The sequence below is a fragment of the Veillonella seminalis genome, from assembly GCF_003992065.1.
Classification (GTDB): Bacteria; Bacillota; Negativicutes; order Veillonellales; family Veillonellaceae; genus Veillonella_A; species Veillonella_A seminalis.
This window is the reverse complement of sequence record NZ_RQUZ01000003.1, coordinates 115343-172950: the sequence shown is the minus strand read 5'-3', so window position 1 is coordinate 172950 and position 57608 is coordinate 115343. Positions and strand designations below refer to the sequence as shown.

Below are 57608 nucleotides of genomic sequence, written 5' to 3'. Positions count from 1 at the left end.
GCGGCCTGGGAGGATAGGTAGTCGCTGATTAATAAGAAAAGACGGTCATACCGAATGGTATGGCCGTCTTTTTTTTACTGATGAGTCACTACGTGCCTCATCAGGCCAGCTTCCAGCCAACATTGTAGAGGTGTGCAGGAAGTACAAGGTACAATAGCGGCGTGGGATACGCAGGGCTCATGTTTTAAAGGAGCGTAGCGACGCATAAAACATAGAGCATCGCGTAGTTCGGGACGTAAGATTTTGCTTTGCAAAATCCACAGGCCCGAACACATAGGTAGTCGCTGATTGACTTAAAGGACACACCGAAAGGTGTGTCTTTTTTATTCTATTGACTACCTATCCGACCAGGCCTTGGCCATGGGAAAAGTAGGGCAAACGATTTGAAGGAGCAAAGCGACGCACAAATCGTATTGCATCACTTTCTTTCGAGCGATAGCGAGAATGATAGGTAGTCGCTGATTAGAGCGAACATACTCAGCATGACTAATTAACACAAACCGCAGCGAGCGAAGCAATGTGGAGAACTCCTAAATCAATAGAGGCTTACCCCATTACAGTACATAGAACCATCATATCGTATCCTTGGCAGCAGCGAGCGACGTAATATGGTTACTCTTAAATATTCGTACGGACAAAACGGTAATCCGACAATTGAACGTGTTCGTGTAAAAAAATAATGTAAAACCGGTTAGTGTTTTTCATAAAATATTGATTTATAGTTTGTAAAAAAACGAACGAAAAGAGCCTGCATCAGAGGAAATGTACACCTCAGATGTAGGCTCTTTTATGTTTTATTGACAATAGTTCATCTCAGATTTACAAAAACCGAATTTTTACATAAACTTTACAAATTAAAAGTATTATGCTGTTAACCCTAATTGCCAATTCGTGTTATACTAAGAGTAAAGGCTTTGTAAATTATCAAGAAAGTGTAAAATGTTTTTGTGTGGAGGAGTCGAACATGTCCTTACAAGAAGTCTCAGAACGTCCCCTTGTACTAGGCGTTTTGACCGTATCGGATACCCGTACGCCGGAAACCGATAAGGGTGGTGACACGGTTGTTCAACTAGTTGAGGAAGGAGGTCATATTGTAAAAGTCAGGACGATTGTACCTGATGATTTTACAAGAATTTCCGAAGTATTGCAACGTTGGATTGCCATTGAAAATTTGGATGCCGTAATTTTAACCGGTGGTACAGGCATAGCCAAATGCGATGTATCGATTGAAGCAGTGAAGTCACTGTGTACAAAAATTATTCCGGGATTTGGTGAATTATTCAGATATTTAAGTTTTACCGAAGATATCGGAACCAGAGCTATTGCGTCGCGAGCAACAGCCGGTGTAAGTTCCGATGTATTGCTAATTTCTTTGCCCGGTTCGGTTGGTGCAGTTACCCTCGGTATAACTAAATTAGTATTGCCCGAAATTCGTCATTTAGTTTTTGAAATCAATAAATAACACCGTAAATCATAAGTTATGGAGGATATTATGGCTTTTCATTTAAAAGGCAAGGAAGAAAAATTTTTCAACATTTTAAACAATCATGTTACGCTGTGCCATGACGCAGCCGTTGTTATGGAGCAAGCATTTAAAAATGAATTACCTAAAGAAGAAGCACTCCGCGTAATCAATCAGAAAGAAAAAGAAGCCGATCAATTGGTGAACCAGACAATCGAGCAATTGCGTTCTACCTTTATTACCCCAATGGATCGTGAAGATATCCAACAACTTATTGAACAATTGGATATTACATTGGACAGTATGAAAGACATTATGGATAAAATGTGCATGTACAACGTAGGTCAGCCTACAAAAGGGGCCATTCGCTTAATTGAAATTGTACAGAAATGTTTAAAACATATTACTAAATCCATTTCTTATATGAACAGTCTCAAGAAAAACCATGTACGCGTAGAAGGTCGTGTACTTGAAGTTCTTCGTTTAGAAGAAGAAGCAGATGCTGTATATCACGAAGAAATGGCCATCTTATTCCGTGATTGCAAAGATCCGATTGAGATTATCAAATGGAAGGAAATCCTTAATTCAATGGAAGCCGTTATTGACGGCTGTGAGGATTTGGTAGGTACATTCCGCCGGGTTGTGTTAAAGTATGCTTGATCATTGGTTTGTATGGATAGTAGTGCTCTTAGCATTGGCTTTTGACTATATTAACGGGTTCCATGATACGGCCAATGCTATTGCCACATCCGTATCGACGCGGGCTATTTCCCCTAAAAAAGCAGTTATGATGACGGCGGTACTCAATTTTGTGGGGGCGCTCGTCAGCACCGGCGTAGCTAAAACTATCGGCGGTGACCTCGTTATGTCCGCCAATTTAATTAATGCGGAAGTTATCAGTGCGGCCTTATTAGGCGCCATCGTGTGGAATTTGGTAACCTGGTGGTACGGAATTCCAAGTTCTTCGTCACACGCGCTTATCGGCGGTGTTATCGGGGCCGTTATGGTCGCCGTAGGCCATGAGGCACTCAATTTTAACGGTATCGGGAAAATTTTCTTGTCCCTTATTTTATCACCGATTATTGCCATGATTTTAGGCTATATTATCATGCACATCTTGTTGTTCATGTTCGGCAGCTTTTCACCGATTGCCTTGAATGACCGTTTCCGTAATATGCAATTATTATCGGCCACGCTAATGGCTTTCTCACACGGGTCCAATGACGCACAGAAGGCAATGGGGATTATTACCTTGACTTTGCTCAGCGGCGGCTACATCGATACCTTAGACGTTCCGACTTGGGTAAAAGTAGCCTGTGCAACGGCTATGGCATTAGGTACGGCAGCCGGCGGCTGGCGTATTATCAGTACCATGGGTACTAAGATTTTTAAATTAGAAAGTATTAATGGTTTTGCGGCTGACTTAAACTCTGCTATCACGATTTTTACGGCTACCTTTTTACATTTACCGGTATCGACCACGCACGTAGTAAGCGGTTCGATTATGGGGGTAGGGACGGCTAAACGTGTAAAAGCGGTGAACTGGGGCGTGGCGCGTTCCATGGTGCTGGCTTGGTTTGTGACCATTCCGTTAAGTGCAATTGTATCCGGTATCGCTTATTTGGTGATTGACGGGATTCGTCAAATACTATAAAAATTATATAAATTTGAATATATATCTTTTAAATTTAAATGGTATATGATATTGCAATTCCACACTGTATTTACTATAATGTAGGTAATAGAAAAAATGCTCTGATTACGGGCATTTTTTTGTGAACTCAATGTATACTAAGATTGTATTGTTCAGTCTTGAAAAAGGAAAAGCGAATTATAGGGATAATGATTCGAATTAGGATTTAGGGGGTCACAATGAAACTTAACCAAGCAACTGATTATGCATTCCGAATGGTTTTGCATATGTCGCTCCTGCCCAATGGGACTAGAATCACCGGCGGAGAGCTCGCCAAAGCGCAGAAAATTCCGGATCGGTTTCTTCTCAAAATTATGAGAAATCTAATATCAGGCAATATTATGCAATCGTTCCGCGGTGTGGATGGCGGTTTTGCCTTAGCACGTAAACCTAAAGATATCACCTTATTAGATGTTATAGAAGCTGTAGAGGGTGCTACGTATTTGCAGCGTTGTTTATACGATAGTGAAACTTGTTCCCGTGGTTGTTACGGTAATTGTTCGGTACAAGAACAATTTTGTCATATTCAAGGTCATTTAGTTCAAGAACTGAAAGCCGTTGATTTTGAAACCTTGGCAAAACGTGAACGAGAAATACATTTACAGAGAGTTTGTCCATCGAAGGCGCAAGCGCGCGATTTATAAGTGAGGAGGTTTTACGTATGATGGAAGCATTAATGTTAGCTCGATGGCAATTTGCCTTGACATCGATCTATCACTGGCTGTTCGTTCCGGTAACTCTCGGGATGACAGTTGTCGTTGCAGTTATGGAAATTGCCTATGTATCGACAAACAATGAAGTTTACAAAAAAATGGCAAAGTTCTGGGGGAAATTATTTTTAATCAATTTTGCCATGGGTGTTGTAACCGGTATCGTACAGGAGTTCCACTTCGGTATGAACTGGGCTGAATATTCCCGTTTCATGGGCGATATCTTCGGCGCACCACTTGCTTTGGAAGCCTTGACGGCTTTCTTCCTTGAATCCACTTTTATGGGTGCTTGGATTTTTGGCTGGGACAAATTGTCCGCTAAAGCTCATGCGGTTGTAGCCGTATTGGTAGCTATCGGTACCAACTTATCCGCTTTCTGGATTTTGGTTGCCAGCTCCTTTATGCAACATCCGGTTGGCTATGTTATCCGTAACGGTCGTGCGGAAATGCAAGATTTCAGCATGATTTTAAGCAACGGTTATGTACCGGGCCAATACAGCCATATTTTCTTTGACGGTCTTATGACTGCCGGCGTAATTATCGCCTCTATCAGTGCTTGGCACATTCTTCGCAACAATGCGTTGGATTTCTACAAACGCTCTATTAAATGGGGTTTGGTTTTCACCATTATCGGTGGTATTTTGGTTGCCGGTGCCGGTCATTTACACGGTCAATATGTAACTAAAGTTCAACCTATGAAAATTGCATCTGTTGAAGGTCTTTGGGATACTACTAAAGGCGCTCCATTCAGCTTATTTGCAACTATTGATGAAAAAAATCAGGTTACTCACAGTGCTATCGAAATCCCTGGCTTGCTCAGCTTCGTAGCGACTGATGATTTCAACGGCGAAATGAAAGGTATGAAAGACCTTCAAAAAGCTGATGAACAGAAATATGGTCCTGGGGACTATGTACCACATGTAACTTCTATGTACTGGTCTTTCCGTGCCATGGTATTCTCCGGCAGCTTAGTATTGTTGGTAGCAATCATCGCATTTGCTATGAACCGCGCCGGTAAATTGGAACAATCTCGCGGCATGTTGAACCTCGTGTTCTGGATGTTGCCGTTCCCTTACATTGCTAATGCAACCGGTTGGTATGTAGCTGAAATGGGCCGTCAACCATGGATCGTTTACGGTTTACAGAAAACAGCTGACGGTGTATCGAGCACCGTAACAGCCGGCGAAGTTTGGACTACAATTATCGGCTTCTCTGCTGTATATGTATTAGCAGCAATCGCAGCTATTTACTTAGCTGTAAAACACATCAAAAAAGGTCCTGAAGGCAATCCATCTCATGACGTTGGAGAGGAGGCAGCATTATGGAAGTAATTTTACAAAACTTAGACGTAGTGTGGTTCATCCTCGTTTGCGTATTATTCGCAGGATTTTTCACACTGGAAGGATTTGACTACGGCGTAGGCATCTTACTTCCTTTCTTAGGTAAAACTGATGTGGAACGTCGCCAAATGATTAATACCGTAGGTCCTGTATGGGACGGTAACCAGGTATGGATGATTACGGCCGGTGGTGCAACATTTGCATCTTTCCCACATGTATATGCTACTTTATTCAGTGGTTTCTACTTAGCGTTATTCTTAATGTTGGCAGCTTTAATTGCTCGTGGTGTTGCTTTCGAATTCCGCAGCAAAGACAAATCTTTGACTTGGCGTAAAACATTTGACTATTGCATTTTCTTCGGTTCTTTGATTCCTGCTCTTCTTTGGGGCGTTACTGTAGGTAACTTGATTCAAGGTACACCAATCGATGGTCAGATGAACTTCGTAGGCGGTTTCTTCGATTTACTCAGCCCTTATACAATCCTTTGCGGTTTGGCATTCATTTTGGTATTCGTTTACCATGGTGCTTTGTATACGGCTATTAAAACGACCGGCCCTATCTCTGAACGCGCTCGTGCTACCGCTTTGGTAGAAGGCGTTATTACAGCTGTAGGCGCGCTTGTATTAGTAGGCGCTACTTACTACTTCACTGATTTGTTTAACAGCATGATCGCGACAGTTGCGTTTGCACTTTGCATCGTATTCTTCTTGATCTCTTGGGGCTTTACTCGCGTACGTCGTCCGGGTATGGGCTTCGTATTCAGCTGCTTGAGCATTATCTCCGTAACAGCTGCTTACTTTGCAGGCTTGTTCCCACGTATCATGGTTTCCAGCTTAAATCCTGCTTGGAGCTTAACGATTAAAAACGCATCTTCTTCCGAATATACGTTAACGTTAATGACGATTGTTGCTCTTATCTTCGTACCAATCGTATTAATCTACCAAGGTTGGACTTACTGGACATTCCGTCATCGTGTAAGCCCTGACGATTTACACTATTAATTAAATAGTAACCTTATTAGCGAATTGAGTTTTGTAATAAGGATGATGAAAAGCGTACCGCAAGGTGCGCTTTTCTTTTTTGTCTGTTTGCATTTGAGTGACTATATGCCCGGTTAAATTTCATTATAATATTACAAATGTCCTCTAAGTGTGGTAATATAGAAGTAAGTAGTTGAAAATATTCAAGTTATGGTATTAGGAGGAGGGGTCTGTATGAGTAAGTATAAGAGTATTGACTTTGCCAATGATAATCGGGAAAAATTTATAGCTATGCGGCGTGATTTGCATCAGCATCCGGAACCCGGTTGGCTGGAATATCGTACGGCCGCTATGGCGGCCGATCGTTTGACGGCGCTTGGTTATGACCTTAAAGTGGGTAAAGAGGTAGTTAAAGCCGATTCCCGTATGGGTCTGCCTGACGAAGCCGTTATGAAAGCGGCTATGGATCGGGCCCTTAAAGAGGGAGCTAATCCCAAATGGGTCGAAGCCATGGGTTATGGTTTTACCGGTATGGTGGCGACTTTACATTTTGACAATAAAGGCCCTACAGTAGCCTTTCGAGCTGATATAGACTCTAATGATGTAATGGAATCACAAGACGACAATCATTTACCTGTAAAAGAAGGATTTGTATCGCAACATGCAAAAGCGATGCATGCTTGCGGTCATGACGCTCATTTGACGATGGCTTTAGGCTTGGCCGAATATATTGCAACACATAAAGACGGCCTGCACGGTACCTTTAAATTAATTTTACAGCCTGCTGAAGAAGGGGTACGTGGTGCCAAATCTATGGCGGATGCCGGCGTAGTTGATGATGTAGATATTTTCTTCGGTATGCACATCGGTATCAATAAGGATATTGCGGGCTGCCTCGCTTGTTTAAATAACGGTTTCTTGGCTACCACTAAAATGGACGTGACTTTTAAAGGTTATTCCTCTCATGCAGGCGGTTCACCGGAACTCGGTAAAAATGCTTTATTGGCCGCTTGTACGGCAGCATTGAATTTGCAAGCTATTTCTCGCCATTCCAAGGGCAATTCCTGTATTAACGTGGGTGTGTTGGAATCCGGTACCGGTCGCAATGTTATTCCGGACCGAGCTTACTTACAGATTGAAACACGCGGTGCTACCGGCGAAGTCAATGACTACATTTGCAAACGAGCTTATGAAGTATTGAACGGGGCAGCCGCTATGTACGAAAATGAAGTTGAAATCAAGGAAATGGGCAGTGCACCGGCTTGTATCAATTCGGAAGATTTAGCCAAAGCAGTACAAGTGATTGCCAAAGATTTGGGCATTTTTAAAGATGTACCATTAGTCAACGAAGGGGGCGGCAGTGAAGACTGTGCTTATTTCTTGGAACGGGTAATCGGTAAAGGCGGACGCGCGACCTACATGATTTTAGGCTCAGCTATTCCGGCGCCACACCATAATCCTAAGTTTGATATTGACGAAAAGGATATGATTAACGGCATTGCTTTCACTGGTGCCCTGGTGGAATCCTATTTGCAAGGTAGTAAATAAGATAATTTTTACATGCAATTGAGTTTGTCCTGCGGTGATTTGTCGTAGCTCAAAATTGATTTGTAAAACTAAATAAATAAAAAGCCTCAGCCCATCGGGTAAAAACCGATGGGCTGAGGCTTTTTATTTATATGTAATTGTGGGGAAAGCGTGCTGAGGCACTTTTTCAAAAGTAACAGACTAAGCGTTTATAATCTTAAACTTTTTATTTTGGATGTACCAAACGCGCCAGGTAAAGAGGAAGGCTGCAATAGTAGTACTGCCTAAGAGACCAATCCAGATGGCGTACGGGCCGTAGTTAAGGACAAAGGTGAAGAAGGCGGCAATGGGAATACTGGTACCGCAGAAGCTGGCCAAAGCGATGATTGAAATGATGCGTACATCTTTGTAACCGCGTAGAATACCTTGAATCGGGGTACCCAGGGCGTCGATAACCGTGAAAAATACGGCATAACTGAGGAAACTGCCGATTAAGTCGACCATGCTCGGGTCATTCGTATAATAGCCGGCGATTCTAGGCAAATTGGTAAATGTGTAAAGACAAATACTGAGTGCCAATACAACGGCCAGACCACGGGCTATGTAGGAATAGGTTTTGGCCATGTGTAAATCTTTGGCACCGACGGCATAACCGACCGTAATGGTCGCGGCAATCCCGATACTCAGCGGCACACCGTAAAATAGGGAGGTGAAACTTATAGCCGCCTGATGAGCTGCAATGATTTTAGTACCGTAGGCCGTAGCAGCGATGCCGGCGAGGCTGAAGATACTACTTTCTGCAAAAATAGCAAGGCCGATAGGAATACCGAGGCGCAATTGTTCACGGATATAATAGAAATCAAACTTGAAAGGATTACGGAATAAGTGATAGTTTTTAAAAGTTTTACCGAATATTAAAACAGTGACGAAAGCTATAAAATTAAACCAATAGGCAACGACAGTAGCGATACCGGCGCCGAGAGCACCCATAGCAGGGAAGCCGAAATAGCCGAGAATCAGACTGTAATCGAGGAAGATGTGAATGACCAGCCCACACATGATGATATACATGGTGTAACGTGTATAACCGTGACAGTCGACGGTATTACGTAATACACAAGTCAAAATGAGCGGCAAGAGCCCCCAAGAGATGGCTTTTAAATATTGCCAACAGACTTCGTAAGCTTTCGGTTCCAAATTTAGGCTGAGGAGAATCGGGTCCAGAATCGTGGTGCCCAAGAAAATGAGAAGTAGGAAAAACGATACACTCAAAATTAAGCCGTGATAGATAATGGTCGGAATATTTTTTTTCCGATTGGCTCCCAAGAGTTGAGCGATGATGGGCGATATGCCTAAATGAATGCCCAGAATGCCGAAATAACAGGCGGTCCATAGATTAAAGCCTACGGACATACCCGCCAGATCTACGGTGCTGTATTGGCCGGTTAATACGACCGAGACGAAAGAGCCGCCCGTAATAGCAAATTGAGTCAAGATAATGGGTATAGTCAAGGCGACGAAATGTTTTATTTTACTGAATAAAGTAGTATAAAGATGTTGTTCCATGCGATGATACCTCAAAAAAAGCACCAAAGTATCTATCTTCTAAGACCTACGATAGATGCATTGATGCTGCTTACCCGTATCCGGTGACACCGGGTAAGATAATTATTACCAAATTTAAATTATAATTAATTGAACTATATATTTAACTTTAACATAGAACGACTAAAAAGTCTATAGGCATGGCTATTGGACGAATGTCCATAAAAATACCTCGGCCTAAAAAGACCGAGGCACTTTGTTATAAATTATATGGCTCTTATTGTTTAGCGGCTTCTTTGATAATTTGCAAGGCTAAACGAGCAGAGTTATACAAATCTTCTTCCTTAATGCATTCTTCCTTGGTATGAACATTCGTCATGCCTACACCGAGTACGGCTGTCGGCACACCATTGGCATTGAAGAAGCTGGCATCACTGCCGCCACCGGATTCTACGACATTAACGGCGAAGTTTAACTCTTTGGCTGCATCGGAAGCCGCGCGAATCGTTTCAGAATCAACCGGTACATCAAAAGGATCGTACGCCGGTAATACTTCTATTTTAATGGACGTATTGGTATCTTTGGCACCTTGTTCAAAAATAGCTACTACTTCGTCGGTTAATTTGGCTAATTTTTCTTTGTTGCGGCTGCGGGTTTCCATGAAAATAACCGCTTCTTCCGCTACAATATTGGTAGCTCGACCGCCGCTGATAGTACCGATGTTGCACGTTGTTTCTTCATCGATACGGCCTTGCGGTAATTTTGTCAAAATATGACCGGCTGCTACGATGGCGTTGATGCCTTTTTCGGGCGCATTGCCGGCATGGGCAGCTTTACCGGTAATAGTTGCACGCACTTTGTTTTGCCCCGGTGCTTTATGTACGATGCGCCCCGGTGCTCCGGATGTATCAAAGGTATAGCCCAATTTAGCTTTGAGTAAGGAGAAGTCCATGTTTTTGGATCCGTTTACACCGCCTTCTTCGGCAATGGTAAATACAACTTGCATATCGCCGTGAGGAATATTATCTTCTTTAACGACGCGCAAAGCTTCCAAGATAGCTACTACGCCGGCTTTATCGTCACCGCCGAGAATCGTGGTGCCGTCAGAGGTGATGAGGCCGTCTTTGATTTGCGGTTTAATATTTGTGCAAGGTTCTACGCAGTCCATGTGAGCCGTCAGCATAATCATGGGGGCCGACGGTACATTACCCTTGCGTGTAGCCACCAAGTTGCCCGCATTGCCGCCTAATTTTTCACCGGCATTGTCTTCTTCAACCGTGAAGCCAAGATCTTCCAAACGTTTAGTGAGTAAGTCGGCAATTTCACGTTCTTTAAGAGTGGAGCAAGGGATTTGAATCAATTCTAAGAATTCATCAAGGATACGCTTTTCTTGGATCATGAGAACCTCCTAAAATAAGAATAGAAAAAATGAGAGAATAAAATTAAGAAATTAATTGTGAGAGCAAAAAAGAATAATTAAATAGTACCGGGTTTATATAGTAAAAAGGGGGCGTTTTCAACTTAGAATAAAATAAGGAATGTAATAACACCGGCCAACATTGGCACGATATTACGTTTAGCAAGTTCCATAGGACCAACATTGGCTAAGGTTGCACAAATGATGGCCGCGCCGGCTACCGGGGAAGTAGAACGACCGATGGCGCCGGAAATCTGTGCTAACGAACCAAGGTCAACCATATTCATACCGAAGCTGGCTGCATGCGGTGTAATGGCACCGTTGAAGGCAAGAGCTGCTGCGTCGCCGGAACCACTTAAGATGGCGATGATAAACGGTCCGAAACTACCGGCCAGTTTAGCAACGGATTGGGAGTCTTTCATATAGGTCAATAAGGCATCAGTGAGCCCCATAGCCTGCATGCCCTTAGTGAATACGGCAGCGGCGATGATAAGACCGATGATGCTGCCATACGCCTCGCCCATCCCTTTGAAGACGTCTTTGGTTACTTCTTGTGGATTAGCACGAGCAATAATAAGAGCCACCACACAGCCGATAATCATAGCGGCCGGTACACTTACTTTAGCAATACCCAAGTCTTTGAGTGCTGCAATATTAAGATTAGTAACAACTAAGATAACGAGTGGCACAATCGGAGCCAGTGCTTTAAGGCCGTTTACTTTAAATTGGCCTACGATAGAAGCGGTACCTTGTTCAGCAAGTGCTTCTTGACGAGCTCTGCTAGGTCCTTCTTTACGAATCGCAGCCATAACGGTAAGAACTACAGCTACCACGAGGGAAGCGATAATAGCCGGTAAAGCTGTTTCAAGCACAACGAACATTACATCTACGTTAGCCATTTTAGAAATGAACGCTACGTGTGTATTGCCCGGGCTGATGGCACTACCCCAAGTGCCGGCTAGAATAGCGGCACCGGCCATAGCAGGATGGACCCCGGCGGCGATTAAAGCAGGAATTAAGATACTGCCGATGGCAGCGGCGGCACCGGCCGCACTGGTAACAGCGATGTTGAGCCACCAAGTTACGAGCATAGCCAACGGAATGATAATGGCATGGCTTTTAGAAATAAGGCCTGATAATGCATGCACTAAATGTTGGTCGCATTCCGTATGCTTCATAACGAAGGCAAAGCCCATTACGGTACAAATAGTTGGAACTAAGGAGCCGTGAATCATGGTTTTTACAAATGAGTCCATGAATTGACCCATTACGCCACCGATGAAACACATAAGCGCGCCGGCTATGAGTAATACGGTGCGAGTTTCATACTTTCTAATGATGGCGGCAAAAGCGATGATTACAATAATACCACCTGTCAATTGCATCATAGGTAACACCTCCGTAAGAAATACCCCACTACTATATAACATGGTATAATATTACTATAGGCTAAATTCGAAAAAAATGCCATATTTAAATGATAAAATATTATTTTAACTATGCTAATTTCACATATGTTATGAACGTTTTCAATTAAATATATAAATTGCGTATTTGCAATTATGTATATAATGTGCTGTTTTTCATAGGGAGACATAAGAATGACCGAAGTAAGGCAATGTGCTTGGGCTGCTCGCAGTCCGGAAGAGCAACTGTATCACGATACGGAGTGGGGCGTACCGACTCATGAGGATAGTATCTTATTTGAATTTTTAATTCTGGAAACTATGCAGGCCGGTCTCAGTTGGACTTTAGTATTAAAACGACGCGAAGCCATGCGTGAAGCGTTTGACGGCTTTGATATTAATACGTTGGCAGCTTATACGCCGGTCAAAGAAGCTAAACTTTTGGAGAATCCGAATATTATTCGTAATCGACTTAAGATAGCATCTCTTAGAAAAAATGCTGTGGCTTTTAAGCAAATCCAGGCTGAGTTCGGTTCTTTTGATGCTTATATTAGGGCGTACACCAATGGAGCGAGCATAGTCGGTCATTGGCAGACTGAGGCGGATGTGCCGGCCATGACACCGTTGGCGGAACAGATCAGTAAGGACTTGAAAAAACGGGGATTTACTTTTGTAGGTCCTACAATTGTGTATTCCTTTTTGCAGGCTATCGGTATGATTAATGACCATATTATAACTTGTCCTTGTTATGAACGATTAACGAAGTAGGAGGTACCGTGCAGTTTTATAACTTTTTATATCAACATGGGCACATAGCCTTCAGCCAATACATTTATCGTATCGGCACCTATCATTATAATTGGCATCCTGAAATTGAAGTGCTTATGGTGTTACAGGGTGGGGTGGAAGTGTGCCATGACAGTGAATATACGAATTTGGGCCCCGATGATATTATCATGTTGCCGCCGCAATGCGGTCATGCTACCTTAGCGTTGGAACCTGATACGATAGCCATGGTTTTACATTTACATCCGCAAATGCTGGCGCAATATGATCGCGTGTTTCGGCAGTCGTCTTTCTTTTTGGCCACTGATGATGTGACTCGGCACGATTCGGTGTATGACAATCTGCGTAAGCGACTCAGTGAATTGATGCGGCAGTTGGCCAAACATGATGCGAGTAATGCAGAGAAAATTACGGTCGTCGATGAGCCGGATTTAGGCGTGGAAACTATTTTTTTAGACATATTACATCGTTTAATTGAGATTTTAAAGCCCGTGGCTTATATACCGCAAGGCAATCCGGTGGCTTTGCAACAGGCGGCTACATTTGAAAAGATGATTACTTATATCGACAATCATTACAAAGAACAGTTGACGCTGGGCGAAATTGCTGCCATTGGTGGATATACGGAAAGTTATGCATCACAATTTTTTAAACGGCAGTTAGGCATATCCTTCAAGTCTTATGTACTTCGTATGAGGCTCCGTGAAGCGGCTGTTCAATTGGTCAATACGAAGCAGCAAATCGTAGATATTGCCAATGAATGCGGCTTCTCTGACGTAAAGGCTTTTAATATGGCTTTCCGTAAACATTTTCATACGACACCTACCGAATATCGTCGCATTGCCGGTAAGGTGGAGCGTCAGACGATGATAGATAATTGGAAGGAATATATTGCCGTGGATGATGCGGGCATTAACGAACGTCTGGCCGTCTATACAGCTGTAAATACGGCAGCATCTGATGGTGATACGACGAATGCTGCCGATAAAAAAGCACCGGCCGGTGAATTGGGTGTAAACACTGATACAGATGAACTGCAGGCTGCACGTGAGCAATTACGGATTGCTTTGGCTGTGCTTGATGATGTTTTGGACAAATAAAATAGGCTATCTAAAAAAAGTGGGATTGGGTGTTATTTTATATTTTTGAATTAAAATATTAATTAGAATATTGCACTGAATGCTTTATACGACCGACTCTTGTTTATAGGAGTTCGGTCGTTTTTTTATATCAAATGCAATAACAGCATATAACAAAGTGTAGAAAATACAGATAGTTGATAATAATTTTCATAGCGTAATTTGGATAGCTGATTTATGGCAGATACGTATAATGAAAGTAACGAATGCATTCACAGTATCACCAATACGAAGTAGTGTATGAGAGGAGACAAGTATGGAGGGTGTTATTGTAACCCTAGTTCTTTTAGTTTTTGCCATTATCATGTTCGTGTGGGAAAAAATCCCATTGTCCATAACCGCTATGACGGTAGCCGTTTGCTTGACCTTGACCGGTGTTTTGACACCGAAAGAAGCATTCTTAGGTTTTGTGGATTCCAATGTATTGCTCTTTATGGCTATGTTCATAGTGGGCGCTGCCTTTTTTGATACGGGCGTGGCCCATGCGGTAGGCGGTTTAATTAACCGTTTTGCCAAAACAGAACGTCAATTAATCATAGCCGTTATGTGTATTACAGGCCTCATGTCTACGTTCTTATCCAATACGGGGACGACAGCCGTATTGATTCCGCTCGCTATGGGCCTTGTGCAACGAACCGGCATTAAAGCCACTAAGTTATTGATGCCGTTAGCAATTGCAGCATCGGCCGGCGGTAATGTGAGCCTCATCGGTTCACCGGGCAATATGATTGCTCAATCCGGTTTGGCCCAGCAGAATTTGGCCTTCGCCTTCTTTGACTACGCCTTAGTAGGTTTGCCGGTATTAATTGTAGGTATTATATACTTTGCGTTAATCGGTCATAAGTTATTGCCGGAAGAGCCGACGCATACACCGGCCGCCGAATATACAACTGATGCCGATTACAGTAAAGTTGCCATGTGGCGCAAAGTATTCGCCGCCGGCACCTTGATTGCCACTGTACTTGGTATGATTTTTGAATCGCAGTTAGGCATTAAACTACACGTTATTGCTTGGATTGGAGCCTTGTTCCTTGTAGCAACACGCACAATTTCCGAAAAAGTAGCGGTTACGGCCATTGATATGAAAACGATTTTACTTTTTGTAGGTTCCTTGGCCTTGGCACAGGCTTTGGTTAAAACCGGTGCCGGAGCCCTGATTGCGGATACGATTATTCAAAGTCTTGGTGATAATCCTTCACCATTTATGCTCTTGGCCGTTGTTTTCTGTATCGCCGCTGTATTGACTCAGTTTATGTCCAATACGGCTACCACGGCTTTATTAGTGCCAATCAGTTTAGCGTTGGCACAGCAGGTGGGTGCCGATCCAAAAGCGGTTCTTATGGCCACTGTTATCGGCGGTTCGGTAGCTTTTGCTACACCAATCGGTTGTCCGCCGAATACAATGGTGTATAATGTAGCCGGGTACAGTTTTATGGACTATGTAAAAGTCGGTGGTCCTTACTTAATCTTAGCAATGATCACTTCACTTATTTTATTACCGATTTTCTTCCTGTTTTATCCATGATAAAACAGTTTTTGATAAATAAATTCTATATGTACAGATTGTATTTGGGATCGGTAAATCCCGTAATTTAAAAGGAGGATATGTATGGATAAGAAACAGCAGAGTCAGGAAATGACTCAAATACTTGCGAATTTTGTGGGCTATTTCTCTAAAGTATTGCCGGATGATGTTGAAGCTAAATTGAAAGAATTGGCAGCGGACGAAAAAAATCCGTTAGCTAAAACAATTTATGACACGATGCATAAGAATATGGAATTGGCTAAAGAATTGAGCCGTCCATCCTGTCAGGATACAGGCGTGTTGCAATACTGGGTAAAATGCGGTGCCAACTTCCCGTTGATTGGCGAATTGGAAACTATTTTGCGTGATGCTACCTATCAAGCTACGCAGGAAACTCCGTTACGTCATAACTGCGTAGAAACTTTTGACGAATTCAACACGAAGAAAAATATCGGCTTAACGGCTCCGTACATTCTTTGGGATATCATCCCTGATCGTGATGATGTAGAAATTTATCCTTACATGGCCGGCGGCGGTTGCTCCTTGCCGGGCAGCGGTAAAACTTTAATGCCGGGCGAAGGTTACGAAGGGGTTGCTAAATTCGTACTCGATTTGATGACTTCTTATGGTTTGAATGCTTGCCCTCCATTATTGGTAGGTGTAGGTATTGCTACTTCCATCGAAACAGCAGCTTTATACTCCAAGAAAGCGATTATGCGTCCGGTAGGTACTCATAATCCTAATAAAAACGCAGCCTATATGGAACAATTGTTGGAAGACGGTATCAATGCCCTTCATTTGGGACCTCAAGGCATGGGCGGTGACAAATCCGTAATGGGTGTTAATATCGAAAACGGTACTCGTCATCCTTCCGTGTTGAGTGTAGCCGTTAACGTTGGTTGCTGGAATCATCGTCGTGGTCATTTAGTGTTTACCAAAGATGGTAAGTGTACTGTTTTGTCGCATAGTGGGGTGAAATACTAATGGAAAAGAAAATCTTAACTACACCAATTTCCGCAGAAGACTTAGAAGGTATTAAAGCCGGTGATATCGTTTATTTAACAGGTCTTATTACAACTTGCCGTGACGTAGCTCATCGTCGTTTGATTGAATACGGTCGTGAATTGCCGGTTGACGTGCGCAACGGTGCCATTTTGCACGCCGGCCCGATTGTAAAAACTATCGACGAAGCGAATGGTAAATATGAAATGATTTCCGTAGGTCCTACAACCAGTATGCGTATGGAAAAATTCGAATACGATTTCGTAAAACACACCGGTGTTCGCCTTATCGTAGGTAAAGGCGGTATGGGCCCCGGCACTCAGAAAGCTTGTAAGGAATTTAAAGCTTTGCATTTAGTATTCCCGGCCGGTAATGCCGTTTTAGCTGCTACGGAAGTAGAAGAAATCGAACAGGCTAACTGGAAAGAATTGGGGATGCCTGAAACTTTATGGACTTGCCGTGTTAAAGAATTCGGTCCTTTGATCGTATCTATCGATACCTATGGCAATAACTGGTTCGAACAGAAGAAAGTGGAATACAACGAATCCAAAGAAAAAGCATTGGAAGAAATCTACAAACACGTAAGCTTTATTAAATAAGCATTCGTATAAAATTTGGCGGTAACCGAGCCTTTAATTGCGGAACCTTTAATCATTTCCTGCTAATTGAGATTACAAGTGATTTGCGATTAAAAAAGGTTAAGTTTATATACTCGCTGCAAAGGTCGTCCCGAAAGGGGCGACCTTTTGCATTTTAGTAACAATTTTCAGCAGGTACACTTGAAATGTAGTATACTGTTTGTAATATGATTTCACAATTGTATCCGCGGCGGAAGTTGTTGTTATCGATATATTTGTCAAATTTTCGTGGCGGTTGTGATTTTAGAAATTGGTACGTTGGTTTTTAGACGCATTGATTAGGTAGGGGAATAGGAGGACTTAATATGAGTGTAGAGGTTGGTCTAAAAGGCGAGGCAACAGTTGTTGTTAATGAGCAGAATATTGCCAAAACAATGAAGAGCGGTGCCCTTGAAGTATTTGCTACGCCGGCTATGTGCGCACTTATGGAAGAGGCGGCTGTTGCTGCGTTAACCGGCAAATTACCGACCGGTGACGGTACGGTAGGAATTTCACTCAGCATTTCTCATGATAAGGCGTCGGCTGTGGGTGCTCAAATCCGCGCTGAAGCGGAAGTTACGGCTGTGGATGGACGTAAAATCAGTTACAAAGTAGCCACCTATGAAGGGGATATTTGCATTGGTAAAGGCACGCATGAACGCTTTGTCATTAACAACGAAAAGTTCATGAGCAAGTTGAAGTAATCAATTTACTGTTTGGTATTTGATGGTAATTTAAAATATATTTTGAGTTATTTTCTCAAAATAATTGTCCGAATGGAGCCTTAATGTAGCCATGGCTACCGTTTTTAGAGAGGATGCGGTATACAATAAAGATAACCCCATCCTCTTTGTTTTTACAAAGGTTGTAGGTTTATATTGCATATCGATAAACATCGTTTAAGTGAAAGCTATAGGTTTTTTGCTTAAAATTCATAATTGAAAATAACTGTCAATTATATTGACAGAAGAGCACTTTGATTGTATGATGAATTAAGAAGATAGTTAGCTTAATTATTTTTTAAACCAAGTCACAGCAGCTTGGTAAAGCTACTGTTCATAAATCCGGATTTACTAGTATGACAGCCTTGAGAGCAAGTGTTCTCCTGAAAACATTGAGAGGCAAGGTGAACTATGGTAAGCGAAATAGATTCTATTATCGGTTATCATTGTGCGCCGGCAATACGGGGAATCAAGGTGGCGAATCTTGTGGCCATTCCACGAGATATGGATTTGCATTTGACAACGGCTTTGTCGGCGTATAATGAGAAATTTAATGATCGCGGCTTGTTCTTTTACGAACTGTGTCATTGCGATCGGCGAAGATTATTGTTGGTGTTCCGCAAACGGATGTTGGAGGAATATTTACGTCGTCCCGAACATGTCGCGTTTTTAAAACTCTACGGTTATTTGCCGACGGAATCTTTAGAAACATGGTTTGAACGTTTAAAAGGTCGTTTGGAAGAACGGATGGATTTTCCTCATGAAATCGGTTTGTTCTTAGGCTATCCGTTGCACGATGTACGCTCTTTTATTCGTATGAAAGGCGCAGGCTATAAGCTTTGCGGCGAATGGAAAGTCTATGGCAATCCTATGTCCGCCATGCATTCGTTTCACTGTTTTCGGGCATGCAGAAATTACTGTCATACCCAGCTTTTAAATGGTAAACAATTAGAGTCTTTAGTAGCCGTAACGGCATGCTAGTAGGAGGTAATCACATGATTGGTGTAATTTATTGGTCTGGTACAGGTAACACGCAAGCAATGGCAGAAGCAATCGGCAAAGGCATCGCCGATGCAGGTCAAGAAGTAGTAGTAAAATCCGTGTCTGAAATTTCCGCTGATGAAGCGGCAGCTTTTGACAAATTGGCTTTAGGTTGTGCCGATATGGGTGCCGAACAGTTGGAAGAAATGGAATTCCAACCATTCTACGAAGCTTTGGAACCAAAATTATCCGGTAAAAAAGTAATTCTTTTCGGTTCCTACGGTTGGGGCGGAACTTGGCTTGAAGAATGGGCTGATCACGTTAGAGCAGCAGGCGGCGAAATCGTGGCTGACAATTTGCCTGTTTTCGGTGCTCCTGACGACGCTGCTTTGGCAGATTGCGAAGGTTGCGGTAAAACTTTGGCAGGCGCTTAAAAATAATAATAAATAGTACATAATAAAGTCTTTGTTATGTAAATATATAAGGCCGACAACGCATTGCGCTGTCGGCCTTTTTGTATGAAAGTATTATTTTTTCAAACCGTTAATGAAGCGTTCGATTCGATTCAATGCTTCCTGAATTGTTTCACGGGATGATGCATAGGAGCAACGGATACGTCCTTTACCGCATTCGCCGAACGCGGAACCCGGGACAACGGCTACATGTTCCTGCTGCAATAACTGAACGGCGAAATCTAAATCACTTAAACCGCAACTTGAAATATCCGGGAATACATAGAAGGCACCTTCCGGTACGGCGATAGGGAGGCCCATTTTTTGAAAACCGGCTACAATCAAATCGCGGCGAGCCTGATATTCTTCACGCATAGCCACAACGCTGTCATCACATTCGTTGAGGGCCACGATGGCGGCGTGTTGAATCGGCGTAGCCGGTGCAACAATGCTGTATTGGTGAATTTTAATGGCTTGTTCGATGATTGGGGGCGGAGCCAAGAGAAAACCGATACGTAAACCGGTCATGGCATAGGCTTTGGAAAAACCGTTCAGAATAAGAGTACGCTCTTTCATGCCCGGTAAGGCCGCTATACTTGTATGCGTGCGACCATAGGTTAATTCAGAATAAATTTCGTCGCTCACGACGATGAGGTCATGTTTTTTTACAACGTCCGCAATGCCTTCAAGATCTTTGCGGCTTAAGATGGCACCGGTCGGATTACTCGGGTACCCCATGAGCAATACCTTTGTTTTCGGTGTAATGGCTTTTTCAAGAGCTTGTGGTGTAACTTTAAAACCTTCTTCAAGGTGAGTCGGAACCATAACGGCCACACCTCGGTTGAGCTTTACTTCGGCCGCATAGGCTACATAGGACGGATCGGGAATGAGCACTTCATCGCCTTCATCAAGTAATACGCGCATAGCCAAATCTATGGCTTCACTGGCACCGACGGTAAGCATCATTTCGTTTTCCGTATAATCAACACCGTAGCGCTTGCCGTACCATTGACGAATAGCTGTACGCAAAGGCAATAGGCCGGCATTACTGGTGTAATTGGTTTCTTTATTTGCTAAACTTTTGATGGCTGCATCCAGAACTTTTTGCGGCGGTGCATAGTCCGGTTCGCCAACGCCTAAGGACAGCACATTTTCCATGGCAAGAGCCATTTCCCAAATTTTACGGATACCGGAAGCCGGTAATTCTTGTGATGTTTTTGAGATGTAATTGTTCCAATTCATAGTTTGTTCCTCCTTAACTACAGCTCAACGCAATAATGTTGAATAGTCAATATCACATTGAGTCTCTCTTTTCTCTTTTTATAGTGTATCATAAAATAGTTATAACAAGTAGTAATTTGTTGATTTAACGGCTACAATTAATGCCCGATTTATAGTAAAATATTACTTTAGCGAAGTATATAAAAAGGAGGCAATCATGGAGACCTTGTGTAATGAGCGGTTTGTGGTAACCTATCAGATAGAAGCACCCGGTTATGAAGCGGCGAAAGCCATTGCTTGGGGTGTACAAGTGGAACAAACCATTGAATTTCCTTATGATTTTTTGACTGATGAAGATATTAAACGAGATATCGTGGGAAGGCTTGAATCCTTAGAGCCAACCGCTGATGGTAAATATTATTTGGCACGCATTTCCTATGGCGTGGAATGTACGGCTTTTGAAGCAACACAGTTTTTAAATGTAGTGTTCGGTAATTCATCATTACAACCGCATATTTGGGTTGTGGATATTGAATTATCACCGGCTTTGATTGGACGATTTAGAGGGCCTCGCTTCGGTTTGCTGGGGGTGCGTGAACTTGTGGGAACGCCGAAACGGGCTATGATTCAGGCTGTTATTAAACCGATGGGCACATCACCGGCTACGTTGGCTGATATGTGTCGTTCTTATGTAATGGGTGGTGCCGATGTGATTAAAGATGATCACGGCATTACGAATCAATCGTTTTGTTCCTTTGAGGAACGTATTAAACGTTGTGCGGCTGCTGTAGCGGAAGCCAATGCTCAGTCGGGGCGTCATACACTTTATGCAGCCAATGTGTCGGCTGACGGCGAAGCCGTATTGGAACGGGCTCATTATGCCAAAGAAATGGGAGCTACGGCACTCATGGTAGCACCGGCTCTTATCGGTTACGGCTGGCTCAATCGTTTGGCTGCCGATGATGAACTGGGTTTGCCAATCATTACTCATCCGGCCATGATGGGGGGCTTCGTCTTACCGGGAATTTCGGGAATTGCCGATTATTTGTGGATGGGGCTCTTGCCTCGTTTGTTCGGTTCCGATATGTCCATTTTTGTGTCCTATGGCGGTCGTTTTACTTTTACGGCACAGCAGTGTCAACAGATTGCCACTTATTGCACGAAGCCGATTGAAGGTTTAAAAGCCACTTGTCCGGCACCGGGCGGTGGTGTTACGGAGAAACGCTTGCCGGAATTACTGGACATCTATGGTTTGGATACGATGTTTTTGGTAGGCGGCGATATGTTCCGACGCGGACCGGATTTAACGGCTAATATGAAAGTATTCGTGGACTTATTGGCCCGTCACAGTTAAGTTTTCAGATATATAATGAGCATAGCGGAAGTGAGTATCGCTATGTTTTACCAAAGAGAGAAGGAAGAGTATGAGTTCAAGTGAATTGAGCGTTGATTTACAGACGAAATTAAGTAATTTAGAGGATACATTACAGCGTATGGGGAGCGCTGTAGTGGCATTTTCCGGCGGTGTGGACAGTACGTTTCTGGCCGCCGTGGCTCATAAAGTGTTGGGCGCTAAGGCACAAGCCTTTACGGTTAGCTCGCCGACTTTGCCGGAAGAAGAAATTAATGATGCCAAACGGTTTGCAAAAGCCATCGGCATACAGCATACAGTGGTGGAAATTAACGAATTGGCAATGCCGGACTTTACGCGTAATGATCCGGACCGTTGTTACTACTGCAAAAAGAGCCGTTTTCAAAAATTAATCGATTGGGCTAAAGAACAGGGCCTTAACGGTGTACTTGACGGCGGCAATTTGGATGATAAAAAGGATTATCGTCCGGGCATGCGTGCACTTGAAGAGTTGGGTACCGTGCGAAGTCCTTTGCTGGAAAACGGTTTTACCAAAGAGGACATTCGTGCGGCAGCCAAGGCTTGGGGGCTTGAAGTTTGGGATAAACCAAGTTCACCTTGTTTGGCTACGCGCATTCCTTATAATCATGAGATTACCGGTGAAGCTTTGACGATGATTGAAAAAGGTGAAAAGTATTTGCACCGATTCATTGACGGGCTCTTGCGCGTACGTTACCATGAAGGTATGGCACGTATTGAAGTAAGTCGTGAAGATTTTCAGGTGTTTGCCGATGATAAAAAACGCGAAGATATTCGTAAAGCTTTTGAAGAATTCGGGTTTACCTACGTCAGTGTAGACCTGCAGAGTTTTAAGAGCGGTAATTTAAACCGCGAAGTGGCTAAGTAAACCGGTATATAGTGAAGCACATCAGAATGTGCAGAATGATTATGCGGTTTAGTTGAAACTCAGTAAGTTAAGTCAGTTTTAAACGGTAAGAAGGAGTTATTTTGACAGGCAATAAAGTGACAGATGCATTGACAGATCGAGACCGTGCCATAGCAGCGGCTTATGAGCGATTGGAATCCTCGGAATCGCCGTTTGCGGTACATGTATTGGCCAGTGGCAGTCAAGGCAATGCAACGCTTATAACATATAAAAATACGACAATTTTAGTCGACGCGGGTATCAGTGCCCGGCGTATTACAAATGGTCTTAAAGCGGTGGGGTTGGGACTCGACAAATTGAGTGCCATTTGTATAACCCATGAGCATACCGACCATATGGCGGGATTGCCGCAACTATTGAAACAGTGCGATGTGCCGGTCTATACCAAAGCCGGAACAATGCGCGAAATTGTGAACCGCAAAAATCTTGACAGTAAGGCGTTTTGTGTTTTAACCAAAAATAATTTTACTGTCGGTGATTTCCAAATAGAAACTTTTCGCACCAGTCATGATGCGGCCGATCCGATGGGATTGTGTTGCTATAGCGGACAGCATAAATTGACGTTTATGACCGATACGGGACTCGTAGATGATACTATGTTAAAGTACCTGGATGAAAGTGATTTGCTCGTTTTGGAGGCTAATTATGATCCGCAAATGCTTAAATACGGTCCTTATCCGTTTGATTTAAAAAAACGCGTAGCCGGTCCATACGGTCATTTAAGCAATGAACATGCAGCACAGGCGCTGCTCATGATGAAACGGCCTGACCATTTGCAGGTAGTTATGGCGCACCGTTCAGAGAAGAATAATGAACAGGCGGTAGTAACCGATACGGTAACAACGGCTTTAACAGCCGAAGGGCTGATAATGAAACAGGATATAACAATTTATCACGGTCAACCTAAAGAAATGGTATCAATCCGTGCGTAGCTGATTTTTAGTCGGGAGGTTTATTATGGACAGCAAAAAAAGAGGCTTATTTATTCTGTTGGCAGTAGTGCTTATCATTATAGGCGCTGCGGGTGGTTATTTAACAGGTAATTTTTTCAGTAATACCAAGAGTACGACTCAGGAAACGACAGTAACCAATGACGGTAACAAAAAAACGGTTCCTCTTTCCGATAATCGCAATACGGCTATAGTAGCGGCCGTAAAAAAAGCGGGTCCCGCTATCGTAGGTATTACGACTAAAGTGTATGACCGAAATATTTTTGACCAACAGGTATTGGTTGGTGAAGGCGTGGGCTCCGGTGTTATTATCGATAAAGCCGGTTATATTGTAACGAACTATCATGTGGTGGCCCAGGCTAATAATCGAAAAGTAACCGTATCATTAAGTGACGGATCTTCACAGGAAGGTATGGTTGTAGGCGTGGATCCGCTTACTGATTTGGCCGTTGTTAAAATTAATCCGCCTGAAAAAATGCCGGTAGCGACTTTGGGTGATTCCGATCAATTGCAAGTCGGTGAACCGGCTATTGCCATCGGTAATCCGTTAGGTTTAGAATTCCAAGGCACCGTAACAGCCGGGGTAATCAGTGCTTTACATCGTACGATTAATATGGAATCACAACGATTCCCACTTATTCAGACGGATGCGGCTATTAATCCGGGGAATTCCGGTGGGGCACTCGTTAATGCAGACGGTGATGTGATCGGTATTAACAGTGCCAAAATTTCGCAAACAGGCGTCGAAGGCATGGGCTTCTCCATTCCTATTAATGAAGTAAAACCGATTGTTAAAGAACTTATTGAAAAAGGCAAAGTAGTTCGTGCTTATTTAGGCCTTGGTTTGATGGACAAAGCCACGGCAGCTAAATACGGCTTGCAGTTGAAAACCGACGGTTTGTTGGTAGCCCGTATTTACAGCGATGGTCCGGCAGCCAATAGCGATATTAACGAAGGCGATATTATTACGGCGGTTGGTGAAAAATCTATTACCAATTTAATGCAGTTGAAACAGATTTTAGACAGTCATAAACCGGGTGAGTCTTTGACACTCACCGTGCTTAGTAATGGTGCGGAACATACGGTTACCATTGAACTTGGTACAATGCCGAATGCAGCCGATTAAATTGTTAACGGGGAGGCAGGTGTAAACGAATTTATGAAATTTACTATATTGGCCGTAGGCAAACTTAAAACGGCCTATCTCCGTGATGGGGTTGCTGAATTTGTTAAGCGCCTTACTGTATATGGCGGTGTGACGATTACAGAATTAAACGAAAGTAAGTTGCCCAGTGCTGATGACAGCAAGCGGCAGGCCATTGTGGCTGAAGAGGGGGAACGGCTGTTAAAGCAAGTGAATCCGAAAAGCTATGTTGTTTTATTGGATGTAAAAGGTAAAACTATGTCGTCGGAAGCGTTGGCTGAAAAGATTGCCGACCTCGAAGTACAAGGCATCAGTGAAATGACGTTTATTATCGGCGGTGCTTTCGGCGTATCGGAAGCTTTGCGGATAAGGGCCGATTTCAGATTATCATTCAGCCCCATGACGTTTACTCATCAAATGGTGCGCCTTTTGTTGGTAGAACAAATTTATCGGGCTTGTAAAATTAATCGTCATGAACCTTATCATTGGTAAGGGAGCAGATGGAGGTAACAGCGTGACAGATAAAACAGATAAAACAGATAAAACAGATATGACAAATAAAGAGGTTCAGCAGAATCAGCAGACAACTGCAAATCAAACGACCGATTCAACTGACAGCAATCTTGCGAATTTTACGGGAATGCCAAGTTTAGAAACACTTTGGCAGGAACAACGGACAAAAGGCAGTGATGGCTTTTATTCGATGTATATAACCGCGGCTAAAACAGCACAGACAATTATTCAAAACAATTTGGATTTATTGATGCAACAGGCCGGTTCTTTAAATGTGGCGGTGGCCGAGTTTGTTGAGGCCGATACAGCGGTTGATCAATTGAAGGAACGGTGGGGATTTTTACAAAAAACATTGGAAGAAGTAGCTAATACGACACGTATAGTAAAAACCACCTTAGGTGCCTACGCTGATGCGGCTGTGTCGGTTCAGAAGTTGGAAGCCGGCGGTTTTACGGAACAGTATATTTTGCATCGCAAAGAAGAATTGGGCATGCAAAACGGTGACTTGACTAAACTTTTGGTTGAATTTAGTCGCTACGCACAGACCTTGTTAGATGCGTTGATCAGCGAAAGTAAAACGGCGGATCTTATTAAAAAACAAGGGAATGCGGGAGACGCAAATCATAAAGTGCAGATGGCTTTATATCAATCCTGGTTGCAACACGCTTTTGAAGTCAATAAAATTTTGGAAGGTCGATTAGTATTTATCAGCGGCCTTTTGGAATCTTTGAAAAAGGATTTGACAACACTCCAAGTAAGCAAGATGGAACAGGATGTTCAGGAACGTGCCAGGCAGGTTGCGGCGCGACGCTATAAGGCAAAGGTGGAAGATGTAACAGATTACGATGATTTGGAAGGTCAATATCGCAATCGTTATGATGAGGATGGCAATTTAATCGGCGTTGATGAGGGCGGCACCGGCGGTAACCGCCGCGGCTGGCAGGTTGTCATTGTAATGGCCGCTATCGTATTGGCCGTTATTGCTTATTTTGTACTTAAACGATAAAAATAAATTAATTTAGCAGGAATTTTCGATTAATTTGTCAAAGATAATATATATAAACTGTAATCAGAATATGTGCAAGAGTTTAAATATTACTAAGCTGCTTAGCAGTGTTTAAATCGGCACAAACAGTAATTTTATAGTGAGGGAGGTAATCCTATGTTAATAGCTGAAGCTATGAATAAATACCCTGCAACGGTAACTAAAGAAACGTCAATTAATGAAGCTGCTAAATTATTGGTTAAATATAAAGTAGCCGCTTTGTCCGTAGTTGATGAAGATAATAAGTTGGTCGGTATCATTACGGAAGGCGATTTACTTTATAAAAAAGTACGCCCTCATGCCCCTTATTATGTGAATGTATTGGGCGCCAGCATTTATTACAGCGGCATCGGTGAATATAATGCGCAGTTCAAAAAACTCTTGGCCGCTCATGTAGAAGAATTAATGACTACCGAAGTTATTACCTGTTCGCCGAAAGAAGAAGTGGAAAGCGTAGTAGCCACCATGTTGGAAAAACATTTGAAGTCAGTTCCGGTAGTCGATGAAATGGGGACTGTAATCGGCGTATTCAGCCGTCACGACGTAATGGAGCTCATTGCGAAAGAAAATTAAAATAAAATCACGACTTTAATCACATAAAATTGCATACATTCAAATTTTATGATAAGATAAGGAATGCAATATTATAAAACAGAAATTTTGGGCATTTAGCCCTCAAGGAGGACATATTTTCATGAATGCAACTGTAACCCCTGTTGATCAACATAAGGTAACCTTAACAATCGAAGTACCTGCTAAAGACGTAACCAAAGGTATTCAGCAAGCTGTAAAACGCATTGCCGGCCAGGTAAATATTCCGGGCTTCCGTAAAGGTAAAGCACCTCGCCGTATTTTAGAAATGAACTTCGGTAAAGACGCTATTATGGAAGAAGCTTTTGAAGTAATCGCCGGTCGCGCTTATCAGGAAGCTTTAACTGCTAACGAAATCATTCCAGTAAGCGAACCTGAAATCGAACGCGTAACCTTTGAAGAAGGTAAAGACTTGGTTTTCAAAGCAACCCTTACTAAACGCCCTGAAGTAACGCTTGGCGAGTACAAAGGTCTTGAAGCTGAAAAACAGGATGCTACGGTAACTGATGAACAGATTCAGGAACAGTTAGACAATATCCGCAATCAGCAGGCTAAAATGGTAGTAGCTGATAAAGATGCTAAATTACAGAAAGATGACTTTGCTGTTATCGACTTCGCCGGTTCTATCGACGGCAAACCATTTGACGGTGGCGAAGGTAAATCCTATCCGCTCCAAATCGGTTCCGGCAGTTTCATCCCGGGCTTTGAAGACCAATTGATCGGTCATGCAGCCGGCGATGATGTAGAAGTTAAGGTAACCTTCCCTGAAGATTACTTTGTTAAAGAATTGGCTACTAAAGAAGCTGTATTCAAAGTTCATGTTCATGACATTAAACGCAAAGAATTGCCTGAATTGAACGATGAATTCGCTAAAGAAGCAAGTTCTTACGAAACTATTGAAGAATTAAAAGCCGATCTTCGCAAAAACATGGAAAAAGATGCTGCACATCGTGCTATTGATGCTTACAATGCTGAACTTATCGAAAAAGCAGTTAAAAATGCATCCGTAGATATTCCTGAAGTTATGGTTGATGACCGTGTTGAACAGATGATTCAAGAAATGGCTATGAATTTGGAAAGCCGCGGTTTGAAATTAGAAGACTACTTGAAATTCTCCAACAAAACTATGGAAAGCCTTCGCGAAGAATATAAAGCCAATGCGACTGAAAACGTTCGTGCCGACTTAGTATTGGAAGCGATTGCTCAAGCTGAAAAAGTTGAAGTAACTCCTGAAGATATGAACATGGAAATTTACATGATGGCACAGCAGTTCGGGGCTGATCCAAAAGAAGTTATGAATATTATTGTTAAAGAAGGCCGTGTAGCTATGTTGAGAAATTCTGTAGCTCGTAAAAAAGCCGCTCGTTTCATTATCGAACAGGCTAAAGGCGCAGAATCCCAGGAAAAATAATTCACGGGCTATATAGGTACATGGACACATGAGGTGAAAATTTTATGTATGTACCGGTAGTTGTAGAGCAAAGCGGACGTGGTGAACGTTCCTATGATATTTATTCTCGTTTGTTAAAAGACCGAATTGTCTTCTTGGGTGGTCCTATTAATGATGATGTGGCCAACCTTGTAATTGCACAACTACTCTTTTTAGAAGCGGAAGATCCAGATAAAGACATTCATTTGTACATTAACAGCCCCGGCGGTGTTGTAACAGCCGGCATGGCTATTTATGATACGATGCAATATATTAAGCCGGATGTATCTACCATTTGTGTAGGCTCCGCAGCCAGCATGGGTGCAGTCCTTTTGACAGCAGGTGCCAAAGGCAAACGCTATGCGTTGCCGCATGCCCGCGTTATGATTCACCAACCGCTTGGCGGCGTACAAGGTCAGGCTTCTGAAATTGAAATTCATGCACGCGAAATTTTACGCATGCGTGAAGAATTAAACGGCTTATTGGCTTCTCACAGCGGTCAGCCGATTGATGTTATCGCTCGCGATACCGATCGAGACAACTTTATGAGTGCCGAAGATGCTGTTAAATACGGCTTGATTGATGAGGTATTAACTCGCCCTGTGGCAACAGGCAAATAATTAGGAGGACTAAGCTTGAAAAAAGACGAAAAAGAAACGTTGCGTTGTAGCTTCTGCGGGCGCACCGGCGACGAAGTTCGTAAACTTGTGGCGGGTCCTAATGTGTATATTTGTGACGAATGCGTAGAAGTTTGTCAGAATATTATTGATGAGGAACTCGGTCAAAGCGATGAAGACGGATTTTCATTGAAACATGTACCTACGCCTCATGAAATTAAGGCTTATTTGGATGAATATGTAATTGGTCAGGAGGCTGCTAAAGTCTCCTTGGCCGTTGCTGTTTATAATCACTATAAACGGTTACAGGTAAATAATACGGTAGATGATGTAGAATTACAGAAAGCCAATGTGTTGTTTATCGGACCGACCGGTAGCGGGAAGACTTTGTTGGCACAGACTTTGGCTAAAATGCTGGAAGTTCCGTTTGCCATTGCCGACGCTACCAGCTTAACCGAAGCAGGTTATGTCGGGGAAGATGTGGAAAATATTTTGCTCAAACTTATTCAGGCTGCCGATTATGACGTGGCCAAAGCTGAGCGAGGCATTGTTTACATTGACGAAATCGATAAGATTGCTCGTAAATCCGAGAATCCGTCTATTACCCGCGATGTATCCGGCGAAGGTGTGCAGCAGGCATTGCTTAAAATACTAGAAGGTACGGTAGCTTCCGTTCCACCGCAAGGAGGACGTAAACATCCGCACCAAGAATTAATACAAATCGACACTACGAATATTTTGTTCATCTGTGGCGGTGCGTTTGACGGCCTTGAAAAGGTTATCTCCAAACGTACGGCTAAGAAGACTTTGGGATTCGGTGCCGATATCCAGAAGCAGGAAGAAAAAGACGTGTCTGCTATTTTGAAGGAAGTTGTTCCGGAAGATTTGCAGAAATTCGGCTTAATTCCTGAATTCATCGGACGTTTACCGGTTATGGTAACGCTCGATCCTTTAGATAAGGAAGGCTTAATTCGCATTTTAACAGAGCCTCGCAATGCATTAACGAAACAATACGAAAAGATGCTCTCTTTAGAAGATGTAACTTTAACGTTTGAGAAAGATGCTTTAGAGGAAATTGCGGCGGAAGCAATGAAGCGCAATACAGGGGCTCGTGGATTACGATCCATTATCGAGAAAGTAATGAAGCAGGTTATGTATGATGTTCCTTCTCAGAAGGGGATTACTGGCTGTGTCATTACCCGCGACGCCGTAAAAGGCACTGCGGATCCTGTACTCAAGAATGAGTCTGCCGTAAAGGGCATGAATTAATTGTAAGTCTAAGAAACTCATTTCCTTTGGAATGAGTTTCTTTTTGTAAATATAAACTTGAAAAGGAGCCTATATGAGTGAGACGAATTTTTCGCTGCCTTTAGTACCGTTACGCGGTATGGTAGTGTTCCCCAAAGTAGAAGTTCGACTGGACATCGGTCGTGACAAATCCATCCGGGCCGTTGAAGAAGCTATGGCGAATGAACGTTTATTAGCTGTGTCTGCTCAATTGGATGACGAAGTAGAAAAACCGACGCAAAAAGACATTGCCGAAGTGGGTACTATTGTCAAAATCAAACAAATGCTTCGCTTGCCGGGGGGCTTGGTTCGCATTTTGGTTGAAGGTATTGCCCGTGCTAAAGTGGTTGATATAGATGAAAGCGGCGTATATTATCGCGCCACTATGGAAACTTTGGTTTCTCAATATGACGATCATGTGGAAATTGAAGCGTATCGTCGTTTGGCACAGTCCAATTTCTTGAAATGGGCGGAAGAAACCAAATTGGTTACGGAAGATGAAATTCGCCGTGTTATGGAACGCACCGACGCTTCGGAAACGGCTGACCAGATTGTGCAATTCTTACAGACAGAACTCGTTACCCGCCAAAGTTTTTTGAGCGAATTAAACGTGTTACGTCGTTTAAATATGGTAGTAGGTGCATTGAATATGGAGCTTCAAATCTCTGATTTGGAAAATTCCATTAACAATCAGGTGCGCCAACAAATGGAAAAAGCGCAGAAAGAATATTTCTTGCGTGAAAAAATCCGTGTCATTCATAACGAGCTGGGTGATAAATCCGATCCGGATGAAGAAGCGGAAGAATTGCGTGAAGAACTTAAGAAACTTAATGTATCCGATGAAGTACGCGAACGTATTGACAAAGAAATCAGTCGTTACAGCCGTATGCCGTCCATGATGCCGGAAGCGAATATTTTGCGCAATTATCTCGACTGGGTACTTGCCTTGCCTTGGGATAAAGTAAGCGAAGACCGTTTGGATATCGGTGAAGCAGCTACTATTCTTGACCATGATCACTATGGTCTTAAAAAGGTAAAAGAACGTATTTTGGAATTTTTGGCGGTTCGTAAATTATCCGACTCTTTGAGCGGTTCCATTCTTTGCTTGGTAGGACCTCCGGGGGTTGGTAAAACATCCTTGGCTACATCTATTGCCAAAGCTATGAATCGTAAATTTATCCGTGCGTCCTTGGGCGGCGTGCGTGATGAAGCAGAAATCCGCGGTCATCGTCGTACCTATATCGGTGCTTTGCCGGGCCGTATGATTCAAGGCCTTAAAAATGCGGGAACCCGTAACCCTGTATTCTTGTTGGATGAAATTGATAAATTGGCATCTGATTATAAAGGTGACCCGTCTTCCGCATTACTCGAAGTACTTGACCCTGAACAAAATAAAACATTCAGCGATCACTTTATTGAAATTCCGTTTGATTTCTCCGATGTATTCTGGATTACTACGGCCAATGTACCGGGTAACATTCCTGCTCCTTTGATGGACCGTATGGAAGTTATTGAACTTTCCAGCTACATGGAAGATGAAAAACTGGAAATTGCCAAACGTTATTTGGTACCGAAACAAATTAAGAAAAACGGCTTATCCGGTCATAGTGTAAAATTGTCCGATGCTGTACTTCGTAAAGTTATTTCCGAATATACCCGTGAAGCCGGTGTTCGTACTTTGGAAAAAACAATCGCCAAGATTTTCCGTAAATTGGCCTTTGAAATTATCAACGGGTCCGAATCTGCGCCGCGTGTAACTGTTAAAAACTTGTCCCGCTATTTGGGTGCCCCGATTTATTTGGAACAGGAACGTGAGAAGAATGCACAGGTCGGCTTGGTATGCGGCCTTGCCTGGACATCCGTAGGCGGTGTAGTATTGCCTTGTGAAGCGACTACCATGGCCGGCAACGGTAAATTGGCCTTAACCGGCAGCCTCGGCAAAGTTATGCAGGAATCCGGTCAGGCAGCCTTATCCTATATTCGTCATAATGCCAAAGATTTGAAGATTCCTGAAGATTTCCACAAAACGATGGATATTCACGTCCATTTGCCGGAAGGGGCTACGCCTAAAGATGGTCCGTCAGCCGGTATTACCATGACGTTGGCTATTGTATCGGCCTTAACAAATCGCAAGGTTCGTTCTGATTTGGCCATGACCGGTGAAATTACATTACGCGGTCGCGTATTGCCAATCGGCGGTTTAAAAGAAAAATTATTGGCCGCTTTGCGTTACGGCATTAAAGAAGTATTAATTCCGCACGGTAACATTAAAGATCTTGAAGAAATGCCTGAATCGGTCATTGAAGGCCTTCAGATTACACCGGTAAAAACAATGGATGAAGTGTTGGCAAGAGCATTTGTAAAATGATGAAGCAGAAGAAAAACACACCAAGACAACCTAAACCCGTATACACATGTAAAGCACCGCAGGGGCCGCGCATTATTGCCTCTAAATATGTGGCTTCAGCTGTACGCCCCGACCAATATCCGGAAGGGGATACGGTGGAAGTGGCCTTTTTGGGGCGCTCCAATGTGGGTAAATCTTCACTGATTAATTCGCTGTGCAATCACCGAGGCCTTGCCTTGGTGAGCGGACAGCCCGGTAAAACGAAGACTATTAACTTTTTTACTATTACATCCAAGGAAGATATCAGTGAGACTGAAGAACGCCGTTATGAATGGTTCTTAGTGGATTTGCCGGGGTATGGGTACGCTAAAACTGATAAGAGTAATCGAAATATATGGTCTTCCTTTATTGCCGATTATATTTTACAATCAGAACGACTGATGTTGCTTTGCTTGTTGGTAGACGGCCGTCATCCGGAATTACCAATCGATCAGGAAGCCTTTAACTGGCTTCGTGAAGCGGGTGTACCGTTACAAATTGTGGTGACGAAGGTAGACAAATTGAACAGTAAGGAACGACAACAAAACATGCGTTTCATCAAGGAAAATTTCCCTTGTGAAGCACCGGCTATTCCGTACAGCTCACTTAAGCATACGGGCCGTGAATTGTTGTTGCAACGCATTAATCAAGTGATTGTGGGGGTCGACGAATGAGTTTGGAAAAAGAACTGGCATTAATTGAACAAGTAAAAGCAGACCTCGTAAAGGTGGAAGCCTATTTGGCGGAGTCCTTGCAAACCGGTTCTGAAGATTTTAACCGCTTAATTCGCCCCATTTCGGCGGCCGGCGGTAAACGCTTGCGGGCGCGGTTATGTTTGCTTATAGCCGGCTCCGGTAAAGCCGAAGAATTTGATCGTATTCGTATCGCAGCTGCCGTGGAAATGTTGCATTTAGCGACATTAATCCATGATGATGTACTCGATCAGGCAGCGGTGCGTCGCGGTGCGACTGCTATTCATTGCAGCAAGGGCAATAAGGTGGCCATTTTAAGCGGTGACTATTTATTTGCCAAAGCGTTTGATATAGTGGCTCAAATAGGTTCGGTTGAATGTTTGCATGTATTTTCTTTTATTATTTCCGCTTTGGTGGAAGGCGAATTTATGCAAATGGAAGATATATATCGTTTAGATCAAGGCATTGAACGTTATTTGACGAAGACACAAAAGAAAACAGCCGATTTTATTGAGGCTTGTTTGGAATTGGGGGGCATTCTCGGCAAATGGTCAGAGTCTGACATTCAATTATTAAAGCAATACGGTCACGGTCTGGGCATGGCGTTCCAGATCACGGATGATATTATGGATTACAGTGCTACGGCGGAAACAACGGGAAAACCGGTAGGGAAAGACTTGCGTGAAGGCCTCATTACCTATCCGTTATTATCCATCGTCAACGATAGTAATAAAGCTGAAGTTACCGCTGCCGTACAGGCTATTGCGGATGGAAAAGCACCGGATGAATTGATTGCTTATGTGGCAACCGAAGGCGGCGTAGCAAATGCTGAAAAATTGGAAGCCGATTATCGCGAAAATGCTCACAAGGCATTGGAAGGACTGCCTGCATTCGCCGGCAAGTCAGTGTTGTATGAAGTATTAGATTCATTGGCTGATAGAAAGGTGTAATATATGGAATCGTTTCAGGTACGCGATTTTAATGACCCGAAACGAAAGCCTTCCTTGAATAGTGTTTTGGCGCAAAAGGAACGTCTGAAAGCAGCTGAACAAATTCGCCGCGGTGAAACGAATGATGAAGTATTATCTGATGATTCAAAGACTGCTGCCGGTGAGGTGGCAACTGTTGATTTGGCTACGGTTGAGTCGCAATATACGCCGTTAGAAGAACAGATTATGGCTGAAAATAAGGCTATGTCTTTGGTCGGGCATTTAGGTGAACTGCGTAAGCGAATTATTATTTCGGCTATCGCTATTTTGGTGGGCTTTTGTGTCGCTTATTATTACGTAGATGATATTATGGACATGCTTGTGGCACCGGCCGGAAAATTGTATTATATGCGGCCTACCGAAGCTTTCTTTACCTATATGAAAGTGTCTTTTGTAGCCGGTATTATCGGGGCGTCGCCAATCTGGCTTTATGAAATCTGGGCCTTTATTATTCCGGCATTAACGAATCGGGAAAAGAAATTAACGAATTGGTTTTTACCGTTTGCTATCATATTGTTTATTATCGGTATCGTATTTTCCTATACCCTTGTGTTGCCGGTGGCCATAAAGTTCTTTATCGGTTTTGCGACCGATGAATTACAGCCGTTGTTTTCTATCGGTCAATATTTAGATTTTGTCATAGCTTTTGTTTTGCCCTTCGGTTTTATTTTTGAATTACCGATTGTCATGATTATTTTGGCAAAACTAAATTTGATTACTTCGGCATTTTTGCGGTCGAAACGAAAAATATTTATTTTCCTGTCATTTGTTATCGGTGGGTTTATTTCGCCGACACCGGATATGTTTTCACAAACTATGATTGCCATGCCTATGATTATTCTCTATGAATTGAGTCTGTGGATGGTGGCCAAGGTGATGAAACGGTAGATAAAGAAAATTGACAGGTACGTAATTTTTAGATATTATGAGTAGAGATACAGTTGTGTCAAATTCTTGGATATCAGGTAGGGCCTGATTGCCGTATTTCTACAGCCGTATTAAATTGATAGTTGTATAACAAAGCTGAGATAAGGAAAAATCTTCTCATAGCGTGGCAGAGAGCGTTGGTAAGGTGCGAGCAACGTACGTAAAAGGAAGAGGGTAGCCTTTGAGCTGACTTGATGAAGCAATCGTTTGGATTGTGCGTAGTTTTGTCCGGTTAACCCCGTTAACGGTAAAGAGTGATTGCAACGGCAATAATCTAGGTGGTACCGCGGAAGTTGAGCCCTTTCGTCCTAATGGACGAGAGGGCTTTTTTTATATCATTGAGGAGGAACTGCCATGAGTGAGTTCAAAAATTTAACAACCTATAATCCGGGGGAAATTGAGAAAAATTGGTATGAATTTTGGGAAAAACAAGGTTACTTCCACGAAGAAGTAGATGAATCTAAGAAACCGTTCAGCATCGTATTGCCACCGCCAAATGTAACAGGTCAACTTCACATGGGCCATGCATTGGACAATACTTTGCAGGATATTTTAATCCGTTTCAAACGTATGCAGGGTTACAATGTTCTTTGGATGCCGGGTACGGACCATGCCGGTATCGCAACGCAGGTAAAGGTAGAACAGAACCTTAAGGAAACTGAAGGTAAAAGCCGTTATGATCTGGGCCGTGAAGAATTTGTAAAACGTGTATGGAAATGGAAAGAAGAATACGGTAGCACGATTGTAAAACAGATTCGCAGTTTAGGCGCTTCCTGCGACTGGACTCGTGAACGCTTTACTTTGGATGACGGTTATTACAAAGCTGTTCGTGAAGTATTCGTAAGTTTATATGAAAAAGGTCTTATTTATCGCGGCGAACGCATTGCCAACTGGTGTCCGAGCTGTCACACGGTTCTCAGTGATATTGAAGTAGAACACAGCGACGAAGCCGGCCATTTATGGTTTATTAAATACCCGGTAGTTGGTGAAGCAGGTCGATTTGTAACGGTTGCCACAACTCGTCCGGAAACTATGTTCGGTGACGTGGCGGTTGCGGTAAATCCAGAGGATGATCGTTATAAAGATATTATCGGCAAAACGTTGTTGTTACCGTTCGTAAATCGCGAAATTTCGGTAATTGCCGATGATTATGTAGATCCAAGCTTTGGTACCGGTTGTGTAAAAATTACACCGGCTCATGACCCTAACGACTTTGAAATGGGACAACGCCATAATCTTGAATCCATCGTAGTTATGAATCTTGAGGCGACTATGAACAGTGAAGCCGGTCACTTTGAAGGTATGACTCGCGAAGCGGCTCGTAAACAAGTAGTAGCTGAACTTAAAGAACAGGGGCTTCTTGAAAAAATCGAAGACCATGAACACAGTGTAGGTCATTGTTCTCGTTGTAACACCATCGTAGAACCGCTCGTATCCAAACAGTGGTTTGTAAAAATGGCTTCGCTCGCTGAACCGGCTTTGAAAGTAGTAAAGGATAAAGATATCGAATTCGTACCGGAACGTTTTACCAAAACTTATACCAATTGGTTGGAAAACATTCGTGATTGGTGTATTTCCCGTCAATTATGGTGGGGCCATCGCATTCCTGCTTGGTATTGCGATGATTGCGGTGAAATTATCGTATCCAAAGAAGATGTTATTGTATGTCCTAAATGCGGCGGTCACGTACATCAGGAAGAAGACGTACTTGATACTTGGTTCAGTTCCGCTTTATGGCCGTTTGCTACTATGGGTTGGCCGGAACAGACTAAAGAATTGGCTCAGTGGTATCCTACCAGCGTAATGGTAACCGGTTATGATATTATCTTCTTCTGGGTTGCCCGTATGATTTTCATGGGCCTTGAATTTGAAAAAGAAATTCCGTTCAAACATGTATTCATTCACGGACTCGTACGAGACAGCCAGGGCCGTAAAATGAGTAAATCCTTGGGCAATGGTATCAACCCGCTTGATGTAATCAATGAATACGGTGCCGATGCACTTCGCTTTACTTTGGTAACCGGTAATACACCGGGCAATGATATGCGTTTTTACATGGAACGTGTAGAAGCTAATCGAAATTTTGCAAATAAGATTTGGAATGCCGCAAAATTTGTTATAATGAACTTAGATAATTACGATCCTGAGTTTGTACCGAATGAAGAAGACTTTGCTTTGGCGGATCGCTGGATTATTGATACCTACAATAATGCTGTGGCCACAATTACCAACAACCTCGATAAATTCGAATTAGGCGAAGCGGCTGCCGGCGTATACGACTTCATTTGGAACAGCTATTGCGATTGGTTTATCGAATTGGCCAAACCGCGTCTTTACAATAAAGAAGGCGGACGTGACCGTGCTGTTGTTCAATACTTATTGGTTACTATTTTGCGTCACATGCTCGAATTATTGCATCCGTTCATGCCGTTCGTTACCGAACACATTTGGCAACACTTGCCACATGAAGGCGAAAGTATCGTAGTGGCTCCATGGCCGACGGCATTACCGTTTGCCGACCAGAGCACTGCCGCAGCTCAAATGAACATTATGATGGACGCCATTAAAGGCATTCGTAACATGCGTGCCGAAATGAATGTACCGATGGGTAAACGCAGTGCCGTTATTTTGGCTGTAACTGATGAATCGCTCCGCACTATGGTAAGCGAACATCAAGATTACTTTAAAACGTTGGGTTGGGCTGAATCGGTAACAATTTTAGGCGCCGACGATGCTAAACCTGAAAATGCTACGGTAACCGTAGTAAACGGTCTTGAAGTATATCTCTTACTCAAAGATTTAATCGACGTAACCAAAGAACGGGAACGTTTGACTAAAGAAAAAGAAACATTGAAAAAAGAAATTGCTCGTTTAGAAGGTAAATTAGGTAATCCGGGCTTCGTGGCCAAAGCACCGGCAGATGTAGTTGCAAAAGAACAAGCCAAATTGGCTGAATATCAGCAGAAACAACAAGCTGTTATTGAACGTGAAGAATTTCTTAAAACCTTATAGGAGGTAATCATGACGTACGCAGAGGCAGTGGCCTATTTAGACAGTTGTGTATCTTTTGGCATCAAACCCGGTTTAGATCGAATTCGTGCTTTACTGGACGAATTAGGTCATCCGGAACGCTCGTATAAAACGATTCATGTAACCGGTACGAACGGTAAAGGTTCGGTTACCGTGTATATCGATTCGGTGCTCACCACCAGCGGGTATCGCTCCGGTCGTTTTACTTCGCCACATTTAATCAGTTATACCGAACGAATTTCCGTCAATGGTCGCCATATTACGGAAGAAGCATTTGGCGAATTGATTGGCAAAGTAAAAGAAGCCGTAACCAAAGTCGAAGCCAAAGGTTTGGAATTGCCGACTCAGTTTGAAGTATTAACGGCTGCTGCCTTCCTGTTCTTTGCGGAACAGCAGGTTAACTATGCAGTTATAGAAGTGGGTCTTGGCGGCTTACTTGATTCTACGAATGTAATTACACCGGAAGTATCTGTTATTACCAATGTGTCCATGGATCATCAGGCATATTGCGGTAATACAATTCATGATATTGCAACGCATAAGGCGGGCATTATTAAACCGGGCCTTCCTGTGGTAACAGCGGCTCAAGGGGAAGCCTTGGCGGTTATTAAAGATAAAGCGAAAGAGCTGAACTCTAAGATTTATGTTTTTAACGAAGATTTTAAGATTACCAGCCGTACCGTTACCGAAGATGGTCAAATGATTACTTTAGAAGATAAAGACGGTCATAAAGACATGCTCTTTACTAAAATGGTAGGTGTACATCAAGCTGTTAATATGGCTTGTGCTTTCCGTGCCGTGCGTGTTTTAATGGAATGTGATGAAGTAATCAGCGAAGAAACTTTGCGTGAAGGTTTGGCTCGTGCACAATGGGCCGGTCGTTTTGAAATTATTAAAAAACTTGATCGTACGTTTGTTTTTGACGGCGCTCATAATGCCGGCGGTGCTGAAGCATTCCATTTGACGTATGAAGAAGTATTTGAAGACAGACAGAAAGCTATTGTGCTGTCCGTCTTGAAAGATAAAGAAGTAAAAACTGTTATTGAACAGTTGGTAAACCCATATGATACTGTAATTACCGTGCCGGCTCCGACACCGCGTACATCTACGCCGGAAGAATTGGCCGAATATGTACCGGGTGTTGCGCAGACAGCGGCAACCGTTAGCGAAGGTATGGAAAAAGCCATGGAAGCAACTCAGGCCGGTGATATCATTGCAGTAGCCGGTTCCTTATATATTCTTGGTGAAGCAGAAGAGTGGTTAAACGCTCAGTAAAGGAGAACGTATTGACAGGTGCAGTATCTTTAGGCGGGGGCCGACAGCTGAAACAATATATTACGCGACTCCTGTACGCCATTATTTTGGTCATGCCTTTACATCCATGGCTGGGCGATGCACTGGTCATTATTGCACTTTTACTCAGTGTTTGGGATACGTTGCGTTATAGTCCGTTGTCCAGGCCGGCTTCCTGGTTACAATGGTGCGTGTTGGGCTTTATGGGGTGGAGTTTTTTATCTGCCCTCGGCTCAGCCAGACCGATGTGGACGACAATGAGCTGGCTCTATAATGTAGGTATGTACGGCGGAATTTATTTCCTCACATATCGCTACTTACGAGAGCTGGCACAGTGGCGTGTCTTTTTGCGTATTTTTATGTGGTCCGCCTTTATTGTTTGCCTGGTCGGTGTCTATCAGTATATGACGACGTCCATGGAGTTTTTAAAACAGTGGGTGGATGCGACTCATTTTCCGCTATTGAAGCGGCGTATGTTTGCCACATTACAGAATCCGAATCTGTTCGGTGAATATTTATTGATTGTCTTGTCCATGGCGGGAACGGGAATTTTTCAGGGGCTCAAAGAAAAACGTTGGCGACTTTTGGCATGGATGGTGCCGATGGCCTTGTTTTTCTTGGTTTGTATGACTCTGACATATTCACGTGCTATTTGGCTCAGCTTTGCCTGTGTGGTAGTATATTGGGGCATTGTTATCGATCGACGCTTGCTTTTGTCGTTGTTGGTTATTCCCATCGTGTTGTTTGGCTACCATGGTGAGGTGGCATCGAGATTATGGTCGCTCTTTGACGGCAATGATACCTCGGCTATACTCAGATGGGCTTTATGGGACAGTACAACCTATATGATTGCGGATTATCCGATTTTCGGTATCGGTTGGGATGCATTCTGGTTCGAATACCCGCATTACAATTACTATATTCAGTCCACTAATGTGATAATCTATCACGCACATAACATGTTTTTAAATGTATTGGCTGAAATCGGTATTCCCGGTGTGCTGTTTTATTTTACGGCTATTTACGGTCATGCTGTTTATGCATTGCGCTTACCGAAAGCGACTATCAGCAACATTGTAAAGTATGGTATCGGTGCGGTTGTAGTGGGCATAACGGTGAGTGGTCTCTTTGATCATGATTTGTTCAGCCACCAGGTATCGGTTATTTTCTGGCAGTTGTTAGGCTGGGCTTCATCTGTTTTATATACTTACAAACATAAGTCCGTCGAACAGCTTGAAAATGAATCTGAAAAATGAGCAGATTCAAATAAAAAATAATTAATTTATTGAATGAGCTAAATCTAAATAAATAATAAGAGAATATCGAATATATTGAAATTGCTGACATGATTAATAATTTTGATAACACAAGTTATTGCCAACCGAAAATTTTAGATGTCAGTTGACAATATATCCTAAAAAAGTATAGGTATGATGATAATAATTCATCATACCTATACTTTTTTGTATATGAAATATCATTTATGCATATTGGTTGACAAAGAAAAATAATTCTTCTAAACTTAGCCATAGTTTGAAGTATAATTCTTTAAACAACATCTAATTATGTCGATGAAAGAGAAGATTTTCGATACGGTAAAATGTGAGTAAATTCAAAAAAATATTCACAAAAAAAGAGGATATTTCAAACTTTTGTCGAATATGTATTAGTATTGGAATGCGGAAGTACAATTTAATGTCATTCAAACTTTTTAAAGGAGATGGTAGTGATGATTAACATCCTCGATCGCGTGCAAGGCAGTGCTCTTCAAGCTAGAATCGTTACAGCTGAAGAAGCAGCTTTGTTGATCAACCCGGGCGACCATGTGGGTATTAGTGGTTTTACCCCATCCGGTTATCCGAAAGCAGTTCCTTTGGCCTTAGCAAAACGAATGGAAAGCGATCCATTCCAGATTGACTTGTGGACAGGCGCTTCAGTTGGTGATGAAGCTGATGGTGCTTTAGTTCGAGTTAATGGGATTGCCCGTCGTTTCCCTTACCAGACAAATGGTGATATGCGTAAGGCTTTGAACGCCGCGAAAGTACGCTACAACGACATGCATCTCAGCCATGTAGCTCAGAATGTTCGCTATGGTTTCTATGGCGACTGCGATGTAGCAATTGTAGAAGCTGTATGTATCCGTGAAGACGGTGGCATTGTTCCATCAACTTCGGTAGGCAACACTCCAACCTACATTCACAAAGCTAAGAAAGTTATTGTTGAAGTTAATGTATCGCAACCTATGAGCTTAGTAGGTATGCATGATATCTACGAACCATTGGATCCTCCATATCGTCAACCATTACCTATTACCGGTCCTGGTAACCGTGTGGGTACACCTTATATCCCATGTGATCCTGAAAAAATCGTAGCTATCGTACCATGCGATATTACCGATAAAACTCGTCCATTGGCAGCTATTGATGACGATGCAAAAGCAATGAGCCAGCATTTAATCGAATTCTTCCAGAATGAAATTAAACATGACCGCTTACCTAAGAATTTATTACCGTTACAATCCGGTGTAGGTTCTGTAGCAAATGCTGTTATTAGTGGTTTGGCACAAGGTCCGTTCACAAATCTTTCAATCTTTACCGAAGTTATCCAAGACGGCATGTTCGATCTTATTGATGCCGGTAAAGTTGAAGTATGTTCCGGTACTGCATTATCGCCATCCCCAGATGGATTAAAACGTTTTTATGATAACGTTGATTTGTATTCGAAGAAAATTATTCTTCGGCCGCAAGAACTTTCCAATAGTCCTGAATTAGCTCGACGCCTCGGCGTTATTGCTATGAATACAGCTATTGAATTTGATATTTTTGGTAATGTAAACTCCACTCATATCATGGGTAGTAAGATGATGAACGGTATCGGCGGTTCCGGCGACTTCGCTCGTAACGCTTATATCTCTATCTTCTGTACAAATTCAGTAGCCAAAGATGGTGCTATCAGCTCCGTTGTTCCAATGTGTTCCCACATTGACCATACAGAACACGATGTAATGGTATTCTGTACTGAACAAGGCGTTGCTGATTGCCGTGGTTTGGCTCCGGAAGAACGTGCTCGTTTAATCATTAAAAACTGTGCACATCCGGATTACAAACCAATGTTAGAAGATTACCTCGAAAGAGCCATTGTAGCGACAAAACACGCCCATACACCGATTTTGCTCGACGAAGCTCTTTCTTGGCATAAACGTTTCCAAGAAACTGGAAGCATGAAGAAGTAAAGGTTTATTTAGGAGGATGATGAAAATTATGGCTAACGAAGCTCTAAAAGCTAATCTCGCCAAATATGAGGCAGAAGTTGCAGAAAAGATTGCTAAATTCCCAGAACGTAAAAACTTGAAGTACAACCGTTTATACACTCCACTTGATATTGAAGGTTTTGACTATGAAAAAGATTTAGGGTTCCCTGGTGAATACCCTTATACTCGTGGCGTACAACCTACAATGTATCGTGGTCGTTTCTGGACAATGCGTATGTATGCCGGTTTCGCAACTGCTGAAGAATCCAACAAACGTTATCGTTACCTTATCGAATCCGGTGCTACCGGCCTTAGTTGTGCATTTGACTTGCCAACTCAGATCGGTTATGACTCCGATGACGCTATGGCTGAAGGCGAAGTTGGTAAAGTAGGGGTAGCAATTGACTCCTTGAAAGATATGGAAATCTTGTTCGACGGTATCGACCTCGGTAAAGTTTCCACTTCCATGACAATCAATGCTCCTGCATCCGTTCTTCTTGCTATGTACATCGCAGTAGCTGAAAAACAGGGCGTACCTGCATCCGCTTTGATGGGTACTATCCAGAACGATATTCTTAAAGAATATGCCGCTCGTGGTACTTACATTTTCCCACCAAAACCATCCATGCGCTTGATTACCAATATTTTCGAATATTGCTCTCAGAATGTACCAAAATGGAACACAATTTCCATTTCCGGTTACCATATTCGTGAAGCCGGTTCCACTGCTGCACAGGAAATCGCATTCACAATTGCTGACGGTATTGCTTACGTAGAAGCTGCTTTGAAAGCCGGCTTAGACGTTGATGCTTTCGCTGGTCGTTTATCCTTCTTCTGGAATGCTCACAACAACGTACTTGAAGAAGTTGCTAAATTCCGTGCGTCCCGTCGTTTATGGGCTCACATCATGAAAGAACGTTTTGGTGCTAAAAAAGCTAAATCCATGATGCTTCGTGTACATACTCAGACTGCCGGTTCCATGTTGACTGCACAACAAGTTGATAACAACATCGTTCGTGTAGCTTTACAGACTGCCGCTGCTGTAATGGGTGGTACTCAATCCTTACATACAAACTCCCGTGACGAAGCTTTGGCACTTCCTACAGAAGCTTCCGTACAGGTTGCTCTTCGTACTCAACAGATCGTTGCTTATGAATCCGGTTTGGCTGACGTAATTGACCCATTGGGCGGTTCCTACTATGTAGAAGCTATGACTAATGCAATTTACGATGAAGCTGCCGAATACATTAAGAAAATCGACGAAATGGGCGGTGCTGTAGTAGCTATTGAAAAAGGTTACATCCAGAAAGAAATTCAGGAATCTGCATACAAATGGCAGATGGAAGTTGAATCCGGTCTCCGCACTATCGTAGGCGTTAACAAATTCCAGGTTGAAGAAAAACCTGTTGAAGGTCTTCTTCGTGTAGACGCTTCCGTAGGTGTTAACCAGGCTAAGAAAACTCAGCAAGTTCGTGCAGAACGTGACAACGCTGCAGTTGAAAAAGCATTGGCAGCACTTAAAGAAGGGGCAAAAGATGAAAATGTTAACCTTATGCCATTAATTCTTGATGCAGTTCGTACTTATGCAACATTAGGCGAAATTTGTAACGTATTACGTGAAGTATTCGGCGAATACCAAGCTCACTCCACGTTATAATTCTCAAGTATAATAAGCAAACGATTAGTTCGGAGGTAATCTATCATGGCAGAAAAACGTATTCGTGTATTAGTAGCAAAACCAGGTCTTGACGGTCATGACCGTGGTGCTAAAGTTGTAGCTCGCGCACTTCGCGATGCTGGTTTTGAAGTAATTTATACTGGTCTTCGTCAGACGCCGGAACAAATTGTTGCAGCAGCTGAACAAGAAGACGTTAATGTTGTTGCATTGAGCCTTCTTTCCGGTGCTCACAACACATTATTCCCTAAAATCGTTGAAATGTTAAAAGAAAAAGGTATGGGTGACGTTCTTGTAGTAGGCGGCGGCGTAATTCCTGATGCTGATATCCCTGGTCTTAAAGATGCAGGTGTTGCAGCAGTATTTACTCCTGGCACGCCTACAGGCGATGTAATCGAATTTATCAAAGCTCACGTAAAATAAGATGTTTTTTAGTAACAGGCTCGGATTTTTACAAGTCTGGGCCTGTCACTATATAGGAAGGCGGTGCAACCAATGGATTTAGTCAAAGAACTATTAAACGGTTCCCGACTGGCCTTGGCAAGAGCCATTACTGCAGTCGAAAGTGAATATGATGAAGCAATCGACATTATGAAAGCGATTTATCCTAAAACGGGTCGTGCTCGTATTTTAGGGGTTACCGGGGCTCCAGGCGCCGGTAAGAGTACCTTGACAGATAAAATTGTTAAACAATATTTACAGCAAGGTAAAAAAATCGGTATTGTTGCAGTGGATCCGACCAGTCCGTTTTCCGGTGGTGCCATCTTGGGTGACCGTATTCGCATGAATGATTTGACGTTAAACGAAAACGTATTTATTCGTAGTATGGGGACTCGAGGCAGCTTAGGCGGATTATCTAAGAAAACATCTGATGCGGTTAAGCTGATGGATGCGTTCGGTATGGACCTTGTAATTATTGAAACCGTAGGTGTCGGTCAATCAGAAGTTGATATCGTTAAAAATGCTGATAGCGTTTTGGTTGTACTTGTACCTGGTCTCGGTGATGACATCCAGGCCATCAAAGCCGGTATTTTGGAAATCGGCGATGTATTCGCCATTAACAAAGCCGACCGCGACGGTTGCGATAAGCTGAACGTTGAAATTGAAATGATGCTCGACTTAGACTCCCGTGAGATTAAGTGGCGTCCTCCGATTAAACGTACCATTGCCAGCAAGGACGAAGGTGTTGATGAATTAGTCGAAGCGTTAGATGAACATTTCGAATTCTTGGAAGACAGCGACGAATTAAGTGTTCGCCGTCAAGACAGAACAAGAAATGAAATCATCGCTATGATTAATGAACAAATCGGTCGTCGCGTTGCTGAAGTAGTGGTAGCGAGTGACGAATTTGACAGCCAAGTAGATGCTGTAAACCAGCGTCAAAACGACCCTTATACAGTGGTCAACAAAGTCTTGGCAGATGTTTTAAAAATTTAAATGATACCAGCCTTCTAAGGCCGATCAGTTGAAAAGGAGATTTTAACCATGGCTTTTAAAGTATTAAACGTAGATCACATTGGTATTGGTGTTACTGATTTAGCAGCAACAAAAGAATTCTACAAAAACGCATTAGGTATTCAACATCTTCCTGAAGATGAAGTAGTAGAAGAACAGAAAGTAAAAGTAAGCTTCTTCCCATGTGGCGACGCTGAATTGGAATTCTTGGAATCCACTACTCCTGATGGCCCTATCGGCAAATTCATCGAAAAAAATGGTGGCCGTAACGGTATCCAACACGTGGCTTTACGCGTAGATAATATTGAAGCAGCAATCGCTGACTTGATGGAAAAAGGCATTCGTATGATTGACGAAAAACCTCGCTACGGTGCTGGCGGATCTGCTATTGCTTTCATTCATCCAAAAGCAACTGGTGGCGTTCTTCTTGAACTTTGCCAGAGAATGAAGTAATATTAAGATATATAATTTATTTATATAAAACTTTATGGAGGTGTAGTAATGGCAACAGTCCAAGAAAAGATTGAGTTGTTACACAAAAAGTTGGAAATTGTGAAACTTGGCGGCGGGGAAAAACGTATTGAATCCCAGCACAACAAAGGCAAAATGACGGCCCGTGAACGTATCGCTAAGTTATTTGACGAAGGTAGCTTCGTTGAATTGGATCAATTTGTTAAACATCGTTGTGTAAACTTCGGTCAAGATAAAAAAGAATTACCGGGTGAAGGTGTAGTTACCGGTTGGGGTACTATCGATGGTCGCTTGGTATATGCATTCGCTCAGGACTTCACTGTAGAAGGTGGTTCTTTAGGTGAAATGCACGCTGCTAAAATTGTTAAAGTACAACGTTTAGCTATGAAAATGGGCGCTCCTATTATCGGTATCAATGATTCCGGCGGAGCTCGTATTCAGGAAGCTGTTGACGCATTAGCTGGCTATGGTAAAATCTTCTTCGAAAATACCAATGCATCCGGCGTTATCCCTCAGATTTCCGTAATCATGGGACCATGTGCCGGTGGTGCAGTATATTCTCCAGCATTGACTGACTTCATTTACATGGTTAAAAACACTTCTCAGATGTTCATCACCGGTCCTGCCGTAATTAAATCGGTAACTGCTGAAGATGTAACTGCTGAAGCACTTGGTGGCGCTATGGCTCACAACAGTGTATCCGGTGTTGCTCACTTCGCAGCTGAAGACGAAGATGATTGCATCCAACAGATTCGTTACTTGTTAAGCTTCTTACCAAGCAACAATATGGAAGATGTACCTCTTGTTGAAACAGGTGATGATCCTAACCGTATCTCTGAAGAACTTAACACATTATTGCCAGACAACAGCAATATGCCTTATAATATGTTAGACGTAATCTCTGCTGTTGTAGATAACGGTGAATACTATGAAGTTCAACCTTTCTATGCAACTAATATCATTACTTGCTTCGCTCGTTTCAACGGCCAAAGCGTAGGTATTATTGCTAACCAGCCAAAAGTAATGGCAGGTTGTCTTGATATTAATGCATCCGATAAATCTTCTCGCTTTATCCGCTTCTGTGATGCATTCAATATTCCAATCGTTAACTTCGTAGACGTTCCTGGTTTCTTGCCTGGTACTAACCAAGAATGGGGCGGTATCATTCGTCATGGTGCGAAAATGTTATACGCTTATTCCGAAGCTACAGTACCTAAGATTACTGTTATTACTCGAAAAGCATACGGTGGTTCTTATCTCGCTATGTGTTCTCAAGACCTCGGTGCCGATCAAGTATATGCATGGCCTACATCTGAAATCGCAGTTATGGGACCTGCAGGTGCAGCTAATATCATCTTCCGTAAAGACGCTGATAAAGATGAAAAAACTGCCAAATATGTTGAAGAATTTGCTACACCATACAAAGCAGCTGAACGCGGTTTCGTAGATGCTGTAATCGAACCAAAAGTAACTCGTCCTGCAATCATTAATGCACTCGCTATGCTTGCAAGTAAGAGTGAATCTCGTGCAGCTAAAAAACATGGTAACATTCCATTATAATTTTTAGAATGTAAAACTTAGTTTTGATTTGGAGTATCAAAATTCTTGTTCTTTGTTGTTAAATAGAAAGAGGAATTTATTATGGGAGGAAACGAAAGTGCTATGAACCCGTGGCTATTTATGGCAATCAATATGACTGTCGTATTTGCCGTGTTGGCTGTATTAGGTGCAATCATGGTCTTGACTCATAAACTTGACCCTACAAAAAAAAAGCCTAGTGAACCAGCCAAAAGCGTAGCGCCAGCAGCTGCTCCTGTGACTGCAGCAGCGCCAGTGGTAGCTAATGATGAACCTGTAGTAGCCGCTATTACGGGAGCCATCGTGGCTATGGGTTACTCGTCAGATCAAATTGCATCAATTCGTCCAGCTTCGACCAGTCGGAACTGGAGACTAGATGGCAGACTAAGTGGTAGATACTAGTCAAACGTAATCTAGGAGGTGTAAACATGAGCAAGACGGAATCTAAAGCCGGTAGCAACAAAGTAAATGATGAAGTGGTTGCAGTAATCACTAGTGCTATCAGCGCTATGGGTTATTCGGCTAATCAGATTGCCAGTATTCGTCCAAGCGTAAGTATCCATAACTGGAAATTGGACGGACGTTTGCGCATGAGTCGTTAATTGTAATATTGTGATGAAGAAGTAGCAATTAGCATTGAAGTTTATATGTTTGGAGGATAACAAAATGAAAAAATTTAGCGTAACTGTAAACGGTACTGTATATGATGTTGAAGTTAATGAAGTAAAAGTTGGCGGCGCAGCAGCTCCAGCACCAGCAGCAGCTCCTGCACCTAAAGCAGCTCCAGCTCCAGCACCTGTAGCAGCTCCAGCTCCTAAAGCAGCAGCTCCAGTAGCAGCCGGCGCAACTACAGTTAAAGCTCCAATGCCTGGTAAAATCTTATCTGTAGCAGTTTCCGCCGGTCAGGCAGTTAAAAAAGGCGACCTTTTATTAGTTCTTGAAGCTATGAAAATGCAGAACGAAATCTACGCTCCACAGGACGCTACTGTATCTGAAGTTCGCGTATCCGCTAACCAGACTGTAGCTACCGGCGAAGACATGGTAGTTTTAGGCTAATAAAACATTTGTAGTGAATTGTTGATAATATCATTAATTAAGTTCTCTGAGAAAGGAGATCACATATGGATACCTTTATCGTAGCGGTCTCTTCCGTTTGGACAGACAGTGGGTTCGTTAACTTCAACTGGGGCAACGGCGTTATGATCTTAGTAGGTTTACTACTATTGTACATGGCCTTTGCTAAAGAATTCGAACCATTATTGCTCTCTCCAATCGCTTTTGGTTGTATTCTCGCCAATATCCCGCGTAATGGTTTTGAAGAAGGGGTTATGGCCCTTATCAGTGCCGGGGTTTCTAATGAAATCTTCCCTCCACTTATCTTCTTAGGTGTAGGTGCGATGACTGACTTCGGTCCTTTAATTGCTAACCCTAAAACATTGTTCTTAGGGGCAGCAGCTCAAATCGGTGTTTTCGTTGCGTTAGCCGGTTCTATGGTGATTGGTTTCACTGCACCACAGGCAGCTGCAATTGGTATTATTGGTGGTGCTGATGGTCCTACATCCATTTACTTGGCTACTAAATTGGCACCAGAATTACTCGGTGCTATCGCCGTAGCGGCCTATTCTTATATGTCCTTAGTACCATTAATCCAACCACCGGTTATGAAGTTGTTAACAACGCATAAAGAACGTGAAGTTGTTATGGAACAGCTTCGTGAAGTTTCTCGTTTTGAAAGAATTGCATTCCCAATCCTTTCCACTATCTTCATTTCCTTGTTATTACCATCCATCACTTCCTTGTTAGGTATGTTGATGTTAGGTAACTTGTTCCGTGAATCCGGTGTAACTGAACGTTTATCCGATACTTCTCAAAACGCATTGATCAATACTGTTACCATCTTCTTGGCAACAGGTACCGGTCTTACTATGAATGCTGAACACTTCTTAACAATTGAAACCATTAAGATTATCATCTTAGGTTTAATTGCGTTCATCTTTGGTACTGCCGGTGGCGTATTGTTCGGTAAACTTATGTACATCTTGGATGGCGGTAAAACAAACCCACTCATTGGTTCGGCCGGTGTATCCGCGGTTCCAATGGCAGCTCGTGTATCTCAGGTAGTAGGTGCTAAAGCAAACCCTGCTAACTTCTTGTTGATGCATGCTATGGGTCCTAACGTAGCCGGCGTTATCGGTACTGCAGTTGCAGCCGGTACTATGCTTGCCATGTTAGGTGCACACTAATTAAATATTAAAATGCTATCTTGGGGGGATTCTCCCCCCCCCAAGCCTAGTTTTTTACTTGTCGATTTACAGTAATGTGAAGAGATACTTTGACAATAGGTTCTGCTCGAAGTATTCTTTGGGGATATTACAGACTTGTATCGATAAATCGTATTGCATTTATAATTTAATGTAGAGGTGATTTAGACTTGTTCTCCATAGAATTGAAAATTTTAATTTCTTTCGCGTGGGCACTTATTGTCTTTTTAGTTGTAGCCTTAATTATCGGACCTGAGCGCAAAGCTCAATGGTTCCAACGTCGTAAAAAGTATTCCTTCTTTAATCGACGAGGTTTTATTAGTGAACACTTATTTTTCGGTTATCCTAAGACTAAGGAAGGTATTTTTATAACGGCAGGCATGGTAACTGCGATTGGAGCAGTTATTCTCGGTCTGTATTATGTGTAGCCTTAGTATAAGATAGAATAGTTCTAATTATATATAATCGATAACTGAAACTATATAATTGAATAATTTGATTCATTTCCTAAAATTAAGGAGTTTGCTAATAAATTTAGTGAATATTGAATTATTAAAAAGGAGTTGACTTTACATGGATGCTGCAGTACAAACGTTGATCGTACTCGCTGTTATGGCGGTTTTCTTTGTAACTGAAATTATCCCGCTCGCCATTACCTCCTTGGGTGGTGCCATTGCTTTAGCATTGATGGGGATTATTAGTAGTAAAGAAGCATTTTCCGGCTTATCCGATAGTACCGTAGTATTATTTGCCGGTATGTTCGTTGTAGGCGGTGCTTTATTCTACACCGGTTTAGCCCAGAAAATTGGGGAAACCGTAGTATCCAAAGCCGGTACCAGTGAAAACGGCTTAATGTTCGCAATCATGGCTGTTACAGCCGGCATGTCCGCATTCTTGTCCAACACCGGTACAGCTGCTGCTTTATTACCTGTAGTAGTTGGTATCTGTGCGGTTGCTAAAATTCCTGCCAGCCGTCAATTAATGCCGTTAGCATTCGCTGCCGGTATCGGTGGTATTATCACAATGGTTGGTACGCCTCCAAACATTATCGTTAACGGTGCTTTATCTAAAGCCGGTATCGAACAATTCGGTTTCTTCGAATTTGCTTGGATTGGTATTCCTTTGACAGTTGCAGCTATCGCTTTCATGATGTTCATCGGTAAATATTTCTTGCCTAAACATGAAATTACTGATGCCGGTGAAGTTGAACAAGAAGTAGCTGCTGAAGATGTTTCTAACGATCCTAAGAAACAATTATACTCCGGTTTAATTCTTTTAGCCGTTATCGTATTGATGATTTTAGGCGCCCCATTGAAAAAAATCGGTATCAACTTACCATTAAGCTTAGTAGCTGTAGTAGGTGCCATTGCTTGCGTACTTACCGGTTGCTTGAAAGAAAAACAAGCTTACACTTCCATTGACTGGGTAACAATCTTCTTGTTCGCAGGTATGATGCCTGTAGCAGGTGCTATGGATAAATCCGGTGCCGGTCAATTAATTGCTAATGCAGTACTTGGCGTTATGGGTGCTGATCCTAGCCCTTACTTTGCAACAGCAGTATTATTCATATTATCTTGTGTTATGACTCAGTTCATGTCCAATACCGCATCTTGTGCATTGCTTGCTCCTATCGGTATCGCAATTGCAAAAGGTATGGGTGCTGACCCTCATGCCGTATTAATGGCTATCGGCGTTGCTGCATCTTGTGCTTTCGGTACACCTGTTGGTACGCCTCCAAACACATTGGTACTTGGCCCTGGTCAATACAAATTCATGGACTATGTTAAAGCCGGTGTTCCATTGATTATCGTGTGCTTCATCGTAAGTATCTTGATTATCCCAATGGTATGGCCTTTCTTCCCTGGTAAATAATTACCGGTCTATGAGTAATATTTAGTTGAGATAATACTAAAAAATACTTTATAATTAATGTTGAGGCGGTGCGCTTTACGTACTGCTTCAACATTTTTTATTTTATTGAACGGAATTTGTATGGGAGTTTATGATTATGAAAATTTTCGGTAAGGCTGAATCGAAACGGAGTAAAACAGCCGCTTTTGTTATAGCCTTCTTCTGTATTTTATTATTGATTGCTATGGGCTGGACAATATCCAGAAGTATTGCCAAGGGTATTATTATCCTGGATGAATTATTCGTTGAAGTGGTGGCTTTATTTGTCATTTTAAAGTCCGCTGTTGCACAATATACCTATCTCTTAACTGAAGATAAATTGGTGATTGTAGAAAAAATTTTCTTTTACACTACAAAGATGGAAATTCCATACAATATGATAGATGGTGTGTATGCACATAAAACCGAATTTATCAGTAAATTCCGTTTGCGTTATAAATATCGGAAATGTTCAACCGTAGATAATCGTCCTATTTGGGCTTTGATATATTCCATTGTAAACGGTAAAAAGATTAAAAACGGTCGTGTTCTTTTAAAAGCAGAACCGGCTTTTTTTGAAGCTTTTGACAAATTTGTACCGAATCGAATCTGTGCGCCACAGGCTGATGTTATGTTGTATTCCTACGCAAGACGCGATGCCGTAATGCACGATGAATCTGTAGAAGAATATTTTAAGAAATTATCCGGTGACTCTGAAGATTCGGCAGATACAGAAGGTACTGATAATACAAGCAATACAGGAAATGTAGGGGATGCAGGAAATATTGGGCATATAGTAAATTCGAAAGAGGAGGGGGCTCGTTAGTATGAGTCATGAGGAATTAACTAAAAAACGTAAGGCGTTAATCGATGAACGCACCGAGCGTTTAGAAGAATGGCGAAAACTAATCCAATTGGCAGACAGACCGCCTTTGGCTATTTCCGTAATCGGATTTGTTTTAATTGCTGCCGGCACAGTTATGGTATACTTGGTGGAACATCCGAGTATTTATGAACCGATGTTCTTAGGTGGTCTTGCATTAATGTTGGTAGGGGCGGCCGTTTTTTATAACAGTAAAATAACGGTCGATAATCGTTTTAAACGTAAACAAAAATTACGTGGCATAGTAGAAGACTTGAATGAAGAAATTAGATTGGCCTCACATGAATTAGGAGTACCTAATCCAAAAATAAAAATGCCGAAAGATCCAAGTAAACGAAAGAAGTAATTGATAATACTAGTCATTTGAAATTGAGCATGATTTACATCTTAAATGAGAATGCACAGTTTGCCTATAGTTGGACAAAAAATGCTTAAATGTATATTGAAAATATGTATCAATAAGCTAAGAAGTGGCATTCCTACTATGTTAATTACTCATCTGAACTTGCATAAAAATAATAAGAAATCATTCTCCATAAGTTTGACAAGAAGAAAAAATCGTGCCATAATGAGAATATAAAGTTAAGGTAAGTTCCTTAAAGAAATGATAATTCAGAAATTATCCGGTATATTTTGTGGAGGTGTCCAATTATGAGAGTAATCGGTGACGAATGTATTAAATGTGGTTCTTGTGCTTCTGTATGCCCAGTTGGCGCTATCAGCGAAGGCGAACTTAAATACGAAATCAATGAAACTTGCATCGACTGCGGTTCTTGCGAATCCGTATGCCCTGTAGGCACTATTCATCCAGCTGAATAATCATTGGATGCTCAAAGCCCTCTAGATAGAGGGCTTTTTTTCTTGCCATTTTTTGTAAATAGTATGAAATTATGGTACTAAAGAACCTAAAATTTAATACTGCAGATAGGAATACGGTGGTTTGAGTAGACCAAAACGAGCATTTTATGTCATAATACATAGTAAAGGCAGATATATAGTAATCGTATATAACCTAAATTAACCGATAAAGGATGGATATAGTGTATATTATAATTGGCATTGTATGGTTCGTATTGGACCAACTGACAAAACAGTGGGTACAGGCATCATTCACGCTGGGTGAATCGTTGCCGGTTATACCTAATGTATTTCATTTAACTTATATTTTAAACAAAGGAGCCGCCTTTGGTATCTTAGCCAATCAGCGTCTGTTTTTTTTATGTATAGTCGCTGTATTGCTGATTGCTTTATGGTATTTTCGCCGGTATATTTTAAACGGCGATGTTTGGACCAAATTGGGCACAACCTTATTGGTGAGCGGTGCTTTGGGAAATGGCTGGGACCGATATCATTTGGGCGCTGTAGTCGATTTCTTTGACTTCAGAGTATGGCCGATTTTTAATGTGGCAGATATCGGTATTTGTGTCGGTGTAGTGCTGTTGGCGATTCACTTGTGGCGAACACCGCATGAAGGAGGTAACAAATGAATTCGGATACTTTACATACCATGGATGATATGAATGAAAATATTGAAGCGGAAACAACCGGTATCGATAAAACGATTACCTTAACTGTTCCCGACGATAAAGAAGGGGAACGTCTAGATGTGTACTTAACCTCCATTATGGAAGGTTCGCGCAGTTATGTGCAACAACTTATAAAAAGCGGTGCCGTGACGGTCAATCAAAAGACAGGTAAAAGTAATCTTAAATTGACGGTGGGCTCTACAATTATGGTAGTTGTACCGAAACCTCAAGCCGTAGAAGTTAAACCGGAAGATATTCCACTTGATATCCTTTTTGAAGACCACGATATCATTATTATCAACAAACCGCGCGGCATGGTGGTACATCCGGCGGTAGGGAATTATACGGGTACGCTCGTGAATGCGTTATTGTTCCACTGCAGAGATTTGTCCGGCATTAACGGTGAAATTCGTCCCGGTATCGTACATCGTTTGGATAAGGATACATCCGGCGTTATGATGGCGGCTAAAAATGATTTGGCTCATATCGGCCTGGCCGAACAGGTAAAGGCACATTCCGCAACGCGTACTTACTATGCTCTGGTACACGGCAATATCGTAGAAGAACGGGGCACGATTAAAGCACCTATCGGTCGTCATCCGAAAGATCGTATGAAAATGGCAGTTGTTTTTGAAAACAGCAAGGAAGCGGTAACTCATTTTACCGTTGTGGAACGTTTCGGGAAACATACTTTGGTTCAATGTGTGTTGGAAACCGGCCGTACTCATCAAATTCGCGTGCATTTTGCACATATCGGCCATCCGGTTGTTAATGACCCGTTCTACGGCTATCGTAAGATGGATTTCCCAATTGAAGGGCAGGCCTTACATTCCTTCAGCTTAGCTTTGAAACATCCGATTTCGGGGCAAGATCTGTACTTTGAAGCACCGTTGTCGGAGGACTTTTTAGCTTGCTTGGAATATGCTAAAACTCATAATGTATAAGGAGTCAGCTATGCAGGAAAAACGGATTCTTATGGACGAACAGGCTATGATGCGTGCCATTCGACGTATCAGCCATGAAATTTTAGAACGTAATAAAGGTCTGGAAAATGCGCTTATTTTAGGGATTGAACGTCGCGGTATTTATTTGGCACAACGCTTGCAGGCTCAAATTGAAGCGATTGAAGGCGTTCATATTGATGTAGCGACAATTAATGTAGCCATGTATCGTGATGATCGTACGACTAAAGGCAAAGAAGGTCCGCCATTTACTTTGGATACGACGGGTAAACTCGTTATCCTGGTGGATGATGTACTCTATACGGGTCGGACGATTCGTTCCGCCCTTAATGCGTTAATGGAAGTTGGCCGTCCGCGAGCCATTCAATTGGCTGTTTTAGTTGACCGCGGTCATCGTGAATTACCGATTCGTGCCGATTATGTGGGCAAAAATATTCCTACATCTCATATGGAAACAGTACGCGTCAATGTTAAAGAGCAGGACGGGGAAGACAGCGTTACCATTTCGTAATTACTGAATTATAAAAGGCCATTGCAGTTTAAATCACTGCAATGGCCTTTTGGCTTTTATGGGACACTTGATTTGGGGTTAAATTTCGAACTTATTTTGTTTTATACCCTATTCTGGTTTATAACTTCATTTTGTCCTATAATCCTATTTTGGTCTATAATTTTATTTTGCTCTATAAATCTATAGCGTTATTTTTTTATATACCAAGGAGTGAAGTAGAAGTCTTCGCCGCCTTTTCGATTTGAAGCATTTTTGATACATAACTTTTGGATATCCGTGGCTTTTTGATCGAGGGTAGCCATTTCGGCAGTAAGACCGGTAGCGGTATTTACAAAAGGAGCCCATTTTTGAATGAGCGGTACGTCAAATTCTTTGCGTTGCAGCCATGGTCTGGCTGCATCAGTGAAGCCAAGTAAACGGCCGTATTGCGGGCCCGTTTCATGAGCCTCATCCTGTAAACGCCGGCTGATACCGAGAACAGTATAAGTCGCCATGCGATTTAAGCGGGCATAGGAATAGCGTTTGGATTTTAAGGAGTCAAGGGCTGACGTCCATGATTCCTTTTGACCGGCCGACGGCCATACTTGATGAAGCCCTTCATTGAAGTCGGCTAAAGACGCTAATTGTGTTGCCGATAGTTTACGACTTTCATAAAGAATAAAATCGTGGTACCGTTCTATTTCGGTATAATCGTTAAACAAGATTTTTTCTTGGCAGTCGGCGATTATATTAGCCGGAAGGTAAGGCGCCAGTGTTTTACTAAGGTGATCTTTATTGTCATTAGTTCGGATTTGACGACGTAAGGCCGAACCTGAAGACCAATCAGTGGTCAGCTCATCATTATGATGTTCGCCTTCGCGCTTAACAGGGATGAGGTTCATGTTAAGCCCGTATGTTTGAATTGCTTTGGTGTACTCCAGCCCCAGGAGTGCATTCGGTTGATTGACGATAGGAGCAGCTTCGGGATATTGAGCAATGATGGCTTGGCGTAAGGCCGTGCCGTAGAATTCACCGTTTTTCATGGCTTGGCGACAGGCTTCTTGAACAGCTTTGTCGCTACTTTTGGCAGCAATTTTTTGTAATAAGGCGGCATTATTTGTTTCGGAGCCGAAGGACAGGGCTCGTGCCCCCAGTTGATGCAGTAATCTGACAGCACCGGCGGCAAAACGTTCAGCATTTGCCGTAGCATAAACGGTGGGGAGTTCAATGACGGCATGAGCTCCGTTTAATAAGGCCCAGCGAGCCCGGGTAAATTTGTCAAAAAGGGCCGGTTCACCCCGTTGTACGAAGGAACCGCTCATGACGACGATACGAAGTGCATCGGGATAGCGTTCGGCCAAAGTATTCAGTTGGTAGGCATGACCCGTATGAAACGGATTATATTCGGTAACAATTCCGATACAATTCATAATAGGACTCCTTTGAAAATTT

General features: G+C 42.6%; 55 protein-coding genes and 1 other annotated feature. Of the genes, 50 read left to right on the top strand and 5 right to left on the bottom strand.

Features of this window, described 5'->3' with window-relative positions:
* The first annotated feature begins 964 nt into the window (after positions 1-964).
* From EO126_RS03285 to EO126_RS03255, 7 genes are all read left to right on the top strand, one after another.
* Positions 965-1462 carry a MogA/MoaB family molybdenum cofactor biosynthesis protein gene (locus EO126_RS03285; RefSeq protein WP_006555194.1) on the top strand — a complete coding sequence of 166 codons (498 nt, stop codon included), beginning with the start codon at positions 965-967 and terminating at the stop codon, positions 1460-1462.
* A gap of 30 nt (positions 1463-1492) precedes the next feature.
* Positions 1493-2122, top strand: a complete 630-nt coding sequence (locus tag EO126_RS03280) for a DUF47 domain-containing protein (RefSeq protein WP_006555193.1) — start codon at positions 1493-1495, stop codon at positions 2120-2122.
* The gene (locus EO126_RS03275; protein ID WP_040770724.1) at positions 2115-3116 is read left to right on the top strand and encodes an inorganic phosphate transporter; all 1002 of its coding nucleotides are present in this window, start codon (positions 2115-2117) and stop codon (positions 3114-3116) included. The genes EO126_RS03280 and EO126_RS03275 overlap by 8 nt, the downstream gene beginning before the upstream one ends.
* A 218-nt stretch (positions 3117-3334) precedes the next feature.
* The gene (locus EO126_RS03270; protein WP_006555191.1) at positions 3335-3799 is read left to right on the top strand and encodes an RrF2 family transcriptional regulator; all 465 of its coding nucleotides are present in this window, start codon (positions 3335-3337) and stop codon (positions 3797-3799) included.
* 17 nt (positions 3800-3816) lie between these two features.
* Positions 3817-5196 carry a cytochrome ubiquinol oxidase subunit I gene (locus tag EO126_RS03265; RefSeq protein ID WP_127007538.1) on the top strand — a complete coding sequence of 460 codons (1380 nt, stop codon included), beginning with the start codon at positions 3817-3819 and terminating at the stop codon, positions 5194-5196.
* On the top strand, positions 5187-6206 hold the full coding sequence (cydB, locus tag EO126_RS03260) for a cytochrome d ubiquinol oxidase subunit II (protein WP_006555189.1): 1020 nt from the start codon (positions 5187-5189) through the stop codon (positions 6204-6206). Before EO126_RS03265 ends, cydB begins: the two co-directional genes overlap by 10 nt.
* Before the next feature lie 213 nt (positions 6207-6419).
* Complete coding sequence (locus tag EO126_RS03255; RefSeq protein ID WP_006555188.1) at positions 6420-7733, top strand: amidohydrolase; 1314 nt, start codon at positions 6420-6422, stop codon at positions 7731-7733.
* 180 nt (positions 7734-7913) lie between these two features.
* Here EO126_RS03255 and EO126_RS03250 read toward each other — a convergent pair whose 3' ends face one another.
* The 3 genes from EO126_RS03250 to dcuC form a co-directional block, all read right to left on the bottom strand.
* Complete coding sequence (locus tag EO126_RS03250; RefSeq protein WP_006555187.1) at positions 7914-9278, bottom strand: MATE family efflux transporter; 1365 nt, start codon at positions 9276-9278, stop codon at positions 7914-7916.
* Between the two features lie 256 nt (positions 9279-9534).
* Positions 9535-10656, bottom strand: a complete 1122-nt coding sequence (locus EO126_RS03245; protein WP_127007536.1) for a M20/M25/M40 family metallo-hydrolase — start codon at positions 10654-10656, stop codon at positions 9535-9537.
* Between the two features lie 122 nt (positions 10657-10778).
* Positions 10779-12062 carry a C4-dicarboxylate transporter DcuC gene (gene dcuC, locus EO126_RS03240; RefSeq protein WP_225723657.1) on the bottom strand — a complete coding sequence of 428 codons (1284 nt, stop codon included), beginning with the start codon at positions 12060-12062 and terminating at the stop codon, positions 10779-10781.
* Between the two features lie 213 nt (positions 12063-12275).
* Between dcuC and EO126_RS03235 the strand changes: the two genes are divergently transcribed.
* From EO126_RS03235 to EO126_RS03200, 8 genes are all read left to right on the top strand, one after another.
* Positions 12276-12848, top strand: a complete 573-nt coding sequence (locus EO126_RS03235) for a DNA-3-methyladenine glycosylase I (protein ID WP_006555184.1) — start codon at positions 12276-12278, stop codon at positions 12846-12848.
* 8 nt (positions 12849-12856) lie between these two features.
* A complete protein-coding gene (locus EO126_RS03230) occupies positions 12857-13966 on the top strand; it encodes an AraC family transcriptional regulator (RefSeq protein WP_006555183.1) in 1110 nt (369 codons plus the stop codon).
* A 295-nt stretch (positions 13967-14261) separates the two neighbouring features.
* Positions 14262-15530 (top strand): SLC13 family permease, encoded by a 1269-nt coding sequence (locus EO126_RS03225; RefSeq protein WP_006555182.1) that lies wholly within the window; start codon positions 14262-14264, stop codon positions 15528-15530.
* A gap of 84 nt (positions 15531-15614) precedes the next feature.
* Positions 15615-16514, top strand: coding sequence for a L(+)-tartrate dehydratase subunit alpha (gene ttdA / locus EO126_RS03220; RefSeq protein WP_006555181.1), 900 nt, complete (start codon positions 15615-15617; stop codon positions 16512-16514).
* Positions 16514-17131 (top strand): L(+)-tartrate dehydratase subunit beta, encoded by a 618-nt coding sequence (ttdB, locus tag EO126_RS03215; protein ID WP_006555180.1) that lies wholly within the window; start codon positions 16514-16516, stop codon positions 17129-17131. The genes ttdA and ttdB overlap by 1 nt, the downstream gene beginning before the upstream one ends.
* Positions 17132-17475: 344 nt before the next feature.
* Entirely contained in the window at positions 17476-17853 is a 378-nt protein-coding gene (locus EO126_RS03210) for a thioesterase family protein (RefSeq protein WP_006555179.1), read from the top strand.
* Between the two features lie 429 nt (positions 17854-18282).
* On the top strand, positions 18283-18852 hold the full coding sequence (locus EO126_RS03205) for a DUF3793 family protein (RefSeq protein ID WP_006555178.1): 570 nt from the start codon (positions 18283-18285) through the stop codon (positions 18850-18852).
* Positions 18853-18866: 14 nt separating this feature from the next.
* Positions 18867-19286 (top strand): flavodoxin, encoded by a 420-nt coding sequence (locus tag EO126_RS03200; RefSeq protein ID WP_006555177.1) that lies wholly within the window; start codon positions 18867-18869, stop codon positions 19284-19286.
* 93 nt (positions 19287-19379) lie between these two features.
* Here EO126_RS03200 and EO126_RS03195 read toward each other — a convergent pair whose 3' ends face one another.
* On the bottom strand, positions 19380-20546 hold the full coding sequence (locus tag EO126_RS03195; protein WP_006555176.1) for a pyridoxal phosphate-dependent aminotransferase: 1167 nt from the start codon (positions 20544-20546) through the stop codon (positions 19380-19382).
* A 205-nt stretch (positions 20547-20751) separates the two neighbouring features.
* On the opposite strand from EO126_RS03195, the gene EO126_RS03190 reads away from it, so the two are divergent.
* The 35 genes from EO126_RS03190 to pyrR all read left to right on the top strand — a co-directional run bounded on the left by EO126_RS03190 (position 20752) and on the right by pyrR (position 56177).
* Positions 20752-21879, top strand: coding sequence for a RuBisCO large subunit C-terminal-like domain-containing protein (locus EO126_RS03190; protein WP_040770881.1), 1128 nt, complete (start codon positions 20752-20754; stop codon positions 21877-21879).
* A 70-nt stretch (positions 21880-21949) separates the two neighbouring features.
* A complete protein-coding gene (gene larE, locus EO126_RS03185; protein WP_006555174.1) occupies positions 21950-22783 on the top strand; it encodes an ATP-dependent sacrificial sulfur transferase LarE in 834 nt (277 codons plus the stop codon).
* Positions 22784-22884: 101 nt separating this feature from the next.
* On the top strand, positions 22885-23754 hold the full coding sequence (locus EO126_RS03180; protein WP_006555173.1) for an MBL fold metallo-hydrolase: 870 nt from the start codon (positions 22885-22887) through the stop codon (positions 23752-23754).
* 25 nt (positions 23755-23779) lie between these two features.
* Complete coding sequence (locus EO126_RS03175) at positions 23780-24898, top strand: S1C family serine protease (RefSeq protein WP_006555172.1); 1119 nt, start codon at positions 23780-23782, stop codon at positions 24896-24898.
* Between the two features lie 33 nt (positions 24899-24931).
* Positions 24932-25408, top strand: coding sequence for a 23S rRNA (pseudouridine(1915)-N(3))-methyltransferase RlmH (rlmH, locus tag EO126_RS03170; RefSeq protein WP_006555171.1), 477 nt, complete (start codon positions 24932-24934; stop codon positions 25406-25408).
* Positions 25409-25430: 22 nt separating this feature from the next.
* Positions 25431-26435 carry a hypothetical protein gene (locus tag EO126_RS03165; protein WP_127007534.1) on the top strand — a complete coding sequence of 335 codons (1005 nt, stop codon included), beginning with the start codon at positions 25431-25433 and terminating at the stop codon, positions 26433-26435.
* A gap of 156 nt (positions 26436-26591) precedes the next feature.
* Positions 26592-27047: a CBS domain-containing protein gene (locus EO126_RS03160; RefSeq protein WP_006555169.1), complete on the top strand. Its 456-nt coding sequence runs from the start codon at positions 26592-26594 to the stop codon at positions 27045-27047.
* A gap of 121 nt (positions 27048-27168) precedes the next feature.
* Positions 27169-28476, top strand: a complete 1308-nt coding sequence (gene tig, locus EO126_RS03155) for a trigger factor (RefSeq protein ID WP_127007532.1) — start codon at positions 27169-27171, stop codon at positions 28474-28476.
* A 44-nt stretch (positions 28477-28520) separates the two neighbouring features.
* Entirely contained in the window at positions 28521-29114 is a 594-nt protein-coding gene (gene clpP, locus EO126_RS03150; protein WP_006555167.1) for an ATP-dependent Clp endopeptidase proteolytic subunit ClpP, read from the top strand.
* Positions 29115-29129: 15 nt separating this feature from the next.
* Complete coding sequence (clpX, locus tag EO126_RS03145; protein WP_127007530.1) at positions 29130-30380, top strand: ATP-dependent Clp protease ATP-binding subunit ClpX; 1251 nt, start codon at positions 29130-29132, stop codon at positions 30378-30380.
* A 73-nt stretch (positions 30381-30453) separates the two neighbouring features.
* On the top strand, positions 30454-32766 hold the full coding sequence (gene lon, locus EO126_RS03140) for an endopeptidase La (protein ID WP_127007528.1): 2313 nt from the start codon (positions 30454-30456) through the stop codon (positions 32764-32766).
* The gene (gene yihA, locus EO126_RS03135) at positions 32763-33458 is read left to right on the top strand and encodes a ribosome biogenesis GTP-binding protein YihA/YsxC (RefSeq protein WP_040770722.1); all 696 of its coding nucleotides are present in this window, start codon (positions 32763-32765) and stop codon (positions 33456-33458) included. Before lon ends, yihA begins: the two co-directional genes overlap by 4 nt.
* Positions 33455-34426 carry a polyprenyl synthetase family protein gene (locus tag EO126_RS03130; RefSeq protein ID WP_127007526.1) on the top strand — a complete coding sequence of 324 codons (972 nt, stop codon included), beginning with the start codon at positions 33455-33457 and terminating at the stop codon, positions 34424-34426. Before yihA ends, EO126_RS03130 begins: the two co-directional genes overlap by 4 nt.
* Positions 34427-34429: 3 nt before the next feature.
* On the top strand, positions 34430-35353 hold the full coding sequence (gene tatC / locus EO126_RS03125; protein ID WP_006555162.1) for a twin-arginine translocase subunit TatC: 924 nt from the start codon (positions 34430-34432) through the stop codon (positions 35351-35353).
* Between the two features lie 128 nt (positions 35354-35481).
* Positions 35482-35706: a binding site (T-box leader), on the top strand.
* A gap of 40 nt (positions 35707-35746) precedes the next feature.
* Positions 35747-38404 carry a valine--tRNA ligase gene (locus EO126_RS03120; RefSeq protein WP_127007524.1) on the top strand — a complete coding sequence of 886 codons (2658 nt, stop codon included), beginning with the start codon at positions 35747-35749 and terminating at the stop codon, positions 38402-38404.
* 9 nt (positions 38405-38413) lie between these two features.
* Complete coding sequence (locus EO126_RS03115; RefSeq protein WP_127007522.1) at positions 38414-39697, top strand: bifunctional folylpolyglutamate synthase/dihydrofolate synthase; 1284 nt, start codon at positions 38414-38416, stop codon at positions 39695-39697.
* Positions 39698-39708: 11 nt separating this feature from the next.
* Positions 39709-40971, top strand: coding sequence for an O-antigen ligase family protein (locus tag EO126_RS03110; protein ID WP_127007520.1), 1263 nt, complete (start codon positions 39709-39711; stop codon positions 40969-40971).
* A gap of 473 nt (positions 40972-41444) precedes the next feature.
* On the top strand, positions 41445-42947 hold the full coding sequence (locus tag EO126_RS03105; protein ID WP_006555158.1) for an acetyl-CoA hydrolase/transferase family protein: 1503 nt from the start codon (positions 41445-41447) through the stop codon (positions 42945-42947).
* A 28-nt stretch (positions 42948-42975) separates the two neighbouring features.
* The gene (locus tag EO126_RS03100; RefSeq protein ID WP_006555157.1) at positions 42976-44622 is read left to right on the top strand and encodes an acyl-CoA mutase large subunit family protein; all 1647 of its coding nucleotides are present in this window, start codon (positions 42976-42978) and stop codon (positions 44620-44622) included.
* Positions 44623-44667: 45 nt separating this feature from the next.
* Positions 44668-45063, top strand: coding sequence for a cobalamin B12-binding domain-containing protein (locus tag EO126_RS03095; protein ID WP_006555156.1), 396 nt, complete (start codon positions 44668-44670; stop codon positions 45061-45063).
* A 72-nt stretch (positions 45064-45135) separates the two neighbouring features.
* The gene (gene meaB, locus EO126_RS03090; protein WP_006555155.1) at positions 45136-46077 is read left to right on the top strand and encodes a methylmalonyl Co-A mutase-associated GTPase MeaB; all 942 of its coding nucleotides are present in this window, start codon (positions 45136-45138) and stop codon (positions 46075-46077) included.
* Positions 46078-46125: 48 nt separating this feature from the next.
* The gene (gene mce, locus EO126_RS03085) at positions 46126-46548 is read left to right on the top strand and encodes a methylmalonyl-CoA epimerase (protein ID WP_006555154.1); all 423 of its coding nucleotides are present in this window, start codon (positions 46126-46128) and stop codon (positions 46546-46548) included.
* Positions 46549-46596: 48 nt separating this feature from the next.
* The gene (gene mmdA, locus EO126_RS03080; protein ID WP_127007518.1) at positions 46597-48126 is read left to right on the top strand and encodes a methylmalonyl-CoA decarboxylase subunit alpha; all 1530 of its coding nucleotides are present in this window, start codon (positions 46597-46599) and stop codon (positions 48124-48126) included.
* An 81-nt stretch (positions 48127-48207) separates the two neighbouring features.
* Complete coding sequence (gene mmdD, locus EO126_RS03075) at positions 48208-48546, top strand: methylmalonyl-CoA decarboxylase subunit delta (protein WP_127007516.1); 339 nt, start codon at positions 48208-48210, stop codon at positions 48544-48546.
* 26 nt (positions 48547-48572) lie between these two features.
* A complete protein-coding gene (gene mmdE / locus EO126_RS10695) occupies positions 48573-48746 on the top strand; it encodes a methylmalonyl-CoA decarboxylase subunit epsilon (protein ID WP_006555151.1) in 174 nt (57 codons plus the stop codon).
* A 64-nt stretch (positions 48747-48810) separates the two neighbouring features.
* Entirely contained in the window at positions 48811-49200 is a 390-nt protein-coding gene (gene mmdC / locus EO126_RS03070; RefSeq protein ID WP_127007514.1) for a methylmalonyl-CoA decarboxylase subunit gamma, read from the top strand.
* A 65-nt stretch (positions 49201-49265) separates the two neighbouring features.
* Complete coding sequence (gene mmdB, locus EO126_RS03065) at positions 49266-50387, top strand: methylmalonyl-CoA decarboxylase subunit beta (protein ID WP_127007512.1); 1122 nt, start codon at positions 49266-49268, stop codon at positions 50385-50387.
* A 188-nt stretch (positions 50388-50575) separates the two neighbouring features.
* On the top strand, positions 50576-50833 hold the full coding sequence (locus EO126_RS03060) for a hypothetical protein (RefSeq protein ID WP_006555148.1): 258 nt from the start codon (positions 50576-50578) through the stop codon (positions 50831-50833).
* Between the two features lie 145 nt (positions 50834-50978).
* Positions 50979-52277, top strand: coding sequence for an SLC13 family permease (locus EO126_RS03055; RefSeq protein WP_127007510.1), 1299 nt, complete (start codon positions 50979-50981; stop codon positions 52275-52277).
* A gap of 136 nt (positions 52278-52413) precedes the next feature.
* Positions 52414-53121: a hypothetical protein gene (locus tag EO126_RS03050; protein ID WP_127007508.1), complete on the top strand. Its 708-nt coding sequence runs from the start codon at positions 52414-52416 to the stop codon at positions 53119-53121.
* Between the two features lies 1 nt (position 53122).
* Positions 53123-53524: a DUF2065 domain-containing protein gene (locus tag EO126_RS03045; RefSeq protein WP_127007506.1), complete on the top strand. Its 402-nt coding sequence runs from the start codon at positions 53123-53125 to the stop codon at positions 53522-53524.
* 305 nt (positions 53525-53829) lie between these two features.
* Entirely contained in the window at positions 53830-53997 is a 168-nt protein-coding gene (locus EO126_RS03040) for a DUF362 domain-containing protein (RefSeq protein ID WP_006555144.1), read from the top strand.
* Positions 53998-54218: 221 nt separating this feature from the next.
* Positions 54219-54665, top strand: coding sequence for a signal peptidase II (gene lspA, locus EO126_RS03035; RefSeq protein WP_006555143.1), 447 nt, complete (start codon positions 54219-54221; stop codon positions 54663-54665).
* Positions 54662-55648, top strand: coding sequence for an RluA family pseudouridine synthase (locus EO126_RS03030; protein WP_006555142.1), 987 nt, complete (start codon positions 54662-54664; stop codon positions 55646-55648). Before lspA ends, EO126_RS03030 begins: the two co-directional genes overlap by 4 nt.
* Before the next feature lie 10 nt (positions 55649-55658).
* Positions 55659-56177, top strand: a complete 519-nt coding sequence (pyrR, locus tag EO126_RS03025; RefSeq protein ID WP_006555141.1) for a bifunctional pyr operon transcriptional regulator/uracil phosphoribosyltransferase PyrR — start codon at positions 55659-55661, stop codon at positions 56175-56177.
* A gap of 188 nt (positions 56178-56365) precedes the next feature.
* Here pyrR and EO126_RS03020 read toward each other — a convergent pair whose 3' ends face one another.
* The gene (locus tag EO126_RS03020; protein ID WP_164726694.1) at positions 56366-57586 is read right to left on the bottom strand and encodes a tRNA(Met) cytidine acetate ligase; all 1221 of its coding nucleotides are present in this window, start codon (positions 57584-57586) and stop codon (positions 56366-56368) included.
* Positions 57587-57608 lie beyond the last annotated feature (22 nt).

Coding starts and splice junctions, on each gene's coding strand:
- EO126_RS03285 (WP_006555194.1), top strand. CDS start 965: ATGTCCTTACAAGAAGTCTCAGAACGTCCCCTTGTACTAGGCGTTTTG.
- EO126_RS03280 (WP_006555193.1), top strand. CDS start 1,493: ATGGCTTTTCATTTAAAAGGCAAGGAAGAAAAATTTTTCAACATTTTA.
- EO126_RS03275 (WP_040770724.1), top strand. CDS start 2,115: ATGCTTGATCATTGGTTTGTATGGATAGTAGTGCTCTTAGCATTGGCT.
- EO126_RS03270 (WP_006555191.1), top strand. CDS start 3,335: ATGAAACTTAACCAAGCAACTGATTATGCATTCCGAATGGTTTTGCAT.
- EO126_RS03265 (WP_127007538.1), top strand. CDS start 3,817: ATGATGGAAGCATTAATGTTAGCTCGATGGCAATTTGCCTTGACATCG.
- cydB (WP_006555189.1), top strand. CDS start 5,187: ATGGAAGTAATTTTACAAAACTTAGACGTAGTGTGGTTCATCCTCGTT.
- EO126_RS03255 (WP_006555188.1), top strand. CDS start 6,420: ATGAGTAAGTATAAGAGTATTGACTTTGCCAATGATAATCGGGAAAAA.
- EO126_RS03250 (WP_006555187.1), bottom strand. CDS start 9,278: ATGGAACAACATCTTTATACTACTTTATTCAGTAAAATAAAACATTTC.
- EO126_RS03245 (WP_127007536.1), bottom strand. CDS start 10,656: ATGATCCAAGAAAAGCGTATCCTTGATGAATTCTTAGAATTGATTCAA.
- dcuC (WP_225723657.1), bottom strand. CDS start 12,062: ATGATGCAATTGACAGGTGGTATTATTGTAATCATCGCTTTTGCCGCC.
- EO126_RS03235 (WP_006555184.1), top strand. CDS start 12,276: ATGACCGAAGTAAGGCAATGTGCTTGGGCTGCTCGCAGTCCGGAAGAG.
- EO126_RS03225 (WP_006555182.1), top strand. CDS start 14,262: ATGGAGGGTGTTATTGTAACCCTAGTTCTTTTAGTTTTTGCCATTATC.
- ttdA (WP_006555181.1), top strand. CDS start 15,615: ATGGATAAGAAACAGCAGAGTCAGGAAATGACTCAAATACTTGCGAAT.
- ttdB (WP_006555180.1), top strand. CDS start 16,514: ATGGAAAAGAAAATCTTAACTACACCAATTTCCGCAGAAGACTTAGAA.
- EO126_RS03210 (WP_006555179.1), top strand. CDS start 17,476: ATGAGTGTAGAGGTTGGTCTAAAAGGCGAGGCAACAGTTGTTGTTAAT.
- EO126_RS03205 (WP_006555178.1), top strand. CDS start 18,283: ATGGTAAGCGAAATAGATTCTATTATCGGTTATCATTGTGCGCCGGCA.
- EO126_RS03200 (WP_006555177.1), top strand. CDS start 18,867: ATGATTGGTGTAATTTATTGGTCTGGTACAGGTAACACGCAAGCAATG.
- EO126_RS03195 (WP_006555176.1), bottom strand. CDS start 20,546: ATGAATTGGAACAATTACATCTCAAAAACATCACAAGAATTACCGGCT.
- larE (WP_006555174.1), top strand. CDS start 21,950: ATGAGTTCAAGTGAATTGAGCGTTGATTTACAGACGAAATTAAGTAAT.
- EO126_RS03175 (WP_006555172.1), top strand. CDS start 23,780: ATGGACAGCAAAAAAAGAGGCTTATTTATTCTGTTGGCAGTAGTGCTT.
- rlmH (WP_006555171.1), top strand. CDS start 24,932: ATGAAATTTACTATATTGGCCGTAGGCAAACTTAAAACGGCCTATCTC.
- EO126_RS03160 (WP_006555169.1), top strand. CDS start 26,592: ATGTTAATAGCTGAAGCTATGAATAAATACCCTGCAACGGTAACTAAA.
- tig (WP_127007532.1), top strand. CDS start 27,169: ATGAATGCAACTGTAACCCCTGTTGATCAACATAAGGTAACCTTAACA.
- clpP (WP_006555167.1), top strand. CDS start 28,521: ATGTATGTACCGGTAGTTGTAGAGCAAAGCGGACGTGGTGAACGTTCC.
- lon (WP_127007528.1), top strand. CDS start 30,454: ATGAGTGAGACGAATTTTTCGCTGCCTTTAGTACCGTTACGCGGTATG.
- yihA (WP_040770722.1), top strand. CDS start 32,763: ATGATGAAGCAGAAGAAAAACACACCAAGACAACCTAAACCCGTATAC.
- EO126_RS03130 (WP_127007526.1), top strand. CDS start 33,455: ATGAGTTTGGAAAAAGAACTGGCATTAATTGAACAAGTAAAAGCAGAC.
- tatC (WP_006555162.1), top strand. CDS start 34,430: ATGGAATCGTTTCAGGTACGCGATTTTAATGACCCGAAACGAAAGCCT.
- EO126_RS03120 (WP_127007524.1), top strand. CDS start 35,747: ATGAGTGAGTTCAAAAATTTAACAACCTATAATCCGGGGGAAATTGAG.
- EO126_RS03115 (WP_127007522.1), top strand. CDS start 38,414: ATGACGTACGCAGAGGCAGTGGCCTATTTAGACAGTTGTGTATCTTTT.
- EO126_RS03105 (WP_006555158.1), top strand. CDS start 41,445: ATGATTAACATCCTCGATCGCGTGCAAGGCAGTGCTCTTCAAGCTAGA.
- EO126_RS03100 (WP_006555157.1), top strand. CDS start 42,976: ATGGCTAACGAAGCTCTAAAAGCTAATCTCGCCAAATATGAGGCAGAA.
- EO126_RS03095 (WP_006555156.1), top strand. CDS start 44,668: ATGGCAGAAAAACGTATTCGTGTATTAGTAGCAAAACCAGGTCTTGAC.
- meaB (WP_006555155.1), top strand. CDS start 45,136: ATGGATTTAGTCAAAGAACTATTAAACGGTTCCCGACTGGCCTTGGCA.
- mce (WP_006555154.1), top strand. CDS start 46,126: ATGGCTTTTAAAGTATTAAACGTAGATCACATTGGTATTGGTGTTACT.
- mmdA (WP_127007518.1), top strand. CDS start 46,597: ATGGCAACAGTCCAAGAAAAGATTGAGTTGTTACACAAAAAGTTGGAA.
- mmdD (WP_127007516.1), top strand. CDS start 48,208: ATGGGAGGAAACGAAAGTGCTATGAACCCGTGGCTATTTATGGCAATC.
- mmdE (WP_006555151.1), top strand. CDS start 48,573: ATGAGCAAGACGGAATCTAAAGCCGGTAGCAACAAAGTAAATGATGAA.
- mmdC (WP_127007514.1), top strand. CDS start 48,811: ATGAAAAAATTTAGCGTAACTGTAAACGGTACTGTATATGATGTTGAA.
- mmdB (WP_127007512.1), top strand. CDS start 49,266: ATGGATACCTTTATCGTAGCGGTCTCTTCCGTTTGGACAGACAGTGGG.
- EO126_RS03055 (WP_127007510.1), top strand. CDS start 50,979: ATGGATGCTGCAGTACAAACGTTGATCGTACTCGCTGTTATGGCGGTT.
- EO126_RS03050 (WP_127007508.1), top strand. CDS start 52,414: ATGAAAATTTTCGGTAAGGCTGAATCGAAACGGAGTAAAACAGCCGCT.
- EO126_RS03045 (WP_127007506.1), top strand. CDS start 53,123: ATGAGTCATGAGGAATTAACTAAAAAACGTAAGGCGTTAATCGATGAA.
- EO126_RS03040 (WP_006555144.1), top strand. CDS start 53,830: ATGAGAGTAATCGGTGACGAATGTATTAAATGTGGTTCTTGTGCTTCT.
- EO126_RS03030 (WP_006555142.1), top strand. CDS start 54,662: ATGAATTCGGATACTTTACATACCATGGATGATATGAATGAAAATATT.
- pyrR (WP_006555141.1), top strand. CDS start 55,659: ATGCAGGAAAAACGGATTCTTATGGACGAACAGGCTATGATGCGTGCC.
- EO126_RS03020 (WP_164726694.1), bottom strand. CDS start 57,586: ATGAATTGTATCGGAATTGTTACCGAATATAATCCGTTTCATACGGGT.